Origin of the sequence: uncultured Piscinibacter sp., from assembly GCF_937952055.1 — a bacterium.
Lineage (GTDB): Bacteria > Pseudomonadota > Gammaproteobacteria > Burkholderiales > Burkholderiaceae_C > Piscinibacter.
The window spans coordinates 1-56,274 of record NZ_CALFYO010000021.1; the positions used below are offsets into that span (position 1 = coordinate 1).

General features: G+C 70.6%; 50 protein-coding genes and 2 tRNA genes (1 of these 52 only partly in view). 19 read left to right on the forward strand and 33 right to left on the reverse strand.

Annotated features, from left to right (window positions below; all coding sequences use genetic code 11):
• Positions 1-259: 259 nt before the first annotated feature.
• Positions 260-330, reverse strand: a tRNA-Gly gene (locus Q0599_RS14205).
• A gap of 33 nt (positions 331-363) precedes the next feature.
• The gene (locus Q0599_RS14210) at positions 364-1,929 is read right to left on the reverse strand and encodes a S8 family serine peptidase (protein ID WP_298830474.1); all 1,566 of its coding nucleotides are present in this window, start codon (positions 1,927-1,929) and stop codon (positions 364-366) included.
• A 158-nt stretch (positions 1,930-2,087) separates the two neighbouring features.
• On the opposite strand from Q0599_RS14210, the gene trmB reads away from it, so the two are divergent.
• Positions 2,088-2,774, forward strand: coding sequence for a tRNA (guanosine(46)-N7)-methyltransferase TrmB (gene trmB / locus Q0599_RS14215; RefSeq protein WP_298830476.1), 687 nt, complete (start codon positions 2,088-2,090; stop codon positions 2,772-2,774).
• Positions 2,775-2,778: 4 nt separating this feature from the next.
• Here the strand turns inward: trmB and Q0599_RS14220 are convergent, their stop codons facing one another.
• The 4 genes from Q0599_RS14220 to Q0599_RS14235 form a co-directional block, all read right to left on the reverse strand.
• Positions 2,779-3,612, reverse strand: a complete 834-nt coding sequence (locus Q0599_RS14220; protein ID WP_298830478.1) for an undecaprenyl-diphosphate phosphatase — start codon at positions 3,610-3,612, stop codon at positions 2,779-2,781.
• A 66-nt stretch (positions 3,613-3,678) separates the two neighbouring features.
• The gene (locus Q0599_RS14225; protein WP_298830480.1) at positions 3,679-4,911 is read right to left on the reverse strand and encodes an ABC transporter permease; all 1,233 of its coding nucleotides are present in this window, start codon (positions 4,909-4,911) and stop codon (positions 3,679-3,681) included.
• Complete coding sequence (locus Q0599_RS14230) at positions 4,908-5,624, reverse strand: ABC transporter ATP-binding protein (protein WP_298830482.1); 717 nt, start codon at positions 5,622-5,624, stop codon at positions 4,908-4,910. The genes Q0599_RS14225 and Q0599_RS14230 overlap by 4 nt, the downstream gene beginning before the upstream one ends.
• A 13-nt stretch (positions 5,625-5,637) precedes the next feature.
• Positions 5,638-6,945: an efflux RND transporter periplasmic adaptor subunit gene (locus tag Q0599_RS14235; RefSeq protein ID WP_298830483.1), complete on the reverse strand. Its 1,308-nt coding sequence runs from the start codon at positions 6,943-6,945 to the stop codon at positions 5,638-5,640.
• A gap of 136 nt (positions 6,946-7,081) precedes the next feature.
• Here Q0599_RS14235 and Q0599_RS14240 point away from each other — a divergent pair, with 136 nt between their 5' ends.
• The 6 genes from Q0599_RS14240 to Q0599_RS14265 are packed head-to-tail and all read left to right on the forward strand — an operon-like array spanning position 7,082 to position 14,514.
• Entirely contained in the window at positions 7,082-7,756 is a 675-nt protein-coding gene (locus Q0599_RS14240) for a TetR/AcrR family transcriptional regulator (protein WP_298830484.1), read from the forward strand.
• Positions 7,753-8,889, forward strand: coding sequence for an efflux RND transporter periplasmic adaptor subunit (locus Q0599_RS14245; RefSeq protein ID WP_298830485.1), 1,137 nt, complete (start codon positions 7,753-7,755; stop codon positions 8,887-8,889). Before Q0599_RS14240 ends, Q0599_RS14245 begins: the two co-directional genes overlap by 4 nt.
• Positions 8,890-8,907: 18 nt before the next feature.
• On the forward strand, positions 8,908-12,105 hold the full coding sequence (locus Q0599_RS14250; protein WP_298830486.1) for an efflux RND transporter permease subunit: 3,198 nt from the start codon (positions 8,908-8,910) through the stop codon (positions 12,103-12,105).
• Between the two features lie 28 nt (positions 12,106-12,133).
• Positions 12,134-12,787, forward strand: a complete 654-nt coding sequence (locus Q0599_RS14255; RefSeq protein WP_298830487.1) for a protein-L-isoaspartate O-methyltransferase — start codon at positions 12,134-12,136, stop codon at positions 12,785-12,787.
• 2 nt (positions 12,788-12,789) lie between these two features.
• Complete coding sequence (locus tag Q0599_RS14260; RefSeq protein WP_298830489.1) at positions 12,790-13,119, forward strand: rhodanese-like domain-containing protein; 330 nt, start codon at positions 12,790-12,792, stop codon at positions 13,117-13,119.
• Between the two features lie 33 nt (positions 13,120-13,152).
• Positions 13,153-14,514, forward strand: a complete 1,362-nt coding sequence (locus Q0599_RS14265; protein ID WP_298830491.1) for a TolC family outer membrane protein — start codon at positions 13,153-13,155, stop codon at positions 14,512-14,514.
• Between the two features lie 15 nt (positions 14,515-14,529).
• Here Q0599_RS14265 and Q0599_RS14270 read toward each other — a convergent pair whose 3' ends face one another.
• Positions 14,530-15,858, reverse strand: coding sequence for a hypothetical protein (locus tag Q0599_RS14270; protein WP_298830493.1), 1,329 nt, complete (start codon positions 15,856-15,858; stop codon positions 14,530-14,532).
• A 135-nt stretch (positions 15,859-15,993) separates the two neighbouring features.
• Between Q0599_RS14270 and Q0599_RS14275 the strand changes: the two genes are divergently transcribed.
• Positions 15,994-16,206, forward strand: coding sequence for a DUF2061 domain-containing protein (locus Q0599_RS14275; protein WP_298830495.1), 213 nt, complete (start codon positions 15,994-15,996; stop codon positions 16,204-16,206).
• Positions 16,207-16,233: 27 nt separating this feature from the next.
• Here Q0599_RS14275 and aroQ read toward each other — a convergent pair whose 3' ends face one another.
• The 4 genes from aroQ to Q0599_RS14295 are packed head-to-tail and all read right to left on the reverse strand — an operon-like array spanning position 16,234 to position 20,416.
• On the reverse strand, positions 16,234-16,689 hold the full coding sequence (gene aroQ / locus Q0599_RS14280) for a type II 3-dehydroquinate dehydratase (protein ID WP_298830497.1): 456 nt from the start codon (positions 16,687-16,689) through the stop codon (positions 16,234-16,236).
• A gap of 14 nt (positions 16,690-16,703) precedes the next feature.
• On the reverse strand, positions 16,704-18,026 hold the full coding sequence (locus tag Q0599_RS14285) for a 3-deoxy-D-manno-octulosonic acid transferase (RefSeq protein WP_367180952.1): 1,323 nt from the start codon (positions 18,024-18,026) through the stop codon (positions 16,704-16,706).
• A complete protein-coding gene (gene waaC, locus Q0599_RS14290) occupies positions 18,023-19,009 on the reverse strand; it encodes a lipopolysaccharide heptosyltransferase I (protein ID WP_298830499.1) in 987 nt (328 codons plus the stop codon). The genes Q0599_RS14285 and waaC overlap by 4 nt, the downstream gene beginning before the upstream one ends.
• A 15-nt stretch (positions 19,010-19,024) precedes the next feature.
• The gene (locus Q0599_RS14295) at positions 19,025-20,416 is read right to left on the reverse strand and encodes a phosphomannomutase/phosphoglucomutase (RefSeq protein WP_298830501.1); all 1,392 of its coding nucleotides are present in this window, start codon (positions 20,414-20,416) and stop codon (positions 19,025-19,027) included.
• Positions 20,417-20,461: 45 nt separating this feature from the next.
• On the opposite strand from Q0599_RS14295, the gene Q0599_RS14300 reads away from it, so the two are divergent.
• Positions 20,462-21,211: a sulfite exporter TauE/SafE family protein gene (locus Q0599_RS14300; protein WP_298832691.1), complete on the forward strand. Its 750-nt coding sequence runs from the start codon at positions 20,462-20,464 to the stop codon at positions 21,209-21,211.
• A gap of 37 nt (positions 21,212-21,248) precedes the next feature.
• Here the strand turns inward: Q0599_RS14300 and Q0599_RS14305 are convergent, their stop codons facing one another.
• Together Q0599_RS14305 and imuA are read right to left on the reverse strand one after the other, a co-directional pair.
• Entirely contained in the window at positions 21,249-22,763 is a 1,515-nt protein-coding gene (locus Q0599_RS14305) for a DNA polymerase Y family protein (protein ID WP_298830503.1), read from the reverse strand.
• A 22-nt stretch (positions 22,764-22,785) separates the two neighbouring features.
• A complete protein-coding gene (gene imuA, locus Q0599_RS14310; RefSeq protein WP_298830504.1) occupies positions 22,786-23,583 on the reverse strand; it encodes a translesion DNA synthesis-associated protein ImuA in 798 nt (265 codons plus the stop codon).
• Positions 23,584-23,645: 62 nt separating this feature from the next.
• On the opposite strand from imuA, the gene Q0599_RS14315 reads away from it, so the two are divergent.
• Entirely contained in the window at positions 23,646-24,038 is a 393-nt protein-coding gene (locus Q0599_RS14315; protein ID WP_298830506.1) for a YchJ family metal-binding protein, read from the forward strand.
• Between the two features lie 19 nt (positions 24,039-24,057).
• On the opposite strand, the gene Q0599_RS14320 is transcribed toward Q0599_RS14315, so the two are convergent.
• From Q0599_RS14320 to Q0599_RS14340, 5 genes are all read right to left on the reverse strand, one after another.
• Positions 24,058-24,600: a hypothetical protein gene (locus tag Q0599_RS14320; RefSeq protein ID WP_298830508.1), complete on the reverse strand. Its 543-nt coding sequence runs from the start codon at positions 24,598-24,600 to the stop codon at positions 24,058-24,060.
• A 168-nt stretch (positions 24,601-24,768) separates the two neighbouring features.
• On the reverse strand, positions 24,769-26,394 hold the full coding sequence (locus Q0599_RS14325; RefSeq protein ID WP_298830510.1) for an NAD(P)-binding protein: 1,626 nt from the start codon (positions 26,392-26,394) through the stop codon (positions 24,769-24,771).
• Positions 26,395-26,396: 2 nt separating this feature from the next.
• Entirely contained in the window at positions 26,397-27,410 is a 1,014-nt protein-coding gene (locus Q0599_RS14330) for a thiamine pyrophosphate-dependent enzyme (RefSeq protein WP_298830512.1), read from the reverse strand.
• A gap of 10 nt (positions 27,411-27,420) precedes the next feature.
• Positions 27,421-28,674, reverse strand: a complete 1,254-nt coding sequence (gene porA, locus Q0599_RS14335; protein ID WP_298830514.1) for a pyruvate ferredoxin oxidoreductase — start codon at positions 28,672-28,674, stop codon at positions 27,421-27,423.
• Positions 28,658-29,248, reverse strand: a complete 591-nt coding sequence (locus Q0599_RS14340) for a 2-oxoacid:acceptor oxidoreductase family protein (RefSeq protein ID WP_298832695.1) — start codon at positions 29,246-29,248, stop codon at positions 28,658-28,660. Before Q0599_RS14340 ends, porA begins: the two co-directional genes overlap by 17 nt.
• A gap of 120 nt (positions 29,249-29,368) precedes the next feature.
• Between Q0599_RS14340 and rarD the strand changes: the two genes are divergently transcribed.
• Positions 29,369-30,253, forward strand: coding sequence for an EamA family transporter RarD (rarD, locus tag Q0599_RS14345; RefSeq protein ID WP_298830515.1), 885 nt, complete (start codon positions 29,369-29,371; stop codon positions 30,251-30,253).
• 51 nt (positions 30,254-30,304) lie between these two features.
• On the forward strand, positions 30,305-31,174 hold the full coding sequence (locus Q0599_RS14350; protein WP_298830516.1) for a hypothetical protein: 870 nt from the start codon (positions 30,305-30,307) through the stop codon (positions 31,172-31,174).
• Positions 31,175-31,190: 16 nt separating this feature from the next.
• On the opposite strand, the gene Q0599_RS14355 is transcribed toward Q0599_RS14350, so the two are convergent.
• The 4 genes from Q0599_RS14355 to Q0599_RS14370 form a co-directional block, all read right to left on the reverse strand.
• Entirely contained in the window at positions 31,191-31,769 is a 579-nt protein-coding gene (locus Q0599_RS14355; protein ID WP_298830517.1) for a DUF3501 family protein, read from the reverse strand.
• 20 nt (positions 31,770-31,789) lie between these two features.
• The gene (locus tag Q0599_RS14360; protein WP_298830518.1) at positions 31,790-33,139 is read right to left on the reverse strand and encodes a heterodisulfide reductase-related iron-sulfur binding cluster; all 1,350 of its coding nucleotides are present in this window, start codon (positions 33,137-33,139) and stop codon (positions 31,790-31,792) included.
• Positions 33,140-33,209: 70 nt separating this feature from the next.
• Positions 33,210-33,632 carry a rubrerythrin family protein gene (locus Q0599_RS14365; RefSeq protein WP_298830519.1) on the reverse strand — a complete coding sequence of 141 codons (423 nt, stop codon included), beginning with the start codon at positions 33,630-33,632 and terminating at the stop codon, positions 33,210-33,212.
• Between the two features lie 168 nt (positions 33,633-33,800).
• Positions 33,801-34,685 carry an alpha/beta hydrolase gene (locus Q0599_RS14370; protein WP_298830521.1) on the reverse strand — a complete coding sequence of 295 codons (885 nt, stop codon included), beginning with the start codon at positions 34,683-34,685 and terminating at the stop codon, positions 33,801-33,803.
• A gap of 89 nt (positions 34,686-34,774) precedes the next feature.
• Here Q0599_RS14370 and Q0599_RS14375 point away from each other — a divergent pair.
• Positions 34,775-34,850: transfer RNA gene (locus Q0599_RS14375), tRNA-Ala, on the forward strand.
• Positions 34,851-35,028: 178 nt separating this feature from the next.
• Here Q0599_RS14375 and Q0599_RS14380 read toward each other — a convergent pair.
• Positions 35,029-35,961 carry an AraC family transcriptional regulator gene (locus Q0599_RS14380; RefSeq protein ID WP_298830522.1) on the reverse strand — a complete coding sequence of 311 codons (933 nt, stop codon included), beginning with the start codon at positions 35,959-35,961 and terminating at the stop codon, positions 35,029-35,031.
• A gap of 100 nt (positions 35,962-36,061) precedes the next feature.
• Here Q0599_RS14380 and Q0599_RS14385 point away from each other — a divergent pair, with 100 nt between their 5' ends.
• Positions 36,062-36,895, forward strand: coding sequence for an SDR family oxidoreductase (locus Q0599_RS14385; protein ID WP_298830524.1), 834 nt, complete (start codon positions 36,062-36,064; stop codon positions 36,893-36,895).
• Between the two features lie 69 nt (positions 36,896-36,964).
• A complete protein-coding gene (locus Q0599_RS14390) occupies positions 36,965-37,987 on the forward strand; it encodes a polyprenyl synthetase family protein (protein WP_298830525.1) in 1,023 nt (340 codons plus the stop codon).
• Here Q0599_RS14390 and Q0599_RS14395 read toward each other — a convergent pair.
• A complete protein-coding gene (locus tag Q0599_RS14395) occupies positions 37,951-38,835 on the reverse strand; it encodes a LysR family transcriptional regulator (protein WP_298830526.1) in 885 nt (294 codons plus the stop codon). The genes Q0599_RS14390 and Q0599_RS14395 overlap by 37 nt on opposite strands.
• An 81-nt stretch (positions 38,836-38,916) precedes the next feature.
• Between Q0599_RS14395 and Q0599_RS14400 the strand changes: the two genes are divergently transcribed.
• From Q0599_RS14400 to Q0599_RS14410, 3 genes are read left to right on the forward strand one after another with little or no spacing between them, the layout of a single operon-like run.
• Positions 38,917-39,345, forward strand: a complete 429-nt coding sequence (locus Q0599_RS14400; protein ID WP_298830528.1) for a DoxX family protein — start codon at positions 38,917-38,919, stop codon at positions 39,343-39,345.
• A gap of 43 nt (positions 39,346-39,388) precedes the next feature.
• Positions 39,389-39,997 carry a glutathione transferase GstA gene (gene gstA, locus Q0599_RS14405; RefSeq protein WP_298830530.1) on the forward strand — a complete coding sequence of 203 codons (609 nt, stop codon included), beginning with the start codon at positions 39,389-39,391 and terminating at the stop codon, positions 39,995-39,997.
• Positions 39,994-40,674 carry a glutathione S-transferase family protein gene (locus tag Q0599_RS14410; RefSeq protein ID WP_298830532.1) on the forward strand — a complete coding sequence of 227 codons (681 nt, stop codon included), beginning with the start codon at positions 39,994-39,996 and terminating at the stop codon, positions 40,672-40,674. The genes gstA and Q0599_RS14410 overlap by 4 nt, the downstream gene beginning before the upstream one ends.
• A gap of 192 nt (positions 40,675-40,866) precedes the next feature.
• On the opposite strand, the gene Q0599_RS14415 is transcribed toward Q0599_RS14410, so the two are convergent.
• From Q0599_RS14415 to Q0599_RS14425, 3 genes are all read right to left on the reverse strand, one after another.
• A complete protein-coding gene (locus tag Q0599_RS14415) occupies positions 40,867-42,360 on the reverse strand; it encodes an NADPH:quinone oxidoreductase family protein (RefSeq protein WP_298830534.1) in 1,494 nt (497 codons plus the stop codon).
• Positions 42,361-42,487: 127 nt separating this feature from the next.
• The gene (locus tag Q0599_RS14420; RefSeq protein WP_298830535.1) at positions 42,488-42,970 is read right to left on the reverse strand and encodes a RidA family protein; all 483 of its coding nucleotides are present in this window, start codon (positions 42,968-42,970) and stop codon (positions 42,488-42,490) included.
• A 15-nt stretch (positions 42,971-42,985) separates the two neighbouring features.
• Positions 42,986-43,384 carry a cupin domain-containing protein gene (locus Q0599_RS14425; RefSeq protein WP_298830537.1) on the reverse strand — a complete coding sequence of 133 codons (399 nt, stop codon included), beginning with the start codon at positions 43,382-43,384 and terminating at the stop codon, positions 42,986-42,988.
• A 128-nt stretch (positions 43,385-43,512) separates the two neighbouring features.
• On the opposite strand from Q0599_RS14425, the gene Q0599_RS14430 reads away from it, so the two are divergent.
• Entirely contained in the window at positions 43,513-45,081 is a 1,569-nt protein-coding gene (locus Q0599_RS14430; protein WP_298830539.1) for a winged helix-turn-helix domain-containing protein, read from the forward strand.
• A gap of 112 nt (positions 45,082-45,193) precedes the next feature.
• Here the strand turns inward: Q0599_RS14430 and Q0599_RS14435 are convergent, their stop codons facing one another.
• The 6 genes from Q0599_RS14435 to Q0599_RS14460 form a co-directional block, all read right to left on the reverse strand.
• Positions 45,194-46,558, reverse strand: a complete 1,365-nt coding sequence (locus Q0599_RS14435; RefSeq protein WP_298830541.1) for a response regulator — start codon at positions 46,556-46,558, stop codon at positions 45,194-45,196.
• Between the two features lie 2 nt (positions 46,559-46,560).
• Entirely contained in the window at positions 46,561-46,896 is a 336-nt protein-coding gene (locus Q0599_RS14440; protein WP_298830543.1) for an Hpt domain-containing protein, read from the reverse strand.
• Positions 46,893-49,214: an ATP-binding protein gene (locus Q0599_RS14445; protein WP_298830545.1), complete on the reverse strand. Its 2,322-nt coding sequence runs from the start codon at positions 49,212-49,214 to the stop codon at positions 46,893-46,895. The genes Q0599_RS14440 and Q0599_RS14445 overlap by 4 nt, the downstream gene beginning before the upstream one ends.
• Entirely contained in the window at positions 49,211-54,904 is a 5,694-nt protein-coding gene (locus Q0599_RS14450; protein WP_298830547.1) for a GAF domain-containing protein, read from the reverse strand. The genes Q0599_RS14445 and Q0599_RS14450 overlap by 4 nt, the downstream gene beginning before the upstream one ends.
• A 101-nt stretch (positions 54,905-55,005) precedes the next feature.
• Positions 55,006-55,170: a hypothetical protein gene (locus Q0599_RS14455; RefSeq protein WP_298830549.1), complete on the reverse strand. Its 165-nt coding sequence runs from the start codon at positions 55,168-55,170 to the stop codon at positions 55,006-55,008.
• A gap of 167 nt (positions 55,171-55,337) precedes the next feature.
• Positions 55,338-56,274: the 3' portion of an ABC transporter substrate-binding protein gene (locus tag Q0599_RS14460; RefSeq protein ID WP_298830551.1), read on the reverse strand. The gene runs 911 nt beyond the window's last position; the window shows 937 of its 1,848 coding nt (coding positions 912-1,848); its start codon lies off the right edge, out of view; its stop codon occupies positions 55,338-55,340.

Consider the following 56,274-nt stretch of genomic DNA (forward strand, 5'->3'; position numbering starts at 1 on the left):
GGACGAAAAGAGCATCGGCCTGAGCGTTCTCTACAACTGGTAGGCCAACCGGCTCCGGGGCATCGGTGCGGCCGGCATGCCGGCCGCCGGGGTCGTGTATTCGCCCATCGTCCTCTGGAAGGAGCCCTCACCGGCTTCACGCTGCCGGCGCCCGCCCAGGATTCCTGGAGCAGGGTTCGTGTGCTCCGCGTGGCGCGACGTGGAGCAAGGTCGGAAGCACAGGAGGGTCCGCACGGGACCCTCGTGGACGTCATCCTCGCGCGGGTGAAGGGCGTCGAACTCTCGTAGGCAGTTCGGGAAGCTGCCGTTCCGCCCTTGAACGGCACCCGCACGTGGCGGCGCGATGCCAGCGTGGCGCCACGCTCAACGGCCGCAGCCGCGCGCCGCGATGCGGTCGACCGCTGCCTTGGCCTGCACGAGACCATAGCCGAACTTGTTGTCGCGGCCTGCCGGCCCCAGGTCCAGCGCGCTCAGGTTCAGCGAGCTGCGCAACTGCGACGCGGTGCATTCCGGACGCATCGCCCACACCAGCGCAGCCACCGCCGAGACATGCGGCGTCGCCATCGAGGTGCCGTCGAAGAAGGCGTAGTTCGACGCCGTCACGCTGACCGTCGCGGTCTGGCCGAACTGGCCGCGCATCGCCGCGCCCTCGGTGTCGGAGGCCGTCACCGACGGGATGGCCGTCACCGTGCCGCCCAGCGTGCCGCCGAAGCTGCCGGCGACGTTGTTGTAGATGACCGCGCCGACCCCCCCGCTGACCTGGCAGTTCGACACCTTCGTGGCGAAGTCGTAGGTGCCGCGCTGGATCAGGCAGACCTTGCCGTTCATGCTGCCGGCCACCGCCGAACCGCCCAGGCCGAAGTCGGCCAGGGGCGCGCCCACGCTGGCGATCGGCGAGCCGTCCATGCCGCCGGGCGCATAGGCGGCCGCACCGACACTCAGCGCCGAAGCCCGGCCCGTGCCCATCGGCACGGTGGACAGCACGTTGACGCCCGGCCCCGCGATCTCGACGTCCTTGTTGTACTGCGAGAACGTCGCCCACTGCCGGGCCTCGTCGATCGCCGCCACCGAGACGACGCTGCCGTAGCCGGCCGGGTACGAGACACGCGTGTTGCCGCCGTTGCCTGCGGCGGCGATGGACAGGATGTTGTTGGTCGACAGCAGCGTGTCGAAGGTGCGCTGCTCGGTGCGGCTGGAGAACGAGCCGCCGAGCGACATGCTGATGATGTTCGCGCCGGCGTCTCGGCACCTGTTCGCCGCCGCGGCGAGGGTCGACGAGTAGGCCCAGGCCTCGGCGCCGAAGACCTTGACGATGTGCAGCTTGATCGTGCCGTTCGAGTTGACGCCGACCACGCCGCCGGCGTTGTCGAGCGCGGAGACCGTTCCGGCCACGTGCGTGCCGTGGTGGTTCTCGTCCGTGTACCACCAGCCGGTGCCCGGGTCGTACTCGCCGGTCACGTTGCCGCCGGCGGACAAGTCCTCGTGGCTGCGGTCGTAGCCCGAGTCGATGATGCAGACCTTGCGGCTCGCCACGCTGACGCCGGCGAGTTGGTCAGCCTGCACCATGGCGATGCCATACGGCAGCAGCTGGCCGACGGCGTAGGGCGTGCCGGTGGTCGGCGAAGTGCCGCCCATCGGGTAGCGCTTGACGTCCTCCTCGACGTACTCGACCGCCGGGTTGCGGGCCAGCGCGGCGACGGCCTGCGCCGGCAGCTCGGCCGCGATCGCGTCCGTGCCGTGGATCGCCAGCTTCACGTCGCCGCGCGCGGCGGCCACCGCCGCCCTGGCCGCCCCAGCGCTGCCTGGCTTGTAGGCCACGATGTAGCGCGTGGTGCCGGCCTGTGCGGCGGCAGGCGGCACGATCGCTGCGCAGGCGAGCAGGGCGAGCGCGGCATGGGCAAGGGCACGCAGGTGGCGCGGTGTGTGCATGGACAGATCCTCGGTGGAAGGGTGACTGCAGTCTACGGAGGTGCCCCGCCAGCGCCCAGCGGATGTGCCCGGACGCCCACCGAATGGGGGACTGCACTGTGGCGGCTGCGGCACAATGCCGCGCCGCGTGTAACGCGTTGCTGCCGATTCCGTCACTCATGAACTCTGCCGACTCATCGCCTCGCCGGGCCATCCGCAGCTATGTGGTGCGCGCCGGCCGCATGGGCACGGGCCAGATGCGCGCGCTGGCCGAACTGGCGCCGCACTACGTGCTGCCATTCGCGGCCGCCGTCACGGACTTCACGGCAGCGTTCGGCCGCGCCGCGCCGCTGGTCGTCGAGATCGGGTTCGGCATGGGCGACGCCACCGCGCAGATCGCCGCGGCACGCCCCGACACCAGTTTCCTCGGCATCGAGGTGCATCCGCCCGGCGTCGGCGCGCTGCTGCAGCGCATCGAGGCGCTTGGCCTGGCCAACCTGCGCATCGTGCAGCACGACGCCGTCGAGGTGCTGGAACGCATGGTCGCGCCGGCGTCGCTGGCCGGGGTGCACGTGTTCTTCCCTGATCCCTGGCACAAGAAGCGCCACCACAAGCGCCGGCTCATCCAGCCGCCCTTCGTCGCCCTGCTGGCGAGCCGGCTGGCCCCCGGCGGCTACCTGCATTGCGCGACCGACTGGCAACCGTATGCCGAGCAGATGCTCGACGTCCTGTCGTCCGACCCGACACTGAAGAACCGCTTCGAGGGCTACGCCCCCCGGCCCGACTATCGGCCGCTGACCAAGTTCGAGAACCGCGGTCTCAGGTTGGGCCACGGCGTGTGGGACCTGGTGTTCGAACGCGTCTAGGCACTCACTCGTGCCAGCCCACCCAGCCGAAGTGCGCGGTGGACAGCACCACGATGCCGAAGGCGATGCGGTACCAGGCGAAGGGCGTGAAAGTGTGGCTGGCGATGTAGCGCAACAGCCAGCGCACGCAGATCCACGCCGACACGAACGAGAACAGCAGCCCGACGCCGAACAGCGGCAGGTCGGCCGCCGAGAGCAGCGCGCGTTCCTTGTAGAGGCTGTAGGCGCCCGCGCCGACCAGGGTCGGGATGGCCAGGTAGAAGCTGAAGTCGGTGGCCACCCTGCGGTCCAGGCCGAGCAGCATGCCACCGATGATGGTGGCGCCCGAGCGGCTGGTGCCGGGGATCATCGCCAGGCATTGCACGAGGCCCACCTTCAGCGCATCCCAGGCCGTCATGTCGTCGACCGCGTGGATGCGCGCGTCCGCGCCACGCCGCTCGGCCCACAGGATGACCAGACCGCCGACGATGAAGGCCGTGGCCACCACGGTGGGCGTGAACAGATGGGCCTTGATCGTCTTGCCGAACAGCAGGCCAAGCAGCACCGCCGGGGCGAAGGCGATCAGTACGTTGAGCGTGAAGCGCTTCGCCGCGGCACTGCCCCGGCCCAGGCCCGCCGCGGTGTCGCGCAGTCGCTGCCAGTAGACGATCACCACGGCGACGATCGCGCCGGTCTGGATGGCGATGTCGAAGACCTTGCTCTTGTCGTCGGTGAAGCCGAGCAGCGAGCCGGCAAGGATCAGGTGGCCGGTGCTCGAGATCGGCAGGAACTCGGTGAGACCCTCGACGATGCCCATGACGGCCGCCTTGGCCAGGAAGATCCACTGCGCGAGGTCCAAACAGGCTCTCCGGGTTGCGGGGTGGCGCGCATGATAGCGGCCCGTTCCTTCGGTCTTGCCGCGCGCTCACTCGTAGCGCAGCGCCTGGATGGGCAGCAGGCTGGCGGCGCGGCGTGCCGGGTAGTAGCCGAAGAACACGCCCACCGCGGCCGAGAAGCCCACCGCGAGCAGCACGGCCTCGGCGCTGAGCGCCACCTGCCAGCCGGCGAAAGCGCCGACGCCCCAGGTCGCCGCCGCGCCCAGCACCACGCCGATCGCGCCGCCGACCAGGCTGAGCGTCACCGCCTCGATGAGGAACTGGCCGAGGATGTCGCGGCCGCGCGCGCCCACGGCCATGCGCAGCCCGATCTCGCGCGTGCGCTCGGTGACGCTGACCAGCATGATGTTCATGATGCCGATGCCGCCCACCACCAGGCTCACGCCGGCGACGGCGGCCAGCAGCAGGGTCATCACCCGGCTCGACTCCTCCTGCGCGGCGAGCATCTCGGTGAGGTTGCGGATGCTGAAGTCGTCGTCCTGTCCGGGCTGCAGGCGGTGTCGCTGGCGCATCAGCTCGCGGATGTTCTGCTCCGCCGCCGTCATGCTGAGGCCCTCGCGCACCTTCACCGTGGCCGCACCGATGCGCTTGAGCCGGCCTCCGCCCATGCCCTGGATGCGGTTGCGGAAGGTGGACAGCGGCACGATCACGATGTCGTCCTGATCCTGGCCGATCGAGTTCTGGCCCTTGCGCGCCAGCACGCCGATCACCGTCAGCGGCACCTTCTTCACGCGGATGATCTGGTCGATCGGATCGGCGCCGGCGAACAACTGCTCGGCCACCGTCCGGCCGATGATCGCCACCTTGCCCGAGCCGGCGATCTCGCCGGCCTCGAAGACGCGCCCCTCGGCCACGGGCCAATCACGCACCTCGAAGTAGTCGCTCCAGGTGCCGAAGACCTGGGTGCTCCAATTGGCGTTGCCGGCGACGATCTGCGCTCCCGTACGCAGCGACGGCGCCACCGCCTGCACCTCGGGCACCTCGAGCGCGATCGCCCTCGCGTCCTCTTCGGTGAGCGTCTGCCCGCTCTGCGCGCCCAGCCGGATGCCGCCCTGCGACACGGCCCCGGGCAGCACCAGCATGACGTTGGAGCCCAAGGCCTTGATCTGCGCCTCGACGCGCTGCTGCGCCCCCTGGCCGACCGCGATCATGGTGATCACCGCGGCCACGCCGATGATGATGCCCAGCATGGTGAGCATGCTGCGCAGCAGGTTGGTGCTCAGCGCTCGCCAGGCCGAGCGCAGGGCTGCGAGCGCGTTCATGGGGTCGCCGCCAGCGCTGCGGGGCGCACCGGCCGCTGCGGCGCGTCCTCGACGATGCGGCCGTCGCGAAAGACGATGCGGCGCACCGCCCAGGCGGCGATGTCCTGCTCGTGAGTGACAATGATCACCGTCATGCCCTGTGCGTTGAGCTCGGCGAGCAGTTGCATGATGTCCTGCGACGTGCGGGTGTCCAGCGCGCCGGTGGGCTCGTCGGCGAGGATGAGCTGCGGCCGGTTCACCAACGCCCGCGCGATCGCCACGCGCTGCTGCTGGCCGCCCGAGAGTTCCGCCGGCGTGTGGCCGCCGCGTTCGGCCAGGCCGACGCGCGCGAGTGCCTCGCGCGCCCGCGCATGGCGCTCGGCCGGTTTCACCCCGGCGTAGACCAAGGGCAGCTCGACGTTCTCCAGCGCGCTGGTCCTCGGCAGCAGGTTGAACTGCTGGAAGACGAAGCCGATGCGGCGGTTGCGGATCGAGGCGAGCGCGTCGCCATCGAGCGCCGCGACTTCCTCGCCGGCGAGCCGGTAGCGGCCTTCGGTCGGCCGGTCCAGGCAGCCGAGGATGTTCATCAGCGTGCTCTTGCCCGAGCCGGAGGCGCCCATCACCGCGACGAATTCGCCCTCCTCGATGCGCAGCGACACGCCGCGCAGCGCGTGCACGGTCTGCTCGCCCATCGTGTAGGTCTTGACGAGCTCTTCCGCCTCGATGAGCGCCATGGCTGCCGCCGCCTCAGAACATCGGCCTCGGGCCGCCCCCGGGGCGCTGCGCGCCGGCAGCCCCCGGCGCATTGACACCGGTGATCACGGTCGTCCCCTCGCGCAAGGCCTGTGCGAGCGGGCCGTCCGGCGGCACGAGCAACTCGGTCGACACGCCGTCGCTGATGCCCAGGCGCACGTTCCAGGCCTGCGCCGCGCCCTGGTCGTCGAGCGTGTGCAGGCGCCCGAGCGCCGGCGCTCGCCCGGCGCCCGCCACACGCGGCGCCGACGCCGGCTCGACGCCCTGAAGGCGCACGCGCAGCGCCGCGTTGGGCACCTTCAGCACGTTCTCGCGCGTGTCCGTGACGATGCGCACGTTCGCCGTCATGCCCGGCAGCACCGTGCCGTCGGGGTTGGCGAAGCGGACCACCACGGTGTAGGTGACCACGTTCTGGCTGGTCACGGCGGCCTTGCGGATCTGGCTCACGCGCCCCTCGAAGCCGCGCCCGGGAAACGCATCGATGCTGAAGCTCACCGGCTGCTGCGGCTTCACGCGCGCGATGTCGGCCTCGTCGATCGACGCGTCGACCTGCATGTCCTGCAGGTTGCGCGCGATGATGAACAGCTCCGGGGCCTGCAGGCTCGCCGCCACCGTCTGGCCGACGTCGACGCTGCGCTTGATGACCACGCCGTCGACCGGCGAGCGGATCTCGGTGCGCTCCAGGTCGACCCTGGCCTGCGCCAGCGCGGCCTCGCGCTGCCGCACCAAGGCCTGCGCGCTGACCGCCTGCGCGCGGGCCACGTCGAGCTGCGCCTGCGTGACCTTCAGCGACTCGGCCAGCGACGCGGCGGTGTTGCGCGCGTTGTCGTACTCCGCCGGCGAGATGAAGTTCTGTCCGAGCAGTTCGAGCTTGCGCTGCGCGTCGCGCTGGGCGTTGTCGGCCTCGAGCCTCGCCCTGGAGACGCCAGCCATCACGGCGGCGACGTTGGCCTGCGCGTTGAGCACCGCGGCGCGCGCCGACTCGAGGTCGGCCTGGGCCTGGCGGACCTTGTACTCGAAGCTCTCCGGATCGAGCCGCGCGATCAGCTGGCCGCGCTTGACCTCGGTGTTGAAGTCGGCACGGATCTCCCTGATCTGCCCGGACACCTGGCTGCCCACGATGACCTGCGACACCGGGTTGACCGTGCCCGCCGAAGAAACCGCGGCGGCGAGCGGGCCTCGCTCGATCTTCGCGGTTCGGTAGCTCGACGGGGCGTCCCCACTGCGCTGCGCCCACCACCCACCTGCCAGCGCCGCGCCTGCCAGGGCCAGGCCGGCCAGCCACCACCGCTTGTACGTCATGGCCGCGGATTCTAGGGAGCAGCCCGCAGCGACGCCCTTTTCAGGGTCAGGCTTCGTGCATCTCGACGGCCGCGTGGCATGCTTGACCCATACCCTCCCGGGCAGCTATATTACTGACCGGTCAGTCATTATGACAATGTCCTCCCCCACCACCGCCCCCCGCCACGCCCCCCGCCAACGCCGCAAGGAAGCTCGCCCGCAGGAGTTGATCGACGCCGCGCTCGCGCTGTTCGCCGAGAAGGGCTTCGCCGCGACCCGCTCCGAGGAGGTGGCGGCGCGCGCCGGCGTGGCCAAGGGCACGCTCTACCTGTACTACCCGAGCAAGGAAGAGCTGCTCAAGGCGGTGATCAGCCAGCGACTGTCGAGCCAGATTGCCGCGGCAGCCGAGGAGTGCGAGCGCTTCGACGGGCCGAGCGCGGTGCTGCTGACCGAGGTGCTCACCAACTGGTGGATCAGCGTCTTCGACAGCCCCACCTCGGCGGTCTTCAAGCTGGTCATCACCGAGGTGCGCAACTTTCCCGAGATCGCCGACTTCTATCGCCGCGAGGTGGTCGAACCCGGCCAGCAACTCATCGGCAAGATCCTCGAGCGCGGCATCCACCGCGGCGAGTTCCGCCGTGTCGACGTGCCGGCGGCGGTGCTGTCGCTGATCTTCCCGATGATCATGCTGTGCCTGCACAAGCACTCGCTGGCCGCCTGCGCACAGGCCGTGCCGATGATCGACCCGCACACCTTCATCCGCCAGCATGTCGAACTGGTGCTCCACGGCCTGCGTGTCGATGCGGCTCCCGCCCCGCGGAGCCGCGCATGAAGCGCCACCTGAAGTGGATCCTGCCGCTGCTGGCGCTGCTGGTGCTGGCCGCCGGGGTCATGCGTTCGCTCGACAAGCGCCGCGCCGAGCAGGCCGCGCCCTCGGCGCGCGCCACGCTGGCACTGGACCTGGCGCCCGCCGACGTGGTCGTCGCCCGCACGTTCCCGCTGTCGCGCACGCTGGATATCTCGGGCGGCCTGAAGGCGGTGAACACCGCGCTGGTCAAGGCCAAGGTCGCCGCCGAGTTGCGCAGGCTGAGCGTGCGCGAAGGCGACCGCGTCAAGGCCGGCCAGGTGATCGGCCAGCTCGACACCGCCGAGCTCGACTGGCGGCTGCGCCAGGCCGAGCAGACCGCCTCCTCGGCGCGGGCTCAGCTCGACATCGCGCGGCGCACGCTGGAGAACAACCGCGCGCTGGTCGCGCAGGGCTTCATCTCAGCGACAGGGCTGGAGACCTCGGTCTCCAACGAGGCGGCGGCACAGGCCAACCACCAAGCCGCCGTCGCCGCCGCCGAACTGGCCCGCAAGGCGCGCGCCGACAGCACGCTGGTCGCGCCGATCTCCGGCCAGGTCGCGCAACGCTTCGCGCAGCCGGGTGAGCGCGTGCCGGTCGATGGCCGCATCGTCGAAATCGTCGATCTCGCCAAGCTGGAGCTGGAGGCCGCGGTGGCGCCGGAAGACGTGGTGCAGCTGGCCGTCGGCCAGGGCGCCACGCTGCGCGTCGATGGCCTCGCCGAGCCGGTGTCGGCGCGCGTCGCCCGCATCAACCCGAGCGCGCAGACCGGCAGCCGCTCCGTGCTCGTCTACCTCGCCGTCGACGCCCAGCCGGCGCTGCGCCAGGGCCTGTTCGCGCGCGGGCGTATCGTCGTGGCGCAGGCCGACGCGCTGGCCGTGCCGCTGGCCGCGGTGCGCACCGATCTGTCGCAGCCCTACGTGCTGCAGGTGCAGGACGGCAAGGCGGTGCTGAAGACGGTGACGCTGGGCATCCGCGGCGAGGTGCAAGGCCAGCCTTGGGTGGCCGTCACCGGCGGCCTGGGCGAAGGCGCGATGGTGCTCACCGGCACCGCCGGAGCGGTGCGCGACGGCACGCCGGTGCGGCTGGTCGGCCCGGCCGCAGCCTCGGCCGCGCGCTGACCCACGGGGCGAGCGGCCATGTGGTTCACGCGCGTCTCGATCGGCAACCCGGTGATGGCGGTGATGGTCATGCTCGCCTTCGTGGTGCTGGGCCTGTTCAGCTACCAGCGCCTCGCGGTCGACCAGTACCCCAATGTCGACTTCCCGACGGTCGTCGTGCAGATGGACTACCCGGGCGCCTCGCCGGAGATCGTCGAGGCCGAAGTCACGAAGAAGGTCGAGGAGGCGGTGAACACCGTCGCCGGCATCAGTTCGCTGTATTCGCGATCCTACGAGGGGACCTCGATCGTCATCGTCGAGTTCAATCTCGACATCGACGGGCGCAAGGCCGCCGAAGACGTGCGCGAAAAGGTGGCGCTCATCCGCCCGCTGCTGCGCGACGAGGTCGAGGAGCCGCGCATCTCGCGCTTCGACCCGGCCAGCCAGCCGATCTTCAACGTCGCGGTCCTCTCCACCGACGGCCGGAAGTCGGCGCAGGAGCTGACCACCTGGGCGCAGCAGGTGCTGCGGAAGAAGCTGGAGAACGTGCGCGGGGTCGGCTCGGTGACCCTGGTCGGCGGCGTCGAACGCGAGATCAACCTGTACGTCAGGCCGGCTGCGCTGGAGGCATTCGGCATCGGCGTGGATCAGATCGTCGCCGCGGTGCGCAGCGAGAACCAGGAACTGCCGATGGGCGCGATCCGCTCGGCGGATCAGGAACGCGTGGTGCAGATCAACGCACGGCTGAAGCGCCCGGAAGACTTCCGTGACATCGTGGTGGCACGTCGCAACGGCCAGCCGGTCAAGCTCTGGCAAGTGGCCGACGTGGTCGACGGCCCGCAGGAGATCGACAGCCTGGCGCTCTACAACGGCCAGCGCACCGTGCTGCTGTCGGTGCTGAAGTCGCAGGGCGAGAACACCATCGCGGTGGTCGACGGCCTGCTGCAGGCGCTGGACGGCGCGAAGTCGCTCACCCCGCCCGGCGTGAAGGTCGAGGTCAACCGGGACAACTCGCGCGCCATCCGCGTCTCGGTGGCCAATGTCAAGCGCACGTTGTTCGAGGGTGCGCTGCTCACCGTGCTGATCGTCTTCCTGTTCCTGAACAGCTGGCGGTCCACCGTCATCACCGGGCTGACGCTGCCGATCGCGCTGATCGGCACCTTCCTGTTCATGTACGCCTTCGGCTTCACCATCAACGGCATCACGATGATGGCGCTGAGCCTGTGCGTCGGCCTGCTGATCGACGACGCCATCGTCGTGCGCGAGAACATCGTGCGCCACGTGCAGATGGGCAAGAGCGCGCACCAGGCCGCGCTGGACGGCACGGCGGAGATCGGCCTGGCGGTGCTGGCCACCACGCTGTCCATCGTCGCGGTGTTCCTGCCGATCGGCTTCATGGGCGGCATCGTCGGCAAGTTCTTCCACGAGTTCGGCATCACCATCGTCGCCGCGGTGCTGATCTCGATGTTCGTCAGCTTCACGCTCGACCCGATGCTGTCCAGCGTCTGGCACGATCCGCAGGCGCATGGCGTGCACCGCGGCCCACCGGTGACGCTGTACGACCGCACGATCGGTCGAGTCACGTTCCAGTTCGACCGCTTCACCGAATGGCTGTCCGACGCCTACCAGGCGATCCTCGGCTGGTCGCTGAAGCACAAGCTCGCCACGCTCGGGCTGGCACTGGCCACCTTCGCCGGCAGCTTCGTCGTCATCCCCATCCTCGGCGCCGAGTTCGTGCCCAAGGCCGACCTCTCCGAGACGCAGGTCAACTTCTACACGCCGGTAGGCTCGTCGCTGGAGGTAACCGAGCTGCGCGCCAAGCAGGTCGACGCCGCGCTGCGCGAGTTCCCCGAGGTGCGCCACACCGTGACGACGATCAACAGCGGCTTCGCGGCCGGCAAGATCTACGCGACCACCTACGTGCGCCTGCTCGACCGCAAGGACCGCCAGCGCAGCATCGCGCAGCTCACCGTGCCGATCCGCGATCGCCTCTCGCGCATCCCCGGCATCACCGTCACCAACATCGGCCAGACGGACCTGGGCGGCGGCAAGAGCCTGCAGTTCTCCATCCAGGGCGCCGACCTCCACGAGCTCGCCAGGCTGTCGCAGTCGATCACCGCGAAGCTGCGCGAGATTCCCGGACTCGTCGACCTCGACAGCACGCTCAAGCCGGACAAGCCGACGGTGGCCGTCGAAGTGAAGCGAGACGCCGCGGCGGACGCCGGGCTGAACGTCAACGCGCTCGCCGGCACGCTGCGCACGCTGGTGGCCGGCACCACGGTGGGCAACTGGCGCGCCAGCGACGGCGAGAACTACGACGTCAACGTGCGCCTGCCGCCGCCAGGCCGCGACGCCATCGCCGACTTGCAGCGCCTGCCGATTACGGTGGCCGCCGCTGCCGATGGCTCGCCGCGCGTGGTGCGCCTGTCGCAGGTGGCCGACATCGCGCCGTCAACCGGCCCGAACCAGATCAACCGGCGCGACCTCAACCGCGAGATCAACGTCGACGCCAACGCGCTCGGCCGCAGTTCCGGCGAGGTCTCGGCCGACGTGAAGAAGGTGCTCGATTCGATCGCCTGGCCGCCAGGCTACCGCTACGTGTTCGGCGGCTCGACGAAGAACATGAACGAGTCGTTCCAGTACGCGGTGGGCGCGCTGGCGCTGGCCGTCGTGTTCATCTACATGATCCTGGCCAGCCAGTTCCGCAGCTTCCTGCAGCCGATCGCGCTGATGAGTTCGCTGCCGCTGACGCTGATCGGCGTGGTCCTGGCGCTGCTGATGTTCCGCTCGACGCTGAACATGTTCTCCATCATCGGCATCGTGATGCTGATGGGCCTGGTGACGAAGAACGCCATCCTGCTGATCGACTTCGCGATCCGCTCGCGCCGCGGCGAGCATGCCGGCGAGCACGGCCTGAACCACGACGTGGCGCCGATGAACCGCGAGGAGGCGCTGCTGCACGCCGCCCGCGTGCGGCTGCGGCCGATCCTGATGACCACGCTGGCGATGGTGTTCGGCATGGTGCCGCTGGCTTTCGCACTCACCGAGGGCTCGGAGCAGCGCGCGCCCATGGGCCAGGCGGTGATCGGCGGCGTGATCACCTCCTCGCTGCTGACGCTGGTGGTGGTGCCGGTCATCTACTGCTACCTCGACGACCTGTCGGCCTGGCTGAAGCGCAAGCTGATGCCGCGCGCGCCTGCGACAGGTCAAGCCGCGGCCATCACCCCCGCGAAATAAAATGCGGGGTTGCCCGGAGGACTCCACCATGAACGTCGAACAAGCCCGCTTCAACATGATCGAGCAGCAGATCCGCCCCTGGGACGTGCTCGACCCCGCCGTGCTCTCGCTGCTGACCGTGGTCAAGCGGGAGGACTTCGTGCCTGCCGCCTACCGCGCGCTGGCCTTCGTCGACACCGAGGTGCCACTGCCCGGCGGCCAGTGCATGCTGGCGCCGCGCGTCGAGGCACGCCTGCTGCAGGAGCTGAACCTGCACAAGCATGAGCGGGTCCTCGAGGTCGGCGCCGGCTCGGGCTACATGGCCGCCTTGCTGGCGCACCGCGCCCAGCATGTCACCACGCTGGAGATCCTGCCCGAGCTGGTGAAGCTGGCTGCCGACAACCTCAAGCGCGCCGCCATCGTCAACGCCGCCGTGCGCCAGGCCGACGGCTCGCGCGGCTTCCCGTCGGAAGCGCCGTTCGACGCCATCGTGCTGTCGGGCTCCGTGGCGGAGGTGCCACAGGGCCTGCTCGGCCAGCTGAAGATCGGCGGTCGGCTGATCGCCATCGTCGGCCAGCAGCCGATGATGCGCGCCACCCTGGTGACGCGCAGCGGCGAGCATGCCTTCGCCAGCGTCGAGCTGTTCGACACCGTCGCGCCACGCCTGCAGGGCTTCGAAGAGCCTTCGCGCTTCCGCTTCTAGGCATGCACCAGCTCCGCGTCACCGAGGTGCACCAATGGGCCGGCGACGCCGTCGAGCCGCTGCTGCTCGACGTGCGCGAGCCCTGGGAGTTGCAGCGGGCGGTGATCCAGCTCGACGGTGTGACCACGCTGAACCTGCCGATGGGTCAGATCCCGCAGCGCCTGGACGAACTCGACCCGGCGCAGCCCATCCTCTGCATCTGCCATCACGGGGTGCGATCGGCGCAGGTCGTCGCATTCCTGGAGCGCGCCGGCTTCGAGTCGGTCTACAACATTGCCGGCGGCATCGACGCCTGGTCGGCAAGCATCGACCCGGCCGTGCCGCGCTATTGACCCTGATTCACGAGCTTCCAACGAGGACCCGCCATGCCCTTCGCGCGAACCCGCCTGTCATTCGCCCCCGCCGCCCTCGCCCTCGCGCTGGGCCTCGCCTTCGCGGGCACGGTGCGGGCGCAGAGCCTGCAGGAACTCTACGAGGCGGCACGCGGCTATGACGCCAGCTACCTCGCCGCGCGCGCCTTGCTCGACTCGGCGCAGTACCGCACCGAGCAGGCCAAGGCGCTGAACCGGCCGCAGGTGGGACTGCAGGCCTCGGCGACGCGCACGACCAGCGACACGCCCTACTCGAGCACGCTGAGCGCGAACACCAATGCGGTCACTGCCGGCATCAGCGCCAGCCAGAGCCTGTTCAACAAGGCCAACGGCGCCACCATCGAGCAGGCCGAGAAGTCGCTGGCGGTATCGCGCACCGAGTTCGAGTCGGCCGAGCAGGACCTCATCGTGCGGGTCGCCCAGGCCTACTTCGACGTGCTGGCGGCGCAGGATACGCTGACGACGACGCGCGCCAACAAGAGCTTCATCAGCGAACAGCTCGCCTCGGCCAAGCGCAACTTCGAGGTCGGCACCGCGACGATCACCGACACCCGCGAGGCGCAGGCGCGCTTCGACCTCGCCACGGCGCAGGAGATCGCCGCCGAGAACGACCTGCGCACCAAGGGCATCGCGCTCGACCAGCTGGTCGGACGCAGCGGCGTGCAGCCCAAGGGGCTGGCCGTGCCGGTGGTGCTGCCGCCGGTGCAGCCACCGGTGGTCGACGAATGGGTGCTGCGTGCGGATGCCGACCACCCGACGGTGCGACGCGCTGCGCTCGGCCTGGAGGTGGCGCGCCTGGAGACGGAGAAGGCACGTGCCGGCCACCTGCCCACGGTGTCGCTGAACGGCAGCGTCGGCAAGGGCCGCGTGTCGACCAGCGGCGACCTCGCCGGCCCGCCCTTCACGTTCGACAGCTCGGGCACGTCGACGAACACCAGCATCGGCGTGACGCTGAACCTTCCCTTGTTCGCCGGCTACTCGATCCAGAACCGCATCAAGGAGACGCTGTCCCTGGAAGAAAAGTCGCGCAACGACCTCGAGGCGGCGCGCCGCGGCGTTGCCCAGGGCACGCGCCAGGCCTTCTACGGCGTGCAGTCCGGCCAGGCGCAGGTGAAGGCGCTGGAGGCGGCGGAGTCGTCCAGCCAGCTCGCGCTGGAGGCCACGCAACTCGGCTACAAGGTGGGCGTGCGCGTCAACCTCGACGTGCTGAACGCGCAGACGCAACTGTTCACCACCAAGCGCGATCTGGCCAGGGCGCGCTACGACGTGCTGCTCGGCAGCCTGCGGCTGCGCCAGGCCGCCGGCCAGCTCAAGCCCGAGGACGTGGCGGCGCTGAACCAGTTGCTGGAACGCTGACCGGCGAGGCCGGCCTCACTCCGTGGCCAGCGGACCGCGGACTTCCTGCACCCGGCCGAGCGCGTCGAGTTGCAGCAGCAGCGTGAGCTCGGCCTCGCCGGCGAAGCCGGCATCGATCGCCTGGATCGTCCGCCGCACCTCGCGCTGAGCCGCCTCGCCGGCCTCCGCCTCGAGGGGGACCCCCAGTTCCCGCGCCGCAGCGCGCGCCGAGCGACCCAGTGCAGCATCGGCCTCGTCGGCGGTCCGCAGCGCCTGCAAGGCGCTGCGCAGCACCAGCGCCGCTGCGGGCACCGCCTCGCCGAGCGCGAGGCGCAGCCCATGCCAGGCGGCGAGCGTGCGCGCCGCACCGCGGCTCACGCGGCGCCGCAGTGCGTACTGCTGCCACAGGCCGCGCCACTCGGCCACCCCTGCGGGGCGGCCGGTCACTGCCGGCAGCAGCGACTCCAGCCCGCTGCGCAGCGCCGCGGCGCCGTCGCTGGCGGCACGCCATTGCGCTTCGGCCTGCACGCAGAAGTCGGCCACCCGCGCCACGAACACCGGCTTGCGGATCACGCCGGCGTGGTTCTCCTCCACCTCGCGCAGGTAGCGACTGAGGTCCTGCAGCAGCACGCGCAAGCGCTCGTCGCCGGGCCCGGACTGCTTCAGCCAAGGGGCGGCCTCGGCCTGGATCGCTCCCACGTCGCGACGCAGTCCACGCAGGTAGACCGGGCCGCAGCGCAGCGCCAGCACGATGGCAGCCAGCGGCGCCGAGCGCGACGCGTCGAGCGACTGGGCCGGCGTGGCGCGCAACGTGCCGGCAGGCGCGCCCGCCAGTTCGCCCCGTGCCAGCGCCAGTGCACTGCCGGCGCGCAGCGTCACGCGAAACAGGTCACCCTCCGCCGCCTCCGGCAGCGGTGCGAGCAGGGGCGCATGGGCCAGCGCCGCGGAGAGCACCTCGCGCTGCATCGGGGTGGCGGCAGCCACTGCAACACGCTGCCATTCGGCATCGCAGGCGCGCTCCAGCGTCAGCACCGGCGCGGGTGCGGCGTCGCGCAGTTCGTAGCGGCGCGCCCGCGGCACGACCAGCGTCGTCGGCGGCTTCACGGCCGGCGGTGCCACCAGGGCGGTCATCGGGCTGCGCAGCGGTGCGGCCGGGCCGGGCAAGGGCGCCAGGCCGCCACCCGGCGTCGGGGCGTCCACGGCGGTGCCGGCAGGGCGAACCCCTGCAGACGCGGGGGAGCTGGGGGCGACGGCCGGCGCATTTGCGCTCGGCACCGCGCTGCGCGGGCGGCGCAGCAGCAGTCCGAGAAGCAGCGCGCAAGCCGCCGCCAGCGCCGCCACCAGCCACCAAACTGCCTCGCCCATCGTCGCAGGCCTCCTGGGCAACATCCTGCCACGAACGCAGCGCCCGGGCTATCGCCACCATCACGCCTGCCGATTGGACCGGTCGGGCCCTGACCCTCATCATGACAGGCGTAACCACCCCGCCCCGGAGACCCCATGGCCAAGACGGCGACATTCGGCGTTGTGCACCTTGGCACCTCGTTCACCGTGGGCTACGCGCTGACCGGCAGCGTGGCCATTGCCGGCGCGATCATCTTCGTCGAGCCGGCGGTGAACACCGTGCTGCACTACTTCTTCGACAAGTACTGGGGCCACCCTCGCTTGGTGGCGGCCCTCTCGAGGCTGCGCCCGGAGCCGGCCGCTGCCTGATCAGCCGCGGGCGGCACGGCACGCTGGTCAGGACTGGCGCGCCCGGCGCGCCAGGGCCTCGATCGCCATCACGTAGCCGTCGACGCCGAAGCCGACGATGATTCCCGCCGCGACCGGCGACAGCCAGGAGTGGTGGCGGAAGCTCTCGCGCGCGTGCACGTTGCTGATGTGCACCTCGATCACCGGCACCTCGACCGCGCGCACGGCGTCGTGCAGCGCCACCGAGCTGTGCGTGTAGGCGCCGGCGTTGAACACCACGCCGGCCACCGTGCCGGCCAGGAAGCCGCGCCCTGCCTCGTGGATGGCATCGATGAGTGCGCCCTCGTGGTTCGACTGGCGGCAGTCGACGGCGAAGCCCAGCTCGCGGCCGCGTTCCGTGCACAGGCGTTCGACGTCGGCGAGCGTGGTGCTGCCGTAGGTGGCGGGCTCCCGCGTGCCGAGCAGGTTCAGGTTGGGGCCGTTGAGGACGAGGATGCTGGGCATGGCGGGTCTCGCGGTCAATCGTGCGGTTGCAGTTGCGGTTGTACCTCAGGCCAGAGGGCGACGACCTCCGCGGCCATGCGCCCTGCGGCGCCACGGTGCTCGGCCGCGAAGGCGCGGCAGCGCTCGCCGGCTTCGGCCAGGTGTCGGGCATCGGCGAGCAGCGCCAGAGCCGCGTCGAGCCCGGCTTCGATGCCGGAGACGCGCAGCGCCGCACCGGCGGCCGCCGCCCGCTCGGCGGCTTCGGCGAAATTGAAGGTGTGCGGGCCCATCACCACCGGGCAGCCGCAGGCCGCCGCCTCGATCAGGTTCTGCCCTCCCAGCGCTGCGAAGCTGCCGCCGAGCAGCGCCACCTGGCCGAGGCCGTAGTACAGCGGCATCTCTCGCATCGAATCGCCCAGCCAGGCATCGGCTTCGAGTGCTGCGGCGGCAGGCCGATCGCCCCACTCGCTGCGCCGTGCCAGCGTGAGGCCGGAGGCGCGCATCAGCGCCGCGACCTCGTCGAAGCGCTGCGGATGCCGCGGCACGATCACCAGCAGCGGTCGTTCGGCGCACGCACCGCGGCGCTGCGACCAGGCGCCCAGCAGCGGCGCCTCCTCGCCCTCGCGCGACACCGCGAAGAGCAGCACCGGCCGGCCGAGCGACGCGCGCCAGTCCTGTCCGCGCGCGACCAGCGCCGCGTCGGGCGTGATGTCGTACTTCAGGTTGCCGCAGACACGAACGTCGGACGCGCCGGCGCTGCGCAGCCGCTCGGCGTCGGCCTCGGTCTGCGCGAGCACCCGCGTGATGGACGCGACCGCCGGGCGCAGCAGCGCCGCGTAGCGCTCGCCCCGGCGCCGGCTCTTCTCGCTCAGGCGTGCGTTGGCCAGCACCAGGAGCACGCCTGCGGCCTGCGCGGCGGGCAGCAGGTTGGGCCAGACCTCGGTCTCCATCAGCACGCCGGCAGCGGGCCGGAAATGCGCCAGGAAGCGGCGCACCGCCCCGGGGGTGTCGAAAGGCAGCCAGGTCTGCCGGTCACCCTCGCGCAGCAACTCACGGCCGGCTTCGCGGCCCGTCGCGGTGCTGTGCGTGAGCAGCAGCCGCAACCCCGGCCGCGCCTCGCGCAGCGCAGCGATCAGCACGGCGGCGGCTCGCGTCTCGCCGAGCGAGACGGCATGCACCCACAGCCAGCCGCGGGAGGGCGCATCACGGTACAGGCCGAAGCGCTCGCCCATGGCCACGCGGTAGGCGGGCTCGGCGCGGCTGCGCCAGGCCAGCCGCATCAGGTACAGCGGCTGCGCCAGCCACAGCAGCGTCGAGTACAGCGCACGGGCGACGCGCGCTCGCCGTGACAGGGTCACGAGGCCGCGACCAGCACGTTGCTCCAGGCCAGCCAGGTCGCCTGCACCGTCGGCACGGGGCGACCTTCCAGCGCCACCTGGTGCAGGTGGCCATGGCTTGCCTGCGGCCCGGTGCGCCATGCGGTCGGGAAGTTGTAGAGCTGCACGTGCGGCAGGTCCAGCGCCACCGCGATGTGGCTCAGGCCGCTGTCCACGCCGATCACGCCCTGCGTGAGGGCGAGGCGGTCGAGCACGGCATCGAGTGCCATCGAGGGCCAGACCTCGACGTGAAAGGCCTTCTCGAACTGCAGCCCGGCGGCGATCAGCTCGGCGCGCGTCTGCTCCAGTTCGTTGGCCTGCGGCAATCCGATGCGCCAGCCGGCGTCGATGACGCGCTTGCCGAGCTGCACCCAGTGATCCACCGGCCAGAGCTTGTCGTCGCGCGACGTGCCATGCACGAAGGCGACCGTCGGCGTGGCCGAGCGGAACACGCGGCGCGTCGCATGCAGTCCGTACTTCGGCGGTCCCTCGGCCGGGCGGCCGAGCACTGCGGCGACCAGCGCGCGCGAGCGGTCCATCGCGTGGATGTGCGGCTCGATGCGGATGGCATGGTCGACCAGCCAGCCGGCCGGCGCCTCGTAGCTGGAGCCTTCCGTCTGGTTCCCCAATCCGAAGCGCGTGCCGCGCGCCAGCCGCGCGACGAGGGCCGACTTGGTCAGCCCCTGCAGGTCGATGATCGCGTCGTACTGCTCCGCCTGCAGCGCCTCGCGGAAGGCACGCCACTCGGCGCGCGCCGTGCCGGTCCACCATGCGCGGCGCCAGCGGCGCATCGCGCACTCGATGACGCGGCGCACGCCGGACACGCGGCGCACGATCGGCGCGAAGGCGGGTTCGACCACCCAGTCGATCACCGCGTCGGGGTGGGCGGCACGGATGTCCTGCACTGCGGGCATGGCGTGCACGACGTCGCCGAGCGACGACAGCTTGACGATGAGGACCTTCAAGCCTGCGTCAGCCGGTCAGTGCGCAGCCGCAGCAAAGGTCGCGTCGGGCTTCACCGCGCGCAGCGCGGCCATCATCTCGGCCTCGATGCGGTGCAGCGCCTCGGGGGTGTGGCCCTCGAAGCGCAGCACCAGCACCGGCGTGGTGTTGGAGCTGCGCACCAGGCCGAAGCCGTCGTCGTACTCGACACGCAGGCCGTCGATCGTCACCACCTCGCGCGCGCCGGGGAACTTGGCCGTCTCCAGCAGGCGCTGCACCACGCGCCTGGGCTCGCCCTCGTCGCAGGGCACGTTCAGCTCGGGCGTGCTGTGGCTGGTGGGCAGCGCATCGAGCACGGCGCTGGGGTTCTTCGCGCGCGACAGGATCTCCAACAGCCTGGCTGCGGTGTAGGTGGCGTCGTCGAAGCCGTACCAACGCTCGCCGAAGAAGATGTGGCCGCTCATCTCGCCGGCGATCGGCGCGCCGATCTCGCGCATCTTCGCCTTGATCAGCGAATGGCCGGTCTTCCACATCAGCGGCGTGCCGCCCGCAGCGCGGATCGCCGGCGCCAGGCGCTGGGTGCACTTGACGTCGAAGATCACAGTGCCGCCCGGCTGACGCGAGAGGATGTCCTGCGCGAACAGCATCAGCTGGCGGTCGGGATAGATGATGTGGCCGTCGACCGTGACCACGCCGAGCCGGTCGCCGTCGCCATCGAAGGCCAGGCCGAGTTCGGCGCCGCTGGACTGCACGGTGCGGATCAGGTCGGCCAGGTTCTCCGGCTTGCTCGGATCCGGGTGGTGGTTGGGAAAGTCGCCGTCGACCTCGGAGTACAGCTCGATCACCTCGCATCCCAGCGCGCGCAGGATCGCCGGCGCCGAGGCGCCCGGGATGCCGTTGCCCGAGTCGACCACGATCTTCATCGGGCGCGAGAGCTTGCAGTCGCCCGCGATGCGCGCCCGGTACTCGGCGCCGATGTCCATCGCGGCGGAGCGGCCCGGCCGGCGCACGTAGTCCTCGCGCTCGATGCGCTGGCGCAGCGCCTGGATGGCGTCGCCATAGATGGCCTGGCTGGCCAGCACCATCTTGAAGCCGTTGTAGTCCTTGGGGTTGTGGCTGCCGGTGACCTGGATGCCGCTGTGGCACCCATGCTGGCCGCGCGTGGCGGCCACGTAGTAGAGCATCGGCGTGGTCACGGCACCGAGGTCGACCACGTCCAGCCCGGTCGACGCCAGGCCGCGGATCAGCGCGGCTGCCAGACCGGGGCCGGACAGCCGTCCGTCGCGCCCCACCGCCACCGCGCGTTCGCCGGCGGCGACGGCCTCGCTGCCGAAGGCGCGGCCGAGGTGCTCGGCGAAGCTCTCGTCGATGGTCTTGCCGACCACGCCGCGGATGTCGTAGGCCTTGAAGATGCTGGGATCGACTTGCATGGGTGTGGCTCGGTTGAGAATCGCGGCATTGTAGGGAGAGCGGGACTGGACGCTTCACTCATCGTCATCGTGCTCGGCGCAGCGCTGGCCGGCTTCATCCAGGGCCTGTCCGGCTTCGGTTTCGGGCTGACCGCGATGGCCGTCTGGGCCTGGGCGCTGGAGCCGCGTCTGGCCGCCGTGCTGGCGGTGACCGGCGCGCTGGCCGGCCAGTTGCTGGCGGCGCTGACGGTGCGGCGCGGCTTCGACGGGATGCGCCTGGCGCCCTTCGTCGCTGGTGGCCTGCTCGGCCTGCCGCTCGGCCTGTGGCTGCTGCCGCGGCTGGACGTGCCGCTGTTCCGCGCCCTGCTCGGCGCCCTGCTCGTCACCTGGTGCCCGCTGATGCTGCTGGCGCCGCGGCTGCCACGCATCGCGCGCGGCGGGCGGATCGGCGACGGCCTCGCCGGCATCGCCGGCGGCGTGATGGGCGGCCTGGGCGGCTTCACCGGCGCGATCCCGACGTTGTGGTGCACGCTGCGCGGCTTCGACAAGGACGCGCAGCGCGCGGTGATCCAGAACTTCAACCTCGCGATGCTGTCGGTGACCTTCGCCGCCTACCTCGCCAACGGCTTCGTCACCCGCGAGATGCTGCCCTCGCTGGCCCTCGTGCTGCCGGCGATGCTGCTGCCCGCGCTGGTCGGCATGCGCGTCTACATCGGCATCAGCGAGCTGGCGTTCCGGCGCATCGTGCTGCTGCTGCTGACGGCCTCGGGGGTGGCGCTGCTGGTGGCCTCGGTGCCGGTGCTGACGAGTCGTTGATCCGGCCGTGGGGCAGGAGCGCAGCGACTCGGGGGGCTCAAGCAAACCTGCCGTGCAGGAACCAGCCGCCGCCCTCGCCGCCGGGCAGGCGGGCGCGGTAGAGCCAGACCAGCGCGCCTTCGGCATCCTCGGCGATGAAGTAGTCGCGCTCGGCGAGCTCGTGATCCCACCAGCCGGCCTCGATGCGCTCGGGGCCGCTGAGCAGCCGCAGCACGCGGCCGGCCCGCAGCGGCCGGTCGTCGCGCACCGCCAGCGGCTCGGGCGGCGCGAGCAGCCACACCGGACGCAGCGGCGTGGCCGGCACGCTGACCACCGCGCCGCGCTGGCCGATGCGCGCGGGCTCGGCCGGCCGCACCGCGCTGGCGCGTTCGGGGCGGTGGTCGTGCACTGCCTGCAGCCGCTGCACGTGCCCGGCGCCGAGCCTCGCCTGCAGCCGCTCGACCAGCCGCACCAGGCCCTCGCGCTCGCTGGCGGCACTGGGGAACAGCTCGCCGCTGGGCGCCTCGCCGGGCACGATCTCGCGCGCCGACAAGCGCAGTTCCAGTGTCGGCGCCGGCAGTTGCAGCTGCGCCAGCCGCTCGCGCAGCAGCACCTGCAGGTGCGCCGGGTCGCGTGAGGGCTCGGCCAGGACCACCTCCAGCACGGTCTGCGGCGGCACCTGCGCATCGCTGCGCCAGCGCGGCTCGTGCTGCATCGCCAGCGCGAAGCCGCGCACGAAGGCATGCTGCGCAGCCAGCCAGCTCGCCAGCCGCGCGAGCAGCATGCCGGCGGCATGCAGCACCTGCTCGGCACTGTCGGCGCGGGCGAACAGTTCGAGCCGGCTCTCGAAGTGCGGCGGCAGGGCGATCGCCACGCGCGGATCGGGGCGCTCGCCGTAGGCGCGGTCGAGGTCGGCCAGCAGCGCAGGGCCGAAGCGCCTCGCCAGACCCGAGCGCGGCAGGCGGCGCAGGTCGGCCAGCGTCGAAAGCCCCATGCCTTGCAGTGCCTCCCAGTGCTCGCGGCCCGGGCCGAGCAGCCACACCGGCAGCGCGTCGAGCGCGCGTTGCATCGCCGGCGGCTCCTGGCAATGCACGCGTCGCGGCCCGCGTGCGAGCAGTGCGGCGCCCAGCGGCGTGAGCGCGCTCGCCGCCTGGATGCGGTGGCCCAGCGGCGTGACCGCTTCGCGCAGCCGCTGCAGCAGCCGCGCCGGTCCGCCGAAGTAGCGCAGGCTGGAGCGCACTTCGAGCAGCACGGTGTCGGCGCTGCGCTGCGGGTCGTGCGAGGGTTGCAGGCACACGCTGGGCGTGAAGGCGAGCGCAGCATGGGCGACGGCGGTCAAGGCCGACGCGTCGCGCGACGCGTCGGCCTGGCCGATCAGCAGGTCGGGCGCGAGGGCCAGCGCGGTGGCGCGCTTCTGGCCGGGTTCGACGCCGAGGGTGCCCGCCGCCGCGTTGGCCGCGGCGATGTGGTGGCCGTCGACCAGGGCGAGCGGCGCTTGCGCCTGCTCGCCCGGCAGCGTGGTGGCGAAGGCTTCGAGCGACAGCAGCGGCAGGTGCAGTGCGATCCAGAGCACGGCGCGAATGTCTTCACGGCGCTCAGCCGAGGTCGACGAAGGTGGCCACCGCGAGCGACGGCACGCTGTCCATGCGCTCGACGCGCCGGCGGGCGCGCGCCGCCTCGGACAGCACCGGCGGCAGTTCCAGCACGATCGGCGTTTCCAGCGGCGGGCCGCGGCGCTTGAGCACGCGCAGCGCCAGTGCATCCGGCCCGGCGGCGCGCAGCGCCAGGCGCAGCGGCGCGGCGCTGGGCCGCTCGCCCGCGGCCAGCTCGCGCATCACGAAGGCGGCGCCGTCGTGCGCCTGCGCGGCGAGTTGCAGCCGGCGCAGGCGCTCGGCGCGCAGCCGCGGCGGCAGCCAGGCCACCAGCGCGCCGACATGGCCGCTTCGGAGTGCCTGCTCGAAGGCCCACAGGCTGTCGCTGCCAGGCACGACGCGCTGGCGCGTCTGCACCACCAGCAACTGCTCGACGTCCAGCCCGAGCTGCGCCAGCGCCCAGGCGGAAAGCTGCGCCGGTGGGTCGAACAGCATCACCAGCCGGCCGCCGCGCTGCGCCGCGGCAAGGCTGGGCGCGAGCAGGCGGATCTCGCCGATGCCCGGATGCGGCAGCAGCAGCTCGCTGAGCGTGCGCCGCGGCCAACCGCCGCCGGGCAGTTGCGCGTCGAGTTCCGCAAAGCCGCTGGGCACACCGTCGCCGCGCGTTCGGCCGAGCTGGTGGCCGAGCCACAGCGCCGGATGCAGGTCCTCCGGCGCGGGGCGCACGTTGGCGCGCTGCAGCGCCGCAGCAGGCGGGAATGCAGGCTGGGCAGGAGAAACAACAGCGGGCACGGCGTCCATTTGGATACTGTACGTTTATACAGTCTCCGGTGCAAGCCGCCGCCCAGGCAAGATCACGGCCCATGCCCACCGCCAGCGTCCCCTGCCCCTGCGGCTCCGGCCTGCCCTACGACGCCTGCTGCGGCCGCTTCCACGAAGGCGCGCTGCACCTGCAGGCACCCGACGCCGAGCGGCTCATGCGCTCGCGCTACAGCGCCTACGTGCTGGGCCTGCGCGACTACCTGCTCGCCACCTGGCACCCGAGCACGCGGCCGGCATCACTGGAGAGCGATCCGCCCGGGCTGAAGTGGCTGGGCCTGGAGGTGCGCCGCCATGAACGACAGGACGAGAACCGCGCCACCGTGCGCTTCGTCGCGCGCAGCAAGCTCGGCGGGCGCGCCCAGCGGCTGCAGGAGACGAGCCGCTTCGTGCGCGAGGGCGGGCGCTGGTACTACGTCGACGGCGACCTGGGCTGAGCCCGCCGGCGGGCCTGGTTCAGGCGAACTCCTGCCGCACCGGCAGCGACATCAGCCGGTGGATGATCCAGCCGAGCAGAGCGCAGGCCGCCAACGTCATCGCCGCGCCCATCGCGCGCGCCGCGGTGACGAATCCGCCGAACACGCCCAGCACCTGCTCGGGCAGCGGCGTGCGGCTGAGCGTGCTCTCGACCACCGACTGCACCACCTCATGCTGGAACCACAGGCCGAGCAGGTTGGCGACGATGGCCAGCACCAGCATGCCGATGAAGGCGCGGCGCGCCCAGTCCAGGCGCAGCAGCAGGCCGATCGCCGAAGCCAGCGTGGCCAGCGACACCACCAGCCCGGCGCCCACCACCCAGGGCAGGTAGGCGATCAGCAGGCCGGTGAGCAGCGGCAGCGGCCGCTGAGCGCCGCTGCTCTGCCAGCCCGGCAGCAGCGAGGCCACGGCAGCGTTCTGCACCACCGCCGAGGCCACCGCCAGCAGCGACAGGGCGATGAACACCCAGGCCACCGTGGTGACGAAGAGCGAGCGGGATCCGACGTTGAAGGTCTGCGGCATGGCGACGACTCCGGCAGGCGGTGCAAGCACACCGTGGTCGGAATTGTGGGCGGCGGTGTGTGACAGGACATCCCACACCCAGGCACCTCCCCCGTGACCGCGGGATGGTGTGTGCGTTCGCCGCCACACCCACGCCGCGCGCCGCCGCAGGCCCGAAGCCCGAATCGTTCAGACGGCTTCCGGCACCATCGTGATGGCACCGCAGGGGCACTCGGCGGCGCACAGCCCGCAGCCCTTGCAGTAGTCGAGGTTGAACGCGAAGCGCTTGCCGGGCCCGAGCTTGATGACGGCGTTGTCGGGGCAGACGCCGTAGCAGTTGTCGCACTCGAAGCAGTTGCCGCAACTCAGGCAGCGGCGCGCCTCGAAGAGGGCATTGCCCTCGTCCAGCCCGCCCTGCACCTCGTCGAAGCTGGTCTGCCGCCGCGCCAGGTCGAGCAGCGGACGCACGGTGGCCGGCGCATCGCTGTAGTACCACGTGTTGAGCTTATCGAAGCTGGCCGTCTCGTGCTTCCTCGGCACCGGCACGCCGGTGCCGCGCAGCCAGGCGTCGATGTGCCGCGCCGCCTTCTTGCCGTGGCCCACCGCCACCGTCACGTTGCGCTCGGCCGGCACCATGTCGCCGCCGGCGAACACGCCGGGCCGGCCGGTCATCATCTGCGCGTCGACCTGCACCACGCCGTCGCGGATCGTCAGGCCGGGTACGCCGTCGAGCAGCGAGAGGTCGACGTCCTGGCCGAGCGCGAGCACCAGCGAATCGGCCTTCAGCGTCTCGAATTCGCCGGTGGGCTGCGGCTTGCCCTCGTCGTCGAGCACCATCTTCTCCACCGTCAGTTCGCCGGCGTCGGCCTGGCGGATGGTGGACAGCCACTTGATCGTCACGCCCTCCTGCAGCGCCTCCTCCACCTCGAAGTCGTGCGCCGGCATGCGGTCGCGGGTGCGCCGGTAGACGATCACCGCCTCGGTGGCACCCAGGCGCCGGGCGGTGCGCGCCACGTCGATGGCGGTGTTGCCGCCGCCGTAGACGACGACACGTCGGCCGAGCATCGGCTTGTCCTCGCCTTCCATGCTGCGCAGCACCGACACCGCGTCGAGCACGCGCGCCGAGTCGCCGGCCGGGATGAAGGCGCGCCTGGCGATGTGCGCACCGACGGCGAGGAAGGCGGCGTCCAGCCCCTCGTCGCGCATCATCGCCTGGAGGTCGGCCACCTTGGTGTCGAGGCGGATCTGCACGCCCATGGCGACGACCCGCGCCACCTCGGCGTCGAGCACCTCGCGCGGTAGCCGGTACTTCGGGATGCCGAAACGCATCATGCCGCCCGGCCGTGGCCCGGCTTCGAACACGGTGACGCGGTGGCCGAGACGGCGCAGGTGGTAGGCGGCGCTCAGCCCCGAGGGCCCGGCGCCGACGACGCCGACGTGCTTGCCGGATTCGGCCGCCGGCAGATCGAAGGCCCAGCCTTGCCTGATGGCCTCGTCGCCGAGGAAGCGCTCGACGGCGTTGATGCCCACCGGCGCGTCGAGCTTGCCGCGGTTGCATGCGCCTTCGCAGGAGTGGTAGCAGACCCGGCCCATGATCGCCGGAAACGGGTTGTCGCGCACCAGGTGGCGCCACGCGGCCTCGTAGTGGCCGGCCTCGGCGTGATACAGCCAGCCCTGGATGTCCTCGCCGGCCGGACATTGCTGGTTGCACGGCGGCAGGCGGTCGACATAGACCGGGCGGCTGGAGCGCCACGAGCCGGTCTTGTTGGCCAGCGACGAGCCGACGTCGAGCGTGATCGCGAAGGGCTTGTCCATGCTCAGACCGCTTCCGTCTCGGTGACCGGATCGAGCAGGCCGTACTCGCGGATGTGGCGGTCGGCCATCGCCTGGATCCGCGCGATGACCTCGTCGCGGCGCTGCGGCGCGAACAGGTGGCCGAAGCGCTTCTGCGGCTTCAGGTACTCTTCCACCGGCACGCGCCTGCGGATCTTGGCCACCGCCGTGACCTCGCCATGCGTCGCCTCGAACACCGGAAACAGTCCCGACTGCTGCGCCAGGCGGGCGAGCCGGATGGTGTCGTGCGAGGCCGAGCCCCAGCCCAGCGGACAGGGCACCAGCACATGCAGGTAGCGCGCGCCGTGCAGCGACATGGCACGCGCCACCTTCGCCTCCAGGTCATGCAGGTCGGCCACCGTCGCGGTAGCCACGTAGGGAATGCCGTGCGCCATCGCGATGCGCGGCAGGTTCTTGCCCTGGCCGAAGCGATTGCCCGGCTGCGCGCCGACGGCCGGCGTGGTGGCGGTGCGTGCCGCCGCCGGCGTGGCCGACGAGCGCTGCACCCCGGTGTTCATGTAGGCCTCGTTGTCGTAGCAGATGTAGAGCACGTCGTCGTTGCGCTCGAACATGCCCGACAGGCAGCCGAAGCCGATGTCGGTGGTGCCGCCGTCGCCGCCCTGCGCGATGACGCGCACCGCGCTGCGGCCCTTCACCCTGTTTGCCGCCGCGATGCCGGTGGCCACCGCCGCCGTGTTGCCGAACAGCGAGTGGATCCACGGCAGCTGCCACGAGGTCTCGGGATACGGCGTGGAGAACACCTCGAGGCAGCCGGTGGCGTTGGCCGCGATCAGTTGCCTCTGGGTCGCCCGCATTGCCGCGTCGACCGCGTAGCGGGCGCCGAGCGCCTCGCCGCAGCCCTGGCAGGCGCGATGGCCGGAGTTGATCGCGTTGCTTCGCTCGAGGCTCGCCTGCACGCTGCGCTGCTCGGGGGCGAGCAGGCGATTGCCGACGGTGAAGGTGCCGGTCTGGTAGAACTTGATCGTCTGTGCCGACATGGCCTGGCCCTCAACTGACGCGCGACGCGACGGCGCCGACGTCGCGCAGCATCGACTCCGCCGCCGGCCCGATGCGTTCGCCGCTGCGCTCGCGCTCGAGCTGCCGCTCCACCACCTTCCAGTCCATGTCGAGAAAGGTCAGCGGTTCCAGCGTGTCGGCGATCGCCTCGGTGAACACGCGCTGCAGCGACGCCTGCGTGATCGCCCGCCCGCCCAGCCCGGCGATCACCGTGTAGCCGTTGCGGCGCGTGCCCGACATCGCCATGCGCACGTCGTTGGCGACGATGCCGCCCAGCCCCACCGAGAAGCTCTTTTCCAGCACCACCACGCGCTCCGCATGCACCAGCGCCTCGCGCACCGCCGCCAGCGGGAACGGCCGGAACGAGGTGATGCCCAGCACGCCGATGCGCTCGCCCTCCTTGCGCATCGCGTCGACCGTGTCCTTGATCGTGCCGATCACCGAGCCGAGCGCGACGACGATCGTGTGCGCGTCTTCGCAGCGGTAGCAGTGCAGCAGGCCGCCGCTGTCGCGCCCGAAGACGTCCCTGAATTCGGCGGCGATCTGCGGAATGCGCTCGAGCGCGCGCATCTGCCGCGCATGCGCCAGGTAGCGGACCTCGGCGAAGGCCTCCGGCCCCACCATCGCGCCGATGCTCACCGGTTCGGCCGGGTCGAGCACCTGGCGCGGCACGTAAGGCGGCAGGAAGGCATCGACCTGCGCCTGCGTGGGCATGTCGACGCGCTCGTAGGCGTGCGTGAGGATGAAGCCGTCCATGCACACCATCACCGGCAGGCTCATCTCCTCGGCGAGCTTGAAGGCCTGCAGGTGCAGATCCAGCGCCTCCTGGTTGTTCTCGGCGAACAACTGGATCCAGCCGCAGTCGCGCTGGCTCATCGAGTCGCTGTGGTCGTTCCAGATGTTGATCGGCGCACCGATGGCGCGATTGGCCACCGTCATCACGATCGGCAGGCCCAGACCCGAGGCGTTGTAGACCGCTTCGGCCATGAACAGCAGCCCTTGGCTGGCGGTGGCGGTGTAGGCGCGTGCGCCGGCTGCCGAGGCGCCAATAGCCACGCTCATCGCGGCGAACTCGCTCTCGACGTTGATGAACTCGCAGGGGCTCAGCGTCCCGTCCTTCACCAGTTCGCCGAGCGCCTCGACGATGTGCGTCTGCGGCGAGATCGGGTAGGCGCAGATCACCTCCGGGCGGGCCAGCGCCACCGCCTCGGCGACGGCGCGCGAGCCCTCAATCTGTCTGTGCATGGACCGGCTCCCGCATTTCCTTCCTCACGTACTCGAAGGCCTCGGCGGCCGCGGCCACGTTGCCCTCCGCGACCTTGCCGGCGAACTTGTCGCGGATCGCGTGCGCCACCGCGTCGAGGGTGATCAGGCCGCTGATCGCCGCGAATCCGCCGAGCAGCGCCGCGTTGGGCAGCGGCCGGCCCACGTGGCGCTGCGCGATCTCACTGGCCGGCACGTTGGCCAGCCGCTCGCGACGGAAGCGCCGGACGAAATCACCCACACCCAGCTCGTCGAAGCTGCGCATCGAGTTGATGAGCACGTAGCCGTCGGGCTTCAGGCCCTGGAACACGTCGACCTGGTGCAGCAGCGTCGGGTCCTGGATGATCAGCGCATCCGGTGCCATCACCGGCTCGCGCAGGCGGATCTCGCGGTCCGCGATGCGGCAGAAGGCGACCACCGGCGCCCCGGTGCGCTCGGAGCCGAAGCTCGGAAACGCCTGTGCATCACGCCCTTGCTCGAAGGCGGCGATCGACAGCATCTCGGCGCCGGTGACAACACCCTGCCCGCCACGGCCGTGGATGCGGATCTGGAACACATGCCTCTCCTGCGTGTGCGTCGGCGCATTCTTCGGGCCGATGCGCTCCCCAGGCTTGTCCTGCATCAAGCGCGCGGCGCGGCGACAATGCCGCAGCCTCTCGCGCCTCGCGCCCCGTTCATGCACCCCGGAATCCTCTACGCCGCCTCTGCCTATGTGGTCTGGGGCCTGTTCCCGCTTTACTTCAGCCACCTCTCGGCCGTCGCCGCCAGCGAGGTGCTGGTGCACCGCATCGTCTGGTCGCTGGTGTTCGTGATCGCGCTGCTGGCCTGGCGCAGGCAGTGGGCCTGGCTGGCGCCGACGCTGCGGCAGCCCAGGGTGATCGGCGCCTCCGTGGCCAGCGCGCTGCTGCTGTCCTGCAACTGGGTGACCTACATCTGGTCGGTAAGCAACGGCCATGTGCTCGATGCCAGCCTGGGCTACTTCATCACGCCGCTGGTCAACGTGCTGCTCGGCTATACCGTGCTGCACGAACGGCCGAGACGGCTGCAATGGGCGGCACTCGGACTGGCCATGCTCGGCGTGGTCTGGTTGACTGCGCAGGCGGGCCAGTTGCCTTGGATCGCCCTGGTGCTGGCGGGCAGCTTCGGCGCCTACGGGTTGCTGCGCAAGATCGCGCCGCTCGGCGCACTGGAGGGGCTGACGCTGGAGACGCTGTTGCTCGCGCCGCCGGCCCTGATCGCGCTGGCGCTGTGGTGGGGCCGCGGCCCGACGAGCTTTCCGGCGCCGGACCTGTCCACCAACCTGTGGCTGATCGGCGTCGGCCCGCTGACCGCGGTGCCGCTGCTGCTCTTCGCCGCCGGCGCCCGGCGCATCTCGATGACGACGCTGGGACTGCTGCAGTACATCGGCCCGTCGATCCAGTTCGCGCTGGGGGTGTGGCTGTTCAACGAGCCCTTCGGCAGCCAGCGTCTGGTCGGTTTCGTGCTGATCTGGACGGCATTGCTGGTGTACAGCGCCGACGGCTGGCGGGTGGCGCGGCGTTCGGTGGCTGCGGCGGCCTGATTCGCTGCGCCGGCACCTTGTCGCCCGCTGGCCGTGCTTCGATGGCACGCCGTGGGCACGCTGTCGCCCTGCCTGCGCGGGTGGCCGTTGCTGCTGGCGGCCATGGCGCTTCATTGCGCCGCGCAGACGCCAGCCGCTGCGGTCCGTGCCGATTCGCTGCCGACCCGTGTCACGCTCGGCATCGAGCGTGTGCATCTGCCCGCCGGCGAAGCGCTGGGGCTGGTCGGCGGGTCCTTGCTGGTCGAGGTGGGCGACGGCTGGAGCGTCGGTCCCGCGGTCTACGGCGCCGCGACGGGACGGCGTGGCGGCCTCTTCGTCGAAGGCGTCGAACTGCAGCGCCACTGGCCGCTCGGCCACGGTGTGGGACTGTCGGCCGGCATCTTTGCGGGCGGCGGCGGGGGTGCCGCGGCACCGGTGGGCAGCGGGCCGATGCTGCGGCCTGCCTTGACGCTGCTGTCGGACGTCGGCCCCCGCCTGCAGGCCGGGCTGTCGTGGTCGCAGCTGACACTTCCGAGCGGTGACATCCGCAGCCGCCAGTTCGGCCTGGTGCTTGCGCGGCGCGACGACTTCCGCCACGACGTCGGCGGGCGCGGGACCGATCCGCTCGCGGCGGACGGTGCGGTGTCGGGCGACGCCGCAGGCTACATGGAGATCCTGGCCGCCAGCCTCTTCAGCATGGCACCGCTGCCCCAGATGCTGCCCCGCTGGCGGGTCGGAGCGCGCGTCGGCGCAGAACTCGGCGGCGGCGTGCGGGTCGATGGCGGCGCACTCGCCCAGGCGCTGCTGTGGGCCGGCTGGGCGCCACGCGGCGGCATCGAGTGGCGCGCCGGCATCGGCAAGGTGCGCGCCCTGCGCGCTGGTCTGGACAGCGCGCTGTTCGAGCTGTCCTGGACGCGTGCCTTCGGCGCGAGCGGCTCCTGAAGCGGCACGCCCGCTGCTACGCCAGGTCGCCCGCCAGGGTCGCCAGCGTGTCCGGCGCGATCACGACATGCGCGGGATAGTGGGTGTGGTCGCAGCCGAGCTTGACGCTGGCGCCGGCGCGCACCGCCTCGCGCGCCGCCTGCGGGAACTCGAAGCGCAGGAAGTGCACCGACGAGGTCTTCTCCTCGTTCTCGCGGTCCAGGTCCTCGTCGGCGATGGCGTAGATGCGCGCATGGCCCTCGACCTCGACGAACATGCGGTCCTCCACGCCGATCAGCCGCGCCAGCTCGCGCTTGCGCTCGTGCGGATCGGGGTACTCGATGAGCATCGTCGCCTTCCAGTTGGTGCCGTCCGGCACCAGCGGCGCATAGGCGTCGATCTCGCTCTGGATGCCCTCCTCGTCGAAGATCTTCTCGATGTGCAGCATCTCCTGGATCTGGCGGCGGATCGTCTTCTCGTCCTCGAACTGCACGCTGATGTGCTCGCCGAGATGCACGGTGCGCAGCCGGCGGTGGGCGATGACCTCGGGCTTGCTGCTCTTGCGGATCTTCGAATAGGCCTCCAGCGTGAGGAGGCTGTCGCGGGTGATGGTCATGCTTCTCTCCATCGGGGGTTTCACATACCGTAGGCGATGCGCAGCAGGCTCAGCGGGTGTGCCAGCTTGGCAGCGGGCAGCTGGTTGTTCGCCATGCCCTGCGCGATGTGGTGGCCGGCGAGCTGGCAGTCGGAGCTGATCCAGTCGGGCTCGTCCTTGGCCATCAGCTTGAACACCGGCTTGCCGATCTTCATGGCGATCTCGTGGTACGGCTTCTTCACGCCGTAGGTGCCGGCGTGGCCCGAGCAGCGCTCCACCGTGTTGAGCTGCACCGTGACTGACTGACCGATCAGCTTGAGCATCTCCTCGGTCTTCTTGCCGATCTTCTGCACGCGCCCGTGACAGGGGATGTGGTAGCTGACCTTGCCCAGCGGCGTCTTGAAGTCGGTCTTCAACAGGCCGTCCTTGTGGCGCGCCATCAGGTACTCGAAGGGGTCGAACATCGCCTCCTGCACCGCCTTCACGTCGGCGTCGTGCGGGAACAGCAGCGGCAACTCCTGCTTGAACATCAGCGTGCACGAGGGAATGGCGCTGAGGATGGCGTAGCCCTCCTTGGCGTACTCCGCCAGCACCGGGATGTTCGCTTCCTTGTGCCGGGCCACGCCGTCCAGGTCGCCGAGCTCGAGCTTGGGCATGCCGCAGCACGACTCCTTCTCGACGATCACGTAGGGAATCTGGTTGTGCTCGAGCGTGGCAATCAGGTCGTGGCCGATGCCGGGCTCGTTGTAGTTGACGTAGCAGGTGGAGAAGATCGCCACCTTGCCGGGGCTGCGCTCCCCATCCTTCACTGCCGTGGCGCTGCCCTGCTTCTTCGCGCTCCAGCGGAATCGGCGCGTGGCCAGCTCGGGCATCCAGGCGTCCTTGTGCACGTCCAGCGCGCTCTCCATCACGCTGCGCGCCGCCTGGGTGCGGTTGATGGCGTTGACAGCCTGCACGACGACGGGGATGCCGGCGAAGGAGCCGTGCACGTCGGTCGAGGCGAGGAATTTCTCGCTGGCCTTGACCCCGCCCTTCCTGAACTTGATCGCCTTGGCGCGCAGCATGGTGTGCGGGAAGTCGAGGTTCCACTCGTGCGGTGGCACGTAGGGGCACTTGGTCAGGTAGCACAGGTCGCAGAGGTAGCACTGGTCGACGACCTTCCAGTAGTCCTCCTTCTTCACGCCGTGCACTTCGCCGTCGTCGGTGGCGTCGACCAGGTCGAACAGGTTGGGGAACGACTGGCACAGGCTGACACAGCGGCGGCAGCCGTGGCAGATGTCGAAGATGCGCTCCATCTCCTTGAACGCCAGTTCCTCGTTGTAGAAGTCCGGGTTCTTCCAGTCGACGGCATGGCGGGTGGGGGCTTCCAGGTTGCCTTCGCGAGCGGTCATGTTTGTTCTCCTCGGTCCACCAATGAACAAGGGGCACGAAGCCCCTTGTCGTTCGAGCGCAGTGCCGGCGTCAGTCGACCAGCGCGTCGAGCGCCTTCTGGTAGCGGTTGGCGTGCGAACGCTCGGCCTTGGCCAGCGTCTCGAACCAGTCGGCGATCTCGTCGAAGCCCTCTTCGCGCGCCTGCTTGGCCATGCCCGGGTACATGTCGGTGTACTCGTGCGTCTCGCCGGCGACGGCCGCCATCAGGTTCTGGCGGCTGTTGCCGATCGGCAAGCCGGTGGCCGGGTCGCCCGAGCCGTTCTCGAGGAACTCGAGATGGCCGTGGGCGTGGCCCGTTTCGCCTTCGGCGGTCGAGCGGAACAGCGCCGCGACGTCGTTCTGGCCTTCCACGTCGGCCTTGTTTGCGAAGTACAGGTACCGGCGGTTCGCCTGCGATTCGCCCGCGAAGGCGTCCTTCAGGTTCTGCTCGGTCTTCGATCCTTTCAAGCCCATGTCGCTCTCCTGTCGTTGAGTTGACCCGAACGGCCGCGTGCGCGATGGCGCGTCGAACCGCGGCACCCGAATACGCTACCCCACGCATGGGGGTGGGGCAAATACAAATGGTCTATGCATGGGATTGGCAAAGACTATGCCCAACCGCACCACGATCGAGTTCTCATTTCAATGAGAAGCGTTCGTAACCACGTCACCGCCGGGCAGCCCGAGCAGGCCGAGCGCGAGGCGGTGCAGCCGGGTGCTCGCATCGGCGAGATCGTGCAGCACGGTGAAGTGGTTCGCGCCGGCGATCGTCTCGCACACCGGCACGCTGCGCTCACCCCAGACCTGGCGGATCAGTCTGTTCTGGCGCAGGAACTCCTCGCTCTCGTCACCGCCCACCACGGCGGCCAGCGGGCCCTTCGGCGCGGGCATCAGCGCCGGGCTCAGGCGGCGCGCAGAGGCCTCGGTGAGCCGGAGGTCCGGCGCGAGGAAGGGCGTGCGGCGCAGCGGCTCCATGTCGAACAGTCCGGAGATCGACAGCGCGCCGTGCAGCACAGTGGCCGGCAGATCTTCGCCGACACGCGGCCATTCGCAGCAGGCCATCATCGCGGCCAGGTGCCCGCCGGCCGAATGGCCACCGACGACGATGCGACCCGGGTCGCCACCGTGCGCGCGCGCGTGGCGATGGACCCAGGCGATGGCCTTCACCACCTGCAGCGTGATCTGCTCGATGGTCACCGCCGGGCACAGCGCGTAGTTCGGCACCACCACCAGCGCGCCCGCGTCGACCAGCGCCGGCGCGACGAAGGAATGGTCGCGCTTGTCGAGTGCGCGCCAATAGCCGCCGTGGATGAACACGAACACCGGTGCATCGCGGCGCTCGGTGCGGAAGACGTCGAGCGTCTCGCCCTCACCTTCGCCATAGCTCAGGTCGAGCGTGCAGTCCGCCTGCGCGCGCGCCAGGGCCGAAGCGTTCGCCCAGCGCTCGAGGATGCGCGCTGCGTCGTGGACGCGGGCGCGGTTGTTGTACTGAGCGTCCAGCCATGTCGGATCAGGTGGGTTCGTCATCGCGTCTCCGGCTCGCCGTGAATCAGCGGTTCTACCGCGCCGGCGACCCGGATCGCGCTCGCGGAGTTTGGTAGAATGCGCGAGTTCGTGGGGGGGTAGCTCAGCTGGGAGAGCGTCGCGTTCGCAATGCGAAGGTCGGGAGTTCGATCCTCCTCCTCTCCACCACGCCAAACCTAAGTGCTTGATTCCTAACGGGCTCAAGCACTTTTTCGTTGTGCCGATTGCTCGGTGATGCACAGACCTGATGCTCACGAGCCTTCGCACTGGCGCAGGCCGGCCCATCTGGCCCACCGCAGCAGCGTCGGCGACTTCCGCACCCGGCCGCGACTACGGAGCGAACCCGCTAACCCGCACCCAGCCGCCACGGGTGCGTCTTGTCGATTGCATCGCGCTGGCGGAAAGCCTTGGGTGACACACCCACCGTTCGCTTGAAGACCTTGGAGAAGCTGAAGGCGTCCTGGTAGCCCACCTCGGCGGCCACGGCCTCCAGCCTGTGGTCGGTTTCGGCCAGCAGGCGCATGGCGCGCTGCATGCGCAGCAAGCGCAGGTGGTTCAGCGGCGTGTCACCCATGGCGTCGCGGAAGCGCTCGGCCAGCGCGGTGCGTGACAGGCCTGCGTGCTGCGCCAGTTCGTCCAGCGTCCAAGGGTGTGCGCTGCGCTCGTGCATCAGCGTGAGGGCGCGCCGCACCTGCGGGTCACGCACGGCGTGGCTCCAGCCGTGCCCGGCCTGGCCGCGCTCGGCCGCGATCTCGCGCAGCGCATACGTGAACACCATGTCCAGCAGCGCCTGCACGATGGTGTCGGTGCCCGGCTCCGCGGCCCGGATCTCCTGCTCCATCAGCCCGGCGGCCAGCGCCAGCGGACCCAGGCGCGGGCGCGCATCGGCGCGCAGCACGGTCCAGTGCGGCAGCTCGGCGAAGAAGGGGTGCAGCGGCGTGTTCCACAGTTGGTAGGCGCCACCCACCACCACGCTGCTGCCCGCCTGCATGGGCCCGAGCTCGTGCGTGATGGTCTGCGGTTGCAGGCCGGCCAGGCGGGGCCCCACGCTCAGCGCATGGTCGCAGCCACGTGCCATGAAGGCCACGTCGCCGGTGGCCAGCGCCAGGGGCTCGATCAGCGTGGGCGCGTGCACGTGCACCGGCCCCTGCACAACCACGTGCAGGCCGATGCTCTTGTCGCAAGGGAAGCGCAGCGCCACGTCGGCCGGAATGGCGCGCAGGCCCAGCACGCGACGCCGCAGGCCGGCGTCCTGAAAAATGTCTGAAAGGAGGTCCACTTAGGACGATTGGACATGAAACTTGAACGATTGTCCATTACGGGTTCGCTCGTGGACCGGCAAGATGCACGCCATCGCAACCCCAACCCAGGAGCATCCCATGTCCCGCATCCTCGTCGTCGGCGCCAGCGGCACCGTCGGTTCCGAACTCTCCCGCCTGCTGGTCGACCAGGGCGAGAAGGTGGTCAAGGCCACCAGCCGCAAGCCCAGCGCCGCCGACCAGGTGCAGGTGGATCTCGTCAGCCAGTCCGGCCTGAAAGCTGCCTTCGGCAGCGTGGAGCGCGCCTTCTTCCTGGCGCCGCCCGGGCATGCCAATCAGGAAGCGCTGCTCGCCCCGCTGATCGACGAAGCGAAGGCGCACGGTCTGAAGAAGGTCGTGCTGATGACGGCCATGGGTGCCAACGCCGATGAGAACGCGCCGATGCGCAAGGCCGAACGTCGGCTGGAAGCCTCGGGCCTGGCCTTCAACATCATCCGGCCGAACTGGTTCATGCAGAACTTCAACACCTTCTGGCTGCACGGCATCCAGACCGCCGGTCAGATCTTCCTGCCGGTGGGCGCCGCGAAGGGCAGCTTCATCGACGCGCGTGACATCGCGGCCGTGGCCGCCCGACTGCTGACCAGCGAGACCTTCGCCAACCGCGACTTCGACCTCACCGGCCCGCGCGCGCTGGACCATGCCGAAGTGGCGGCCATCCTGATGCGGGCCACCGGCAAGACGATAGGCTTCACCGACATCTCGCCCGACGCCATGCTGCAGGGGCTGCTGGGGGCCGGCCTGCCGAAGGACTACGCGGAGTTCCTGGTGCTGATCCTGGGCTACTTCAAGGCCGGCTACGCCGAGCGCACCACCGACGCCGTGCAGCAGATCACCGACCAGCCGCCGCGCACGATCGAGCAGTACGCGAAGGACTACCGGGCCAGCTGGGTCTGACTTGCGCAGCGGCAGCGTGGCGGCGTCGCCGGCACCTGAACCTGGCGCATCTTCCGCGAGATCGGGCCCATGGTGCACGAGTCGGTCGAGGGTCAGGCGATGGAGCTGGGCCGGGTGCACGACGGCGTCTGCGTCCTCGACGAACCCGACTGCCTGAGCATGATCCTGAAGAAGACCTGCTGGTACACCAGCATCCAGCCGTGCCGCATCGGCGCGCTGGTGGCCACCGGCGGCGCGGCCGACCCGGAGCGCTTCAACCGCTTCGGCGACCAGATGGGCGCGGCGGTCCAGATCCAGGACGACATCCTGAACCTCGTCGCCGGTGCGAAGCGCTACGGCGAGGAGATCGACGGCGACAGCTGGGAGGGCAAGCGCACGCTGATGCTGATGCACGCCTACCGGCACGCGAACGTGCGCGAACAGCGCCGCATCGAGCGCTATCTCGCCGCGCCGTGCGAGTTCGTGCTGCTCCATGGCGATCGGCCCGACTCGATGGACAAACGCTTCATCGAGTCGGTCGTGCTGGAGATGATCGAGCGCCAGGACGGCGGCACGGCCAGCCGCGCGGCCACCTGCAGCCCGAGTTCGGCCGCGCTGCCGGCGACGCCGACGCCGACGCTCCAACGCACTGATTCGGCCGGGTGGCGCGCCATCGTCGCCATACTGTCGAGCACGGCGCCGCGGGCGTACCCCCTAAGGACCTCGCCTGCGCCCGTCGTCGCGGTCGATGGCTGCCCTGACGCAGCGACGGCTTGCCGTGAGGTTACAGCCCCGCTGCGTCGAACGGCGCTTCGGTCCGACCCATGCAGCTCCACGGAACTCCCGGCCCCCCGGGAGACCTCGGTACCCTTCCAGCGTCGGCGCCCCAGCCATCGCCCACTCCGACGCCCGACGGCCACGCCAGCGGCGCAGCGGCCAGCAGTCATTCGCTCCGGCAAGGGTCGAACGGCCGCTCGTCGAGGCAGTCGGTTCAACCTCCCGACCCAGGGCAGGCCTTCGCGCCGCATGTTGGCCGCGATTCGCTGCAAGCCGATGTTGGGACTTGCCGCGCAACCTCACGGCATGTTCAAGGTCTGGGCCAGGTGCGAGTAGACGGCACCGACGCGGCGCAGATGGCGGGATTCGGGATGCGTCAGCAACCACAGTTCCGTCTCGCATTCCTCCAAAGGTTCGGTCAGCCGGACGACATCGTTTCGACCATCGGCCAGGAACAAGGGCACGATGCCCACGCCCATCCCCAGCGCCACCAGTTCCAGGACGGACAGGATGCTGTTCACACGATAGCGCGGGGCCACCTTGGGGAAGTGGCGCTTGCGCCAGACGACGGATGGATGTTCGGGCAGCGCGTCATCGGGCGCGATCCAGTCTGATCGGCCGGCCTCGACATCGACGAGCTTGCGCACGCCGCCTCGCTTGGCCCCATACAGCGCGAGCCGGATCGGGCCGATCTGCTTGCCCACCAGGTGTTGCGGCGGGCGCTTGGTCGCGCGCACGGCGATGTCCGCGTCGCGTCGAGTCAGGCTGGCAAGTTCGTTGCCGGTGTGGAGTTCATAGCTGAGCAGCGGATGAACCGTGCACAGGGTGCGCAACGCAGGCGCGACCAGGCCGTGCAGGACCGTGTCGGTCGTCGTGATACGCACCGTGCCCGAGATCTGCGAGGGCGCCGCCTCGACGGACGAGCGGGCGGCCTCGAGCGCTGTCTCCATCTGTTCGGCGTGCTCCGCCAGTGCCGAGGCGATCTCGGTGGCGAGATAGCCCGATCGAGTCCGCTCGAACAGCGGGCGCCCGAGACCGCGTTCGATGCGTTGCAGCGAACGGAACACCGTGGAGCCATCGACGCCGAGGCGTTCCCCCGCCTTGGCCAGCGTTCCACCGCGCACCAGCGCGAGCGTCACCTCCAGGTCGCCAGGGCTCAGTTTGTATTGCGGCATTGCAATCATCGATTGCCTAATTGTCTATTTATATTTCCAGATTGCAATCCTACAGTCTGAGCGTCCGCCACCCTCCAATGGAGTCACCCGATGAACCCTTCCGCCTCATTCACCACCCAGCTCGGCATTGCCTTGCTCCGCGTGAGCCTGGGGGTCATGTGGATCGCGCATGCCCTGCTCAAGCTGCTGGTGTTCACCCTGCCCGGCACGGCACAGTTCTTCGCGAGCATCGGCATCCCTGGCGTTCTGGCCTACCCGGTGTTTGCGGCCGAGCTGCTCGGCGGTCTTGCACTGCTGCTGGGCGTGTACGCGCGGCAGGCCGCGTTGGCTCTGGCGCCGGTGATGGCCGTGGCCGCCTGGGTGCACCTGCCCAACGGCTGGGTCCACACCAGCGCCGGCGGGGGCTGGGAGTACCCGGCATTCCTGATCGTCGCGTCCATCGCCCTGTGGCTGCTCGGCGATGGCGCGGCTGCCATCAAGCGGAGCGATCGGCTGGTTCCCCGACTGGGGGCCGCCTGAATCGACCCACCCTCGTTCGACGCTCCCCCGACAAGGAGACCCCATGAAGCTCTACTACGCTCCCGGTGCCTGTTCGCTCGCCGTTCACATCGTCCTGCGCGAGACCGGCACCACCTTCGACGGCATCGCCGTTGACCTCGTCAGGCACACCACCGCCGACGGTGCCGACTTCCGCACCATTTCGCCGCGTGGTTACGTGCCGCTGCTGCAACTGGACGACGGCTCGCGCCACACCGAGGCGGCATCGCTGCTCCAGTACGTGGCCGACCTCGATCCGACCCAGTCGCTGATCGGTGCCGCAGGCTCGGCGCGGCGACTCGCCGTCGTCGAGTGGCTGACCTTCGTCAGCACCGAGTTGCACAAGGCCTTCAGCCCCTGGCTGTGGCACAAGGAGACAGCGGACTCGACCCGGCATGCCGTCAAGGACACGCTGGCCACACGGTTCGCAGAGCTCGACGCCCTTCTGTCGAGGCAGGATTACCTGGCCGGCGAGTACAGCGTCGCCGATGCGTATGCATTCACCATCGTCAACTGGGCCAACTTCCTGGCGCTGCCGCTGACCCCGTACCCACGCCTGAAGGCTTACCTCGCAAGGGTGTCCGAGCGGCCGTGCGTGCACGATGCCCTGCGAGCGGAAGGGCTCATCAAGTGAGCGGGTCGCTCGTGCTGGTGTCGCACGCGCTCTGCCCCTACGTGCAGCGCGCAGCCGTCGTGCTGCTCGAGAAGGGCGTGCCGTTCGAGCGCCGCGACATCGACCTCGCGAACAAGCCGGATTGGTTCCTGAAGATCTCGCCGCTCGGCAAGACACCGGTGCTGCTGGTGGGCGACAAGGCCATCTTCGAGTCCGCCGTGATCTGCGAATACCTGGAGGAGACCGCCCTGCCGCGCCTGCACCCTTCCAACGCGCTGCAGCGGGCGCAGCACCGGTCGTGGATGGAATTCGGCTCGGCACTGCTGGCCCTCATCGGCGCCTTCTACAGCGCCGCTGACGAGCCCACGCTGCTGGCGCGCGCAGCAGACGTCCGCGCCCGCCTGGAACAGATCGAGGTCGCACTGAAGGACGGGCCCTACTTCGCGGGCGATTCCTTCAGCATCGTCGACGCGGCCTTCGGGCCGGTGTTCCGCTACTTCGATGTCTTCGATGTGATCGGCGAGTTCGGCTTCTGGAACGGCCTGCCGAAGGTGCAGCGGTGGCGGCGGGCGCTTGCAGCCCGGCCGTCGGTGGCCGACGCGGTGCACCCGGATTACCCCGAACAGCTTCGTCGGTTCCTGCTGGCACGCCGTTCCGCCTTGACCCGGCTCATGATTCCGGCAGACACACCCGCCTGAGCGGCCGGACGACGGCCGTGTGGCCAGACCGCTCACTCGACGAGCATCGGGAACGGGATGTGCACGACGATCAGGTGTTCTTCGAATCGTCCGCGGACGGCATGGGTCAGATCCAGGAACTTTCGCGTTCGCTCGACGTTGTGATGCCGCGCATTCCGCTCGGCGGCCGGGAGACTGCTGAGCCTGCCACTCTCATCGGCAACCGCCTCTTGTACGCCCACTGCGAAGCAGCCTCGGGCTGACCAGGGGCGTCGCAACGGAGCCACGCGAGAGTGTGCGATCGGGCAGATCAGAAGCGGGTACGCAGCGAATGCCCACCACGTCCCCGACGGAGGCACCCGCACCAGTGCCACCAGTCCGACTGACGCGGACTCCGGCCATGACCACCTGCCGCCGGTTCGCGCCGCACTGGAGCGGCGGCGAGCGACGCGCTCGTGATCCGTGCGCCAACCCATGCGCTCGTTGCGCCCAGTCCCGGATGAGCACCACCCGCCCGATGGTGTCCCGGCTTTCCACCGCCCCCAGCGCCCCACGCCACCGCGTGGCCGAGCAGGTGGAATGCACGAGCGGGCGCAGCGCACCACGATCGAAGAGTTCGCCGACGCTGGCCAGGTTGCGCTGGTACTCGGCCTGCTCGCGTTCCATGAACTGCCGGATGTCTACACCGACCAGGGAGCCCTTCAGGAGTGCGAGGTTGGTGCGCAGGGATGGGATCTCTCCGGCCGCGAATCCGATGACCAGGTGGCGTCCACCCCACTGCAGCGTTCGGAACGCAGGAACCGAAAAGCCCGCACCGAGCGGGTCCAGCACGACGTCCACCCCTTCGGCGCCCGACCAGGCCCTCACCCGTTCCTTCCATCCGGGCTGGCCAAGATCGACCGTGGCACCCGCGCCGGCTGCAAGCGCTACCTTCAGCTTGCGTTCTCCATGGGCCCCGGCGATGACCCGGGCGCCCAGGGCCTTTGCGATCTGGATGGACGCCATGCCGACACTGCCCGCTGCCCCCATGATGAAGACGGCTTCGCTGGCCCGCAGCGCCCCCCGTCGCGCCAGCGCGTAGTGCGCCGTGCCGTACGGCGCAGCCAGCGCCGCTGCAGCCTGGGGCTCGGCCTTCGCCGAGACCGGGAAGATCTCGTGCGCGTTCGCGCACACCGCTTCCGCCCAGGCCCCGCCGAAGACCATGCCGACGACCCGCATGCCCGGCGCCAGATGGCCGGGAACCTCCGGGCCACGGCGCTGGATCACGCCGCACATCTCGGACCCCGGGATCAACGGCAGCGTCGGCTTGAGTTGGTAGCCTCCTCGGTCGTAGAGCAGGTCGACGAAGGACGGCGCAGTCACCTCGACCTTCACCAGCACCTGGCCGATGCCAGGTTCAGGTGCCGGCACGTCTTCGAGCCCCCAGTCCTCCCAGCCGTTGAAGCCATGGACTCGCAGTGCGCGCATGTGGGTCTTTCCGTGCAATGGCGGGCGCTCAGAGCGCGGCAGCGTCGATTCGGTGAGGTGGGCGCTGCCCAGCGGCGAGACCTCGCCGCGGCGACGCATGGCGACGTGCCGATGAACCTGCTGATGGATCGGCTGAACGCACACGCATCCATCCGCGCCGGCGACGGCGGCGCTGTCTGCCGCATCGCGCCCACCGACGCGGACAAGGCGGGTCGCGACCAGCTGCTGGCGTGCGTGCATGCACCGAGGCTCGAGCTCGAAGTCGACCGGATCGGCAACATCTTCGGCATCCGTGCGGGCGGAGCCGATGCGGCACCGGTCATGACCGGAACGCACATCGGGGGGTGGCCACGGGCCGCGCCCCGATTCAGTCGGCCAACTCGACCTCCGCCTCGCAGTTGACCGGCGCGTTGAGGGGAATGACCATGCCAATCGAAGACCGTGCATGCGCGCCCACCTCGGGGCCGAACAGTTCCAGGATCAGGTCGGAATAGCCGTTGGTCACGCGCGGCGTCTCGTAGAAGCCCGGCGCCACATTGACCATCGCGAACACGCGCAGCCAGGCGGCGATGCGGTCCAGATCGCCGATCGCGCGCTTCAGGCTCGCCAGGTGCGCCAGCGCGACCAGCTGCGCCGAGGCATAGCCCTGCTCGGGCGTGACCTCGGCGCCGACCTTGCCGAGGGGTCCGGCCACGCGTCCGTCCGCGTCCACCGCCACGTGGCCGGACACATAGGCATGGCGGCCGCGCACGCGCACCCATTCGAACGGCAGTCGCACGCCCGGCGGCGCCTGCAGCGGCGGCGGCAGCATCAGGCCCATGGCCGCGATGCGTGCTTCGATCTTTCCCATGTCGCTCTCCAGGGCTCAGGGCACGAGCGCATCGAGCTCGGGCCGCATCGACACGCACTCCTGCGCCGTCGCATCATTGCGCGCGGTGACGAACACCGCCGGCGTCGCGCTGCGATTGACCGCCACGTGCGGCAGGCCGGCCGGCGTGAACAGGTAGTCGCCAGGGCGCGCGACTTCGCGCTGCTCGAGCTGCGCGCCGCTCCACAACTCGACCTCGTCGCCGCTCAGCATGTAGTGCGCCGACTCGTGGCGATCGTGCACGTGCGCCTGGGTGCGCTGCCCGGGCGACAGCGTCACGAGGCCGAGGAAGAGTTGCTGCGCGCCGGTGGTCTCGGCGCTGATGCCGGGCGCGTAGCGCGGGCCCTGGGCGCTGGTGTAGGGCGCGGCGCCCCGGACGACGAATCGCATGCTCATGGTCGGACTCCTGTGGCTTCGCGGGAATGACTCCCGCCACCGCACAATGCGGGCACGGGCGCCACAGGTCACTGAAGAGGCGCCTAAAAACGGCGAAATCCGGCATAGCCCGACGTGGGGGAAGTGACTTGGCAAGGCGATTCGCGTTCGGTCCGTTCCTGCTCGATACCGCGCGCGGCACGCTGACGCGCGACGGTGCGGCGCTGGCCGTCGGGCAGCGCGGCCTGCGGATCCTGCAGGCACTGCTCGAGGCCGGCGGCGAACCGGTGTCGAAGGCCGAACTCCTGCGGTTCGCCTGGCCTGGGTTGGTCGTCGAGGACAGCAACCTGTCGGTGCAGGTCACCGCCCTGCGCAAACTGCTCGACACGCCGGCGCGCACAGGCGCCGGGTGGATCGTCAACGTGCCGCGACTGGGCTACCGCATGCCCGAGGTGGCGGCGATCGAGGAGACGCAGCTCGCGCCGATCGACCACGGCGGCGCCGACCCCGGCGGCCGGCCGGGCATCGCGGTGCTGCCGTTCACGCACACCGGTGACGACCCGGCGCAGGAGTACGTGGCCGACGGCGTGACCGAGGCGCTGATCACGGCGCTGACGCGCTTTCGCTGGTTCACGGTCACGGGCCGCAATGCCAGCTACGTGTACAAGCTGCGGCCGGCCGGCGCCGGCGCGGCGGCCGAGCTGGGCGTCCGTTATCTGGTCGAGGGCTCGGTGCGCCGTTCGGGCGCGCAGGTGCGCATTTCGGCACGCCTGGTCGAAGCGCCCGACGGCGCCTGCCTGTGGGCCGAGCTGTACGACGTCGCAGACGCCGAGCTGTTCGAGGTGCAGGACCGAATCGCGCGGCAGGTGGCGGCCGCGATCGAGCCCGAGCTGCTCAGGAGCAGCGGCCATCTGGCGGCGCGCCGGCGCGGCGGCAGCATCAGCGCCTGGGACCTGGTCGCGCAGGGTTCCTGGCTGTTCCACCACGTCACCCGGCCGACACACGTCAAGGCTCGCGAGCTGTTCCGCCAGGCGAGCCGCATCGATCCCGAACTGGCCGAGGCGCAGCTCTGGCTCGGCCGCGTCAATGCCGGGTTGGTGGCCTACGGCTGGAGCGACGATCCGGCCGCCGACCTGCGCGAGGGCCGCGCCGCCGCGCTCGAGGCGGTGCAACTCGACGGGAAGAACCCGTACACCCACTACGCGCTGGCGATCGTCGGCAACTACGCCGACGACCTTGCGCTCGCACTGCGCAGTGCCGACAAGGCGATCGAGCTCAGCCCGAGCTTCGCCCTCGGACACCTGGTGCACGGCATGGCCGCGCTGTACGGGGGCCAGGCCACACGCGCGGCAGCGTCGCTCGGGCACGGGATCCGCCTCAACCGCTACGACCCGCAGAACTTCGTCTGGTACACGCTGCTGGCGCTGGCCCTGCTGTTCGACGAGCGGCCAGAGGCGGCGCTGGAGCACGCGATGGCCGCGCTCAAGGTGCGGCCGACCTGGCGCCCTGCGCTGCGCGTCGCGGCCGCGGCGAGCGTCGCGCTCGGTCGCAACGCGGCTGCCGCCGACTGGTGGCGACAGTGGTCGCAACTGCCGGCCGGTCCGACCGACGCGCTGCAGCCGCTGTGGCGGCACAACCCACATTGGACGCAACGCATCGAGCGGCTGCTCGAGGCCGCGCAGGATCAGTCCGGATCAATCGCTCCTGGCAACGCATAGCTCGCCAGCGCTGCCAGAGCCAACCGTGCCCCTGATGCGGCCAAAGTCGGGCTGAAGACATCGTGCCGGTGATGCCCGAGCCGCCGGGCACGTGTGCCTCCTGCGGCCATTCTCAACCGGGAACCACACCGTACGCCCGCTCAGGTTCGAGCGGCTCGACGCGCACGAGGCCTCCCAGTGCGAGCGACACCGTGGCGTCGACGACGATGGTGCGCCCGGCGTCCGCGGCGCGCAGGGCGAGCGCGCGGGCCTCGTCCAGGGCCGCGCCAAGGCACACCACGCGCGACTCGCCCGGGCGACCGCCGCGGCCGGCCACGACCTCGCCCTGCGCGATGCCGACGGCGAGGCGGACCGCAGGCCGGCCGGCAGCAGCTCGCTCGGCATTCAGCCCGTCGATCAGGACGGCCATCTCGCGGGCGGACTGGAATGCCGCGATGGGGGCGCCGGTGCCGCTGCTGCGCGACCCGTCAAGACCGAACGCGGCGACCAATTCGTCGCCGGCATCGGCCACGGGCACGCCGTCCTGCCCCGCCACGGCGTCCGCCAGCAGCGTGCGGCAGGCTTCGGCCAACTCGACGAGCGCGGCCGCATCGCCGCCATCCGGCCACGCCTCCAGCCCTACCAGGCGCGCGGCCAGCAGTGCGGCGCGGCAACGCCGCGGCGAGGCCGGCACCGCCGGGCCGGCCTCTCCGGACACGGCGAGCAGTGCCGTCAACCGGCCGATCAGCTCGCGCTGCTGTTCGCGCATGCGGCGCTTTTCCAGGCTGGCGACCACCCGGGCCTTGAGCAAGGTGGGGTCGACCGGCTTGTGCAGGAAGTCGTCGGCGCCCAGCTCGATGCAGCGTGCGACCGGCGCCACGCCTTCGACCGAGCTGGTGATGATCACCGGCACCTCGGCCAGTGCCGCATCGTTCGCCATCGCTTCCAGCAGCGCGAAGCCATCGAGCTCGGGCATCTCCAGGTCGAGCAGCAGCAGGTCGAACCGCTCTGCGCGCAGCATGTTCAGCGCCCTGCGGCCATTGTCGACGCTCGTCACCCGATGGCCCATCAGGTCCAGGGAGCGCGTCAGCAGCAGGCGGTTCACCTTGTTGTCGTCGGCCACCAGCAGGCGGTAGCCCAGGCCCTGTGCCGTGCCGGCGTCGACCGGGACCGGGGCCGGCGCCACGGACAGGGGCTGGGGCTCCTCCGCCACGGCGGTGAATCGGTAGCCCCGCCCCGGCACGGTCGTGATGACCTTGGCGCCGAGCAGCTTGCGCAGCGCCGACACCTGCACCTGCAGGTTGTTCTCTTCCACCACGAGGCCCGGCCAGACGATTTCGAGCAACTCGTCCTTGGTCACCAGTCGGTCGCGCCGCTCGGCCAGCGCAAGAAGCAGGTCGAAGGCCCGGCTGCCCAGTGGCACCTGGTGACCATGGACACGCAGCTCGCGCAGCGGAGGCCGCAACTCGAAATGCCCGAAACGCAGCGTGCCGTCCATGCTCAGCCTGCCGCACGCTGGCGCAGCGCGGCGATGGTGGACTCGAACAGCGTACTCAGCACGTCGATCCCGGCCGAATCGTTGGGCAGGCCGCCGAGTTCGAGCGCACGCGCCTGCTCCGCCAGCGCCCGCGCACCGAAGGCGATGGCATTGCTCTTGATCGAGTGCGCGGCGCGCCGGAACGACGTCGCCTCGCCCTGGGCCGCAGCAGACCGCAACGCCACGAGCAGGTCCGCCCCTTCGTCGGCGAAGGTGGCCACGAGCTCGGCGACGAAATCGGCCCCGGCCTGCGCCTGCAGTTCCGAGAACACCGCGACATCGATGCAGGGATCGCTCATGATCGTGACTCCTCTACCTGCGGGCGTCTTTCCGCATGGGCACTCACCAGCGCCGCATGCAGCGCGTCGACGCGGATCGGCTTGGTGAGATAACCGTCCATGCCGGCCGCGAGGCAGGCCTGGCGGTCGCCTTCCATCGCGTTGGCCGTCATCGCGACGATACGCGGGCGGCGCTCACCGAGGCGCCCGACGATCTCGCGCGTGGCCTCCAGCCCGTCCATCTCCGGCATCTGCACGTCCATCAGCACCACGTCGTAGGGCTGGCGCTCGAGGCGTTCGATCGCCTCGATGCCGTTGGTCGCCACGTCGGCGCGATAGCCCATCTGAGACAGCAGCCGCAACGCCAGCTTCTGGTTCACGAGGTTGTCCTCGGCGAGCAGGATGCGCAGCGGGTGGCGCTCGGCGAGCGTCGGGTCAGGCCATGCCGATACGGAAGCCTTGGCTGCTGCCGCGGGCAGTTCGGCCGCCGGCGCCTCGATCTCCAGCGTGAAGGTCGAACCCTCTCCCGGGCCGTCGCTCGCAGCTTCCAGCGCGCCACCCATCAGCTCGGCGAGATTGCGGCTGATCGCGAGACCGAGGCCCGTGCCCCCGTAGCGCCGCGCCGTGCCCGCATCGGCCTGCTCGAAGCGCTGGAACAGCCGCGCCCGCGCTTCCGGGGTGAGCCCAATGCCGCTGTCGCGCACGGCGATGCGCAGGCGATCCCCGTTCAGGCGCTCGACCGACACGGCCACTTCGCCACGCGCGGTGAACTTCACCGCGTTGGCCAGCAGGTTGAGCAGGATCTGGCGCAGCCGCGTCGCATCGCCAAGGATGCCGGCGGGCACGTCGTCGCCGACGGTCAGCGTCAGCGCCAGGCCCTTCTCGGTGGCGCGATAGCGCACCAGGTCCATCGCCGCCTCGACGCAGCCGCGCAGGTCCAGCGGCGCGCGCTCCAGCGCCATCTTGCCGGCCTCGATCTTCGAAAAGTCCAGGATGTCGTTGACGATGGCCAGCAGGCTCTCGGCCGAGTCGCGGATCGTCTGCGCGTGCTCGCGCTGCTCATCGGTGAGCGGCGTGTCCAGCAGCAAGCCGGTCATGCCGATCACCCCGTTCATCGGCGTGCGGATCTCGTGGCTCATGGTGGCCAGGAAGGCGTTCTTGGCGGCATTGGCGGCTTCGGCGACGGCACGGGCCTCGCGCTCGCGCTGCGCGACGCGCAGTTGCTCGAACGCGCGGTGGATGATGGCGCCGACGAAGACGAACGCAGGCGCAGCCGAACTCAGGACATACGCCCAGTCGCTGACCTGGAACGGGGCGGTGTCGATGGGGACGAAGCGGTTGACCAATGCTGCCAGAGTCCTCGGCGCGAAGGTGGCCGCGTCCAAAGCGAACAGCATCGCGCCTACCGCGCCGACGCGGTGTCCGAGCCGCCACACGTGCCACGACGCCGCGATCCCGACGACCCAGAACAGGACATTGAGTAAAGAGAAGACCAACGTGTTGCCCGTGCCGAGCCTCAGCGCGATGTGCAGTAGGCTGGACAGCAGGAACAGCACGCCCGAAACGACCATCCAACGATACCAACGCGGAGCGCGTTGGCGCGCCCGCAGCAGCTGCGCCGCGGCCAGCATCATGAGCATCAACCAAACGCCTTCTATCAGGGCGGATGGCCATACGCCGCTGGCAAAACTTGGAGGCAACGATGCGCTGAGGGTCTGCCAAGCGAAGAGGGCGAGCCACGCGAACACCGCGGCGAACACGAATTGGCCTCGATCACGGCCGAGCACGCCCGACGTGGCCGCCGCCAGGGTGACAAAGGCATAGAACAGGCCGAGGCTCAGCTGGATGAAGCTGTAGTTCCGATCGACCTGCACGGCCTCGTGCAAGTCCACCGCTGCAACGTTGACGCTGCTGCTGCGCTGCATGCGAATGAGCGCCGGGCCATCTTCGGGGCGCAGGGTTGGGAACAGCATGCGGTGTTCGCCCCATTTGCTCGCGCCGACGATCACTCGGTCACGTGCGCCGATGTAGCTCGCCGCGGCGAGCGGGCGGCCGTCGCGCGAGAACGCGGCGACCGTCATGATCGCCCCGGTGCCACTCGCGCTCAGGATGCGCGGTGCGAAGCGCGCGATGTCGATTCGCAACCAGCACGGGCTGCCGGCGGTGCGCGGCAGCAGGCCGTCTTCGGCCCGCTGCCAGCCGTCGGCCGGCAGACCGGCAGGCGATGTCGCCGCCGCAGCGGCGTCGCAGCGGTAGTCGAAGGGCACCGGCTCCTGCGCGTGCGCGCAAGCCGTCAGCAGCCACAGCGCCAGGGCCGCGAGCGTCGAGCGTCGCTTCACACGCTGCCCCGCGGTGTCACCTGCATCAGCGCTTCGACCAGCGCCTCGACGCGGATCGGCTTGGTGACGTAGTCGTCCATGCCCGCTGCCAGGCACGCCTCGCGATCCCCCTGCATCGCATTGGCGGTCATGGCGACGATTCGCGGGCGCCGCGCCGCGTCGGGCTGCGCGGTGACGATGCGGCGGCTGGCTTCGAGCCCATCCATCTCCGGCATCTGCACGTCCATCAGCACGAGGTCGTAGCGCTGGCGTTCCAGGCTCTCGATCACCTCGATCCCGTTGGCCGCGACATCGGCGCGATAGCCCATCTGCGACAGCAGGCGCAGGGCGAGCTTCTGGTTCGTGAGGTTGTCCTCGGCCAGCAGGATGCGCAGCGGATGGCGCGCGGCCAGGATGGCATCGACCGCCAGCGCGGCCGCCGGGGCCTGGGACGCGCGCGCGGCCTTGTCGCCGGCCAGCAGATCGGCCAGCGTATCGAACAACGCGCTCTGGTGCAGCGGCTTGCCGAGTGCCGCGTCGAACAGCTCGCTGCGCGCCCACTCGCGCACCGCGCCGAGGCTGGTGAACAGCACGCGTGGCATCCGGGGCGCGAGCTCGCGCAGGCGCACGGCGAGGGCGGCACCGTCCATGCCCGGCATGTGCATGTCGAGGATCGCGAGGTCGAAGCGCTCGCCGGCCTCGATCCTCGCCAGCGCCTGCTCGGCGGACGCGGCGCTGGTCGGCACCATGCCCCAGCGCGCCGTCTGCAGGTCGATGACCCGGCGGTTGGTCGCGTTGTCGTCGACCACCAGCACGCGCTTGCCGGCAAGGGCCGGCTGCGGGCCGAGGATGCTGCGGGGCGTCGCGGCCGGCTGCAGGTCGCTCGCGGGCAGCGGCAACCCGAGGTGGAAGGTGCAGCCCTGGCCCAGGCCCCTGCTTTCGGCCTGCAGGGACCCGCCCATCAATTCGGCCAGCCGACGGCTGATGACCAGCCCGAGCCCGGTGCCCCCGTAGCGCCGCGTGGTGGAGCTGTCGGCCTGGCTGAAGCTCTGGAACAGCTTGGCCAGCCCGGCCTCGGACAGCCCGATGCCGGTGTCGCGCACGGCGAAGCGCAGCCTGCCCTGGCCGCCCCGCGTGACCGTCAGCACCACCTCGCCGGCCTCGGTGAATTTCACGGCGTTGGACAGCAGGTTCGTCAGCACCTGGCGCAGCCGGGTCACGTCGCCGCGGACGACCGCCGGCACCTCGCCTTCGAACAGGTAGGCGAGGTCCAGGTGCTTGTGGCCCGCGCCCGGCGCGACGAGGTCGAGCGCGCTCTCGACGCATTCGCGCAGGTCGAAGGGCTGCTCCTCGATGTCCATGCGCCCCGCCTCGATCTTCGAGAAGTCGAGGATGTCGTTGATGATCGTCAGCAGCGCGTCGCCCGAGTCGCGGATCGTCGACGCGAACTCGCGCTGCTCGTCGGTCAGCGGCGTGTCCAGCAGCAGGCCGCTCATGCCGATCACCGCGTTCATCGGCGTGCGGATCTCGTGGCTCATGGTTGCGACGAACGCGCTCTTGGCCTCGTTGGCGGCCTCCGCCTGCTCGCGCGCGCGCTGCGCCTCGTCGAACAGGCGTGCATTCGCCAGCGCCACCGAGGCCTGTCGCGACAGGCCGACCAGAAATTCCAGTTCGTGCGCGGCGAAATGTGCTCCGCCGCGCCGCCACACCGCCATCGCGCCCAGCACGGCGTCGCCCGCCCCGAGCAGCGGCACGACCATCAAGCGCTCGCCTTCACGCGGCTCGGTGCCGGGGATCTGGATGCGGCGCGGGTCGGCGAGCGCATCGTTCAGCAACTCGGGCCGGCCGCTCTCCAGCAGGCTGCCGATGATGCCGCGGCCGGCCTCCACGACCGTGTCCCTGATCTGTTCGGCGATCTCGCCATGGGCGACGATCGCGCGGTGCTGCGCGCTGCCGGCCTGGGGCAGGAAGATCGCGCTCTCGCTGGCGCCGAGCAGTTCCTTGGCGTGGCGCGCGATGGCGTCGAGCACGGTGGCCAGCTCCAGCGAAGACGAGAGCTCGCGGCCAACGTCCGACAGCGCTGCCGCTTCCCTGGCGCGGCGCTGGGTCTCGTCGAAGAGGCGCGCATTCTCCAGCGCGATGGCGGTGCTGGCGGCGATGGTCTCGAGCAGGCGCACCGTGGCCGTGTCGAACGCATGCTCGCGCTCGAGATTGTGCAGATCGATCATTCCCAGCACCTGCTCGCCGATCAGCATCGGCACGACGACATGCGACCTGGTGTCGCGGCCGCCAGGAGCGCCGGAGTTTGCGACGCCGCCGATGCGGGCGACGGCTTCGGCGTGGCGCTCGTTGATGAGCAGCGTGCTGCGTGTTCGCAACACCCACGCGCCGATCCCGCCGGGCGTCCGGTCTGGGATCACGGTGCGGCCGAGGCCGGGGTCCCACCAGTAGGGAAAGCTCATTCGATTCGCCGCCGGGTCGTAACGACGGATCGTGATGCCATGGCCCGGGAAGACCTGCCGCAACTGGTCACCCACCGCGTCGTACACGCCCTGCAGGCTGAGCTGTCCGGCCATCGCCTGCTGCACGGCGGTGATCACCGCCAGCTCGCCATTACGGGCCTCGGTCTCCTCCAGCAGCCGCTGCGTCTCCGCGAACAGACGTGCGTTCTCGAGCGCCGCGCCCATCGTCGCGGCCACGGTCTGCAGCAGGCGCACCTCGGGCTCGCCGTAGGCGTGCTCGCGCCGGTAGTCGCTGATCATCACGGCGCCCAGCACGCGGTCGCCGGCGGTGACGGGCACGCAGGCGACCGACCGCGCCTCCTCCTCACCCCGCCGCTCCATCTCCGAGCGATCCTCGACAAGGGCGCCCTGCTCGACGTAGATGAAGCCCTGTGCCCAGATCTCGTCCGAGGTGTGGGCCACGAGCGTGGCGCCTTCGCGCATCACCCGCCGCGCCGCGGGCACGGTGTCGACGGGCACGCTGGCGACGCCGAACTCGCGCTGACCCTTGGTCCAGACGTACAGCGGCCGCATCTGGCCGGCTTCACGCTCCCACCACCACACGCTCAGGTTGTCGAGCGAGCCGGGGTCGAACACGGCGAGCAGCTGCTCGCCCACCTGCTCGGCGATGGCTTCGAACTCGAGCTTGTCGGCGATGCCCTGCTGGATGCGGTTGATCACCGCCAGCTCGGCGTTGCGCTGCTCGGTCTCCTTGAGCAGCCGCCGCGTCTCGTCGAACAGGCGCGCGTTCTCGAGCGCCACGCCCATGCCGGCGGCCAGTGTCTCGACCAGCCGTACCCGTGCTGGCGCGAAGGCGTGCTCGCGTTCCAGGTCCGACAGGTACAGGATGCCGCGCACCTGTTCGCCCACCTTCATCGGCACGTACAGGTGCGACCGGGGCAAGCGTGTCAGCGGCACGAGAGGCACGGCGCCGACGGCCAGTTCGGCTTCCCTGGCGTTCTCGTTGACGACGATCGTTTCGCCGCGGGCAAGCACCAGCGGCGTGAAGCCGCGCTCGGGCAGCGGCCACGGGGCGAGTTCGACGCGCTGCCCGTCGTAGTAGCCGTAGACCGCCCGGACTACCCCGGCCGCGGCGTCGACGAGCCAGATCGAAATCTCCTGCTGCGGGAACTGCAGGCGCAACTGCTCGCCGATGCTCTCGACGACGTGCTGGAAGTCGAGCAAGGCCGCGATGCCCTGCTGCACGCGGTTGACGACCTCCAGCTCGCCGGCGCGCTGCTCGAGCGCGGCGGTGCGTTCGGCCACCTGCTGCTCCAGGCCTTCCTGCGTGCGCAGGTTCGCCAGCGCCACGGCCGCCTGCGCCGCGAGCGCGGCCAGCAGGTCGCGGTCGGTCTCGTGGAAGCGGCCGAACAGGCCCTCGAGGTCGGCGTAGAGCAGCCCGAGCACCTCGCCTTGGGCGACCAACGGGGCGACGAGGCAGCTGCGCTGGTCGATCTCCTCGATGCCGTCGCCCAGCGGCGGGCCGTGCCGCAGCGCCGAGTCGCGCACGCGTGCGGCTTCGTCCAGCCAGGGGCGCACCGCGTCGAGCAGGGCCTCGGCGGCTTCGCCGGACGGCATCTGGGAACCGGCGAGTGCGTGATCGCCCGCGGTTCGTGATGTCGGCGTCAGCGCCAGCAGCACCCGCCTCGCCCCGAGCAGCTCGGCGGCCTCTTCGATGAGGAAATCGTGCAGCGCGTTCTCGGTGCCGAGCGCGTTCATGCGCAGCCCGGTGTCCACGAGGCGCGCCATCGGCTCGGCGAGCTCGCCGGGTCCGGCCAGATGGGCGGTGTAGCGTGCCCTGGGCAGCCGCCGGCGGCGCGCGTGCTCCACCCAGGCGCTCAGCAAGGCCGCGTGCGAGTCCGGCGCGTGCAGGTGGGTTCGGCGCACGCCCTCGTCGGCCATCGTCGCGATGCTGCCCACCAGGGCCCGGTAGGCCTGCGCCATCGCGTCCACGGCCTCGCGGCGGCGGCCGCAGGCGAGCAGCGTGCGGTGGTGCGTCCAGCCGACATGCGCGGTGGTCTGGATGCCGTTGCCCTCGATGTGGCCGGGCAGCCGGCGCACCGCCTCGCCCGAGGCCTGGGCAGCAGCATCGGCATCCCCGAGGAGCAGCTGCGACTCGGCCAGATCGGTGCAGACCCGCGTCGCCAGCGACGCCATCCCAGGGCTGGCCGCCAGCGCGGCAAGGCGGGCCACGTCGCCGGGACGCCCCTGCCACAACGGCGCACGGGCGTGCGCCCATGCCAGCTGCTCGACCCACACCGGATCCGGGTCCTCGTCCAGCAGGCGAGCCGCCTCGTCCAGGGCCGCCTGGCTGGCGTCGAGGCGGCCCCCGCGGGCCTCGACATAGGCGAGCGCCCGCAGCATGTTGATCCGCGCCGACGGTCGCCAGAAGCCGCGCGACAGGTCAAGCGAGGCCTGGAACTGGCGCCGCGCCTGCCGCCAGAGGCCCAGTCGGCCGTAGGTCTGGCCCAGCAAGTTGTGGATCTCCGCACGTACGGGCTGGTCGCCCGCATCGACGCCGGCGGTCAGCGCCGCCTTCAGGTGTGTCAGCCGCAGCGCCAGGTCCTGCGAGGCGGAACTCAGCGCTGCGAGCGCCCCCGCGACGCCTGCCGGGTCGCCGTGGCGTCGCGCCAGGGCGAGTGCCCGTTCGGCCGCTTCCTGCATGGCGGCGCGCTCCGCCAGTCCCTCCAGGGCCAGCGCCTGGAGACGCAACGCCCGGCCCTGCCGCACCGCGTCACCGGCGGCCTCGAACAGCGCGGCCGCGACACCTGCATGATCGGCCGCGGCACGGTCCTGCTCGAACCGCAGTTCGAAGTGCGCCTGCAGCGCCAGCGCCTGTGCTCGGAGGGCACGCAAGCGCGCACGGCGGGCCAGGACCTCGGCTTCCCGCGCGTCCTGCAGGCTCTCGCCCGAATACCGGCGGCGCAGCTGCACCAAGGCGTGGGCGCAGAGCAGCTGCGCCCGCAGCGCAGCGCTCGGAAAGGCTTCCGCCAGGTTCCGCATCGCGGCCAGATCGGCGAGGGCGGCAGGCGCATCGGCGAGCGCGAGGTGGCTCTCGATGCGCTGCGCCAGGAGCGGCATGCGCGCGGTGGCGGCAGCCTCCTCGGCCGGCGCGGGCGCGTCGAGCCGGGACGCCAGCAGCGCCAGCGCCTGCGCGTGACGGCCCCCGCGCGCCAGCGACTCGGCCTGCCGTGCGATCTCTGCGCTCAAGGCCACCCTCGGCTCATGGGTCTGCATGCCCCTTCATCGCCGCCCGCGATGGCCCGGCAGGCCATGCCGCGACGCGCGGCGCTCGCGAGCATGCGTCGGCATCAGGCCCGTCCCGTCGCGGCCGGCTGCGCGGCAGCCACGGCCGCCGAAGTCGAGGCCGCGCCGGCGAGCCCGTCGATGAACCCGGCGAGTCCGGCATTGACAAGCAGGGCGAGCGTGAGGAAGACAGCGCGATGGGTGCGGCGCAGCGGCTGGTAGGTGCTCATGGTCGGCTCCGGTAGGTGGTGGTGTCGATGGGGTGCATCGTCCTCCCGCCGGACGCCTTCGGTCCTTGAGCATCCTGAAGGCAGTCCTGAAGCGTGCTGAAACTGCTGCCGCGATTCCGAACGCGAGCCCCGCGCCGAGCGACGCCTCACCCCCCCGGCGTGCGGGCCTACAACGCGGCACCACCGCCGCGGCGCCGCTGTTCGGCGAGGTCGATGTCCACGTACTTCCAGAACAGGCCGTTGAACGTGTGCCGGTTGTAGCCCACGAGCCACGGGTGCGCGAGGTCCGTCGCCACGCGATGCACCTGAAGCTTCAGCGGCATGTACGCCACCATCAAGCGGGCGGCGTCCTTCATCACGGCCAGCCGCTCGGGGCCGTCGGGCAGGCGGCGCTGCTTCTCGTACAGCGCGTTGTAGGCCGGCAGGTCGAAGCGGGAGTGGTTGACCCCGCCCTTGTTGGGCCCGTAGGCGAGCGAGAGGAACACGTCGGCGTCCGGTTCGCCGCCGTTCCAGGCCATGCCGAACATCATCAGCCGGCCGGCGCGGCTGGCCTTCAGGTGCTCGGGGAACTTCGCGACGTCGAACTCGATCCTGAGCCCGATCGCGCGCATGTTCTTCTGCCACAGCTCGTCGTACTGGCGGCTCAGCTGGTCGGGGGTCGTGGCATAGCGCAGCACCAGCGGCGAGCCGTCGGGCTGCTCGCGCCAGCCGTCGCCGTCGCGGTCGACGTAGCCGTGCATGTCGAGCAGCGCCTGGGCACGCGCGGGGCTGAACTCGCTCAGCGTGGTCTTGAACTGGTGGTCATGGCCGAAGGTGCCCGGCGGCATCGGCCCCTGGGCCGGGACGGCTTGGCCTTGCCGCACCAGGCGGATCTGGCGGTCCACGTCCACCGCCAGCGAAATGGCCCGCCGCAGCGCCACCTTGTGCGGCTCGTAGCCGCCGACGACCGGGTTCTCCATCTGGAAGTAGCTGAACGCGGCGTCGGCCCGCGCATAGCGCGCCATCGTGATGCCCCGCTTGGCCAGGTGCGGTGCCAGTCGGTCGTTGGGGAACGCCACGGTGGCGAAGTCCGACGGCACCGCCTCGATCAGGTCCTGCTCCGCG

Excerpts from the sequence above, each read along its gene's own strand:
- Q0599_RS14255 (WP_298830487.1), top strand. The coding sequence starts at position 12,134 with ATGAACGTCGAACAAGCCCGCTTCAACATGATCGAGCAGCAGATCCGC.
- Q0599_RS14400 (WP_298830528.1), top strand. The coding sequence starts at position 38,917 with ATGAACCCTTCCGCCTCATTCACCACCCAGCTCGGCATTGCCTTGCTC.
- Q0599_RS14260 (WP_298830489.1), top strand. The coding sequence starts at position 12,790 with ATGCACCAGCTCCGCGTCACCGAGGTGCACCAATGGGCCGGCGACGCC.
- Q0599_RS14435 (WP_298830541.1), bottom strand. The coding sequence starts at position 46,558 with ATGGACGGCACGCTGCGTTTCGGGCATTTCGAGTTGCGGCCTCCGCTG.
- Q0599_RS14210 (WP_298830474.1), bottom strand. The coding sequence starts at position 1,929 with ATGCACACACCGCGCCACCTGCGTGCCCTTGCCCATGCCGCGCTCGCC.
- Q0599_RS14250 (WP_298830486.1), top strand. The coding sequence starts at position 8,908 with ATGTGGTTCACGCGCGTCTCGATCGGCAACCCGGTGATGGCGGTGATG.
- Q0599_RS14390 (WP_298830525.1), top strand. The coding sequence starts at position 36,965 with ATGGTGCACGAGTCGGTCGAGGGTCAGGCGATGGAGCTGGGCCGGGTG.
- Q0599_RS14370 (WP_298830521.1), bottom strand. The coding sequence starts at position 34,685 with ATGACGAACCCACCTGATCCGACATGGCTGGACGCTCAGTACAACAAC.
- aroQ (WP_298830497.1), bottom strand. The coding sequence starts at position 16,689 with ATGCCCAGCATCCTCGTCCTCAACGGCCCCAACCTGAACCTGCTCGGC.
- Q0599_RS14225 (WP_298830480.1), bottom strand. The coding sequence starts at position 4,911 with ATGAACGCGCTCGCAGCCCTGCGCTCGGCCTGGCGAGCGCTGAGCACC.
- Q0599_RS14395 (WP_298830526.1), bottom strand. The coding sequence starts at position 38,835 with ATGATTGCAATGCCGCAATACAAACTGAGCCCTGGCGACCTGGAGGTG.
- Q0599_RS14265 (WP_298830491.1), top strand. The coding sequence starts at position 13,153 with ATGCCCTTCGCGCGAACCCGCCTGTCATTCGCCCCCGCCGCCCTCGCC.
- Q0599_RS14360 (WP_298830518.1), bottom strand. The coding sequence starts at position 33,139 with ATGACCGCTCGCGAAGGCAACCTGGAAGCCCCCACCCGCCATGCCGTC.
- Q0599_RS14385 (WP_298830524.1), top strand. The coding sequence starts at position 36,062 with ATGTCCCGCATCCTCGTCGTCGGCGCCAGCGGCACCGTCGGTTCCGAA.
- imuA (WP_298830504.1), bottom strand. The coding sequence starts at position 23,583 with ATGGACGCCGTGCCCGCTGTTGTTTCTCCTGCCCAGCCTGCATTCCCG.
- Q0599_RS14230 (WP_298830482.1), bottom strand. The coding sequence starts at position 5,624 with ATGGCGCTCATCGAGGCGGAAGAGCTCGTCAAGACCTACACGATGGGC.
- Q0599_RS14355 (WP_298830517.1), bottom strand. The coding sequence starts at position 31,769 with ATGACCATCACCCGCGACAGCCTCCTCACGCTGGAGGCCTATTCGAAG.
- Q0599_RS14295 (WP_298830501.1), bottom strand. The coding sequence starts at position 20,416 with ATGCAAGTCGATCCCAGCATCTTCAAGGCCTACGACATCCGCGGCGTG.
- rarD (WP_298830515.1), top strand. The coding sequence starts at position 29,369 with ATGCACCCCGGAATCCTCTACGCCGCCTCTGCCTATGTGGTCTGGGGC.
- gstA (WP_298830530.1), top strand. The coding sequence starts at position 39,389 with ATGAAGCTCTACTACGCTCCCGGTGCCTGTTCGCTCGCCGTTCACATC.
- Q0599_RS14455 (WP_298830549.1), bottom strand. The coding sequence starts at position 55,170 with ATGAGCACCTACCAGCCGCTGCGCCGCACCCATCGCGCTGTCTTCCTC.
- Q0599_RS14240 (WP_298830484.1), top strand. The coding sequence starts at position 7,082 with ATGTCCTCCCCCACCACCGCCCCCCGCCACGCCCCCCGCCAACGCCGC.
- Q0599_RS14415 (WP_298830534.1), bottom strand. The coding sequence starts at position 42,360 with ATGCACGCACGCCAGCAGCTGGTCGCGACCCGCCTTGTCCGCGTCGGT.
- Q0599_RS14315 (WP_298830506.1), top strand. The coding sequence starts at position 23,646 with ATGCCCACCGCCAGCGTCCCCTGCCCCTGCGGCTCCGGCCTGCCCTAC.
- trmB (WP_298830476.1), top strand. The coding sequence starts at position 2,088 with ATGAACTCTGCCGACTCATCGCCTCGCCGGGCCATCCGCAGCTATGTG.
- Q0599_RS14325 (WP_298830510.1), bottom strand. The coding sequence starts at position 26,394 with ATGGACAAGCCCTTCGCGATCACGCTCGACGTCGGCTCGTCGCTGGCC.
- porA (WP_298830514.1), bottom strand. The coding sequence starts at position 28,674 with ATGCACAGACAGATTGAGGGCTCGCGCGCCGTCGCCGAGGCGGTGGCG.
- Q0599_RS14235 (WP_298830483.1), bottom strand. The coding sequence starts at position 6,945 with ATGACGTACAAGCGGTGGTGGCTGGCCGGCCTGGCCCTGGCAGGCGCG.
- Q0599_RS14420 (WP_298830535.1), bottom strand. The coding sequence starts at position 42,970 with ATGGGAAAGATCGAAGCACGCATCGCGGCCATGGGCCTGATGCTGCCG.
- Q0599_RS14245 (WP_298830485.1), top strand. The coding sequence starts at position 7,753 with ATGAAGCGCCACCTGAAGTGGATCCTGCCGCTGCTGGCGCTGCTGGTG.
- Q0599_RS14425 (WP_298830537.1), bottom strand. The coding sequence starts at position 43,384 with ATGAGCATGCGATTCGTCGTCCGGGGCGCCGCGCCCTACACCAGCGCC.
- Q0599_RS14440 (WP_298830543.1), bottom strand. The coding sequence starts at position 46,896 with ATGAGCGATCCCTGCATCGATGTCGCGGTGTTCTCGGAACTGCAGGCG.
- Q0599_RS14330 (WP_298830512.1), bottom strand. The coding sequence starts at position 27,410 with ATGTCGGCACAGACGATCAAGTTCTACCAGACCGGCACCTTCACCGTC.
- Q0599_RS14320 (WP_298830508.1), bottom strand. The coding sequence starts at position 24,600 with ATGCCGCAGACCTTCAACGTCGGATCCCGCTCGCTCTTCGTCACCACG.
- Q0599_RS14270 (WP_298830493.1), bottom strand. The coding sequence starts at position 15,858 with ATGGGCGAGGCAGTTTGGTGGCTGGTGGCGGCGCTGGCGGCGGCTTGC.
- Q0599_RS14365 (WP_298830519.1), bottom strand. The coding sequence starts at position 33,632 with ATGGGCTTGAAAGGATCGAAGACCGAGCAGAACCTGAAGGACGCCTTC.
- Q0599_RS14275 (WP_298830495.1), top strand. The coding sequence starts at position 15,994 with ATGGCCAAGACGGCGACATTCGGCGTTGTGCACCTTGGCACCTCGTTC.